This window comes from Xanthomonas sp. AC360, assembly GCF_979258225.1.
Genome location: NZ_OZ409846.1, coordinates 1,376,001 through 1,433,150 on the forward strand (window position 1 = coordinate 1,376,001; position 57,150 = coordinate 1,433,150).

Sequence of the window (57,150 nt, forward strand, 5' to 3'; positions counted from 1 at the left end):
AGGCTGCGCTAAGCGTCGACGCGATCCGGCTGAAACTGCAGCCGGCCTGGACCACGAAGGTGCCCGAAGGACTGGATCCCTGCCTTCCGGACGCGGTGTTGAAGGTCTACGAACTGGCCACGCAAAGCCCCAGGCTGAGTGCCGATACTCACCCGCGCAGCGCTATCGCAGACACCGCAGCGCTACGCCCGGAAGAAGAAGCCGCTGCAGAAGGCAGCAACAATTGGGTGATTGCCCCGCACAAATCGGCCACCGGTCATGCGGTGCTGGCGGACGACCCGCACCGCGCGTACACCGTGCCCAGCCTGCGTTACTTCGTGCATCTCAACAGCCCGGGGCTGGACATCATCGGCGCCGGCGAGCCCACCGCGCCGGGCATCGCGATCGGCCACAACCGCACCAGCGCCTTCGGCCTGACCATCTTCAACATCGATCAGGAAGATCTCTACGTCTACCGTCTGAACCCGGCCGATCACACGTCGTATTGGTACCAGGGTCATTGGGAACCGATGCGCACGCAGCGCGAGTCCATTGCAGTGCGCGACGCTGCATCGGTGCCGGTGGAGCTGCAATTCACCCGGCATGGGCCGGTGATCTATGTCGATGCGGACAAGCACATCGCCTACGCCATTCGCTCGGTCTGGAGCCAACCCGGTGCGGCGCCGTATCTGGGGTCGCTGCGTTATCTGCGCAGCGCATCGTTCGAGCAGTTCAAGGACGCGCTCGCACACTGGGGCGCGCCATCGGTGAATCAGGTCTATGCCGATGTGCACGGCACCATCGGTTGGGCGACGGCCGGCATGACCCCGCGCCGCGAACATTCGGATGGGTTGCTGCCGGTTCCCGGCGATGGCCACTACGAGTGGAGCGGCTTCTGGAACAGCAATATCTTGCCCTCATCGAAGAACCCTGCTTCCGGCTTCATCACCACCTCCAACGAGATGAATCTGCCGGCCGGCGATCCATCCCTGGCGCGCAAGATCGGCTTCGAATGGGCTAACGACGCGCGGCATGCACGCATCACCCAAGTCCTCGCGCAGTTGCCCAAGGTGACCCTGCAGGATTCGCAGCAGTTGCAGAACGACCAGGTGTCGTTGCTGGCACAGCGGCTGGTGGCCTTGCTCCAACCGCTGCACGCGCAGGACCCGGCGACCAACGCGGCATTGGCACTGCTGCGACCGTGGAACGGCGAGGTCAGCGCAACTTCTGCCGCTGCCGCGCTGGAAGAAGTGTGGTTCAGCAGTTATCTCGGCGCGGCTTACAAAGCGCTGGTACTGCGCCCGGCGGAGGCAGCCACCTTCGGCATGCCCGACGCCGCGGTGCTGATGGACGCGCTGGAGCATCCGGGGACCGCATTCGGTCCAACCCCCGCCGCACGCCGCGACCAGTTGCTGCTGGAGTCGCTGCGCAGCGCATACCAGTCATTGGTCGACCAGCAAGGGCCGGATCCGGCGCAATGGCAGTGGGGCAAGCTGCACACCAACAGCGTTACCCATGCGATGAGCGCAGCGCTCGGCAGCGAACGCGCGCGGTTGGATGTCGGCCCATTCCCTAAGGGCGGCAGCCCTTACACGCCCAATCAATCCAGCTACGACCCCAAGGATTCCCGCCAGACCATCGGCCCGTCCGCACGTCTGATCATCGACCTTGGCGACTGGGACAATTCGCGTGCGGTGAACTACCCCGGCCAATCCGGCGACCCGGCCAGCCCGCATTACCGCGATCTGGCCCCACTATGGCTGCAGGGCAAGTATTTCCCGTTGCTGTACACGCGTGCGGCGGTCGACGCGGCGACCGAGCAAGTGTTCGATCTGGTGCCGGCGCGCGCGCCGGCAAGCAGAGCCCGGTAGCACGCCCAGGCAGGCAAGCGCGGCGTTCTCTATACCGGCGCGGCGTCTGTAAACAGAGCACTCAGCGCACAAAACTCAACGACCACAGCCTGTATCAGGGGGTGCTCAGGATTTGCTCAAGCCATGCCTGCACCGCGGCGGTGTCGTCGATGTTGCCGGTGAACGCGATATCCGGCTTCTGTGGCACGTTGTCGTTACGTGGCCGTCCGTCGCGCGTCATGTAAGGCACGGCGATACCGCCATTGCCGCTTGGGAGCATGGCCGTCATCGGCGAGCCGGTTCGCGCATCGACAAAGGTTTCGGTGCCCACCTGCAGCACGCCTGGAAACTGCTTCAGCTCGTCGACAAATCCGATGCAGGCGCTGCCACAGTCGTAGTCGGTGAGCACCAGCACGCGCGCGTGCACGGGGTTGATCGGCCGTCGCTTTGGCTTGGCGATTCGTTCTGCATTGGCAGGCGCATGCAGCAGCTGGTCCCCACGCGCCATTGCCGCCAGGGAGAGCTTGTTGTCTTCATCGTAGGTAATGCCGTCCGGCGGTGCAGCTGCTGGCGCGTCTGCGCCAGGGCTGGCGGGGGAAAACGTCGAGGTGTCGACCGACTGTTTGGTGAGCCGATAGACGGCCGAAATCTTCAGCCGCTCTCTTGCGTAATAGTTGGTGTAGTCGTTGCCATAGAGCGCTCGCAGCACACCCATGAACCACTCATAAGGTCCGCCCTCGTTGCCGCGGACGTCCAGGACAATTACCGACTTGTCGCGTAGCGATGGAGCGGTGCGGTACAGCGCCTGGAATTGATCCGATTGCTGTCTGTTCGCTGGCGAAAAATTGCCAAGCCGGACCCATGCCCCGTTCGCACCGAATGGCGTGACAGCGACGTCCGTGCCGAGGTCGGGCTTGATCACCGACATCAGTTTCGTCAGGTCGCTTTGCGGCAGGGATTTCCAATCGAGGACGACGCTGCGCCCATCGATGGTGCAGTGTTCCGGACGTTTGAGGAATGGGCTTTTCCGATACCGAAACATGATCGGCGCAGTGCGCGCATGCGTTGATTCCAAGCCGGGGATGATGTTTTCCGGGATCATGTGCTCGTAGAGCGCAATGCGCTCGGACCATTGGCGCATCGGCTGTCCGTCGCAGGCGGTGATTTCCAAGCCATTTGCCACGCTTCCGTCCGAGCCGGCGACCAGGAAGCGGCCACCCTGGTACTTGGCAAGAAAGCCCGGCCATTGATACGTCTTTGCCTGCAGCTGCATCCACACATAGGCATGGGCGTCGTTGAAGGTCGAAAAGAAATGCGCGAGTGTTTGACGATAGCCTTCGAAGTTGGTGACGTGTTGGATATCGGCATCGGCCTGTTGACGCGCCTTGGCCATCGTGGCCTCGAATGCTGCAGGATCTGGATACACCGCCAGGATTGATTGGTTCTTGAACCACTGCAATGAAAAGTCTACGTCTTTGTCAGCCATCGCTGCCCAGCCTTGCAGGGGCTTTTGCGGTGTGAGCGACGCTTGATCGGCGGCCAGACAAGACGCAGCGGCCAGCAACGCTGTCGATAAGAGGCTGGCTAGCACTGCGCGTTGAACGCGACGTTGCCGTTGGGGAGTACGCGATGGCCCACCGATGGTGACGGTCATGTTTTGGTACCTGAACTGGAAAAGGTACACAGGCTTAAGCAATCGGCATGCCAAGCGCTTCGGCCGCACACCCTGAGGTTTTTCGATCTGCAGAAGTGTCCGCGGACGTCCGTTTCTCTGTTCGGTCGTCCACCGCGTTGGTCTTTGACGCGACACACGCTTCCAACAGAGGCTTGTACGCAGCAAGCGCGGAATATCCGCGCTTGCTGGCAACTTGGGTTTAAGCGCGCGCAGTGGCCTCGCGCACGAAGTCTTCATAGGTGCGCAACGGGCGCCCCAGGATCGCCTGCAATTTTTCCACCGTGCCGTCTGCTGCCTGCATGCCGAATTTCTGGATGCCGGCCATCATCAGGCGCATGTCGTATGCCAGCCAGGAGGGGCCATACGCAGCCATCTGTGCTTCGAACGCCGCCACGTCGTCGCCGGCGTAGGCGATCTCGCGACCGAGTGCTGAACTCCAGGTCTTCGCGACGGAAGCGCCGGTCACGGCATGCGGGCCGACCAGCTCCAGCGTGACGCGCTCAAGTGCTGCAGGTGCGCGGTCGCGTCGCAGCAACTCGACAACGGCGATGTCTGCAATGTCGCGCGCATCGATCATGGCAACACCGGTCGCGCCGATCGGCATCGGATAGACACCGTAGCCTTCGATGGTCTTCTGGATCATGCTCTCGTTCTGCATGAAGTACGCCGGACGCAGAATCGTCGCAGGAATATTCAGGCTTTCAATCATGCGCTCGACCGTGTGCTTGCCAGTGAAGTGCGGCACGTTGGTGAATTTGTCCGCATGGATCACCGACAAGTAAACGATGCGTTCGATGCCTGCTTCCTGGGCAAGATTCAATGCGATCAGCGCCTGCGTCACCTCGTCCGGGGTCACCGCATTCAACAGGAACAAGGTGCGTGCCGACGACAGTGCTGCGCGCATCGATGCAACGTCGGTGAGGTCTGCCACAACCTCGGTGACGCCGGCTGGAAAGGCGCGCTTGCCGATCTGGCGCACCAGTGCGTGGACCTGCGCGCCGGCATCGGCCAGCCCCTGGACGACGAGGGAACCGATGGTGCCAGTGGCACCGCTAACGAGAATGCTCATGTGACGCTCCTGCTGTGGATGGATGTGGATGGATGAGTTAGTGCGACATGTCCGCCACGACCTTGCCGGCTCGCGAAGCGGTGCGATTGCGTTCGATTGCTGAGGGGATCTCGGCGAAACCGACGATCTCGCCGACCTTGGATGTCAGCGCGCCGCTGGCCACTTGTGCGGCCAGGGTTTCCAGCAGCGCGACGTCCGGGGTGTTCATGAACCACAGGCCACGGCGGCCACGCGGTGTGCGGGCCAGGATGTCCGGCGAGGTGGTGCCGACGATCGCGCCCTGCGGCGCGAGCACTTGCCACGAGCGGTCCAGGACATCGCCGCCGACGTAGTCCAGCACCAGGTCGATGTCGCCAACGAGGTCTTCAAAGCGTTGCGATCGATAGTCGATGACCTGGTCCGCGCCGAGGCTGCGCACGTAGTCGACATGCTCGGTCGATGCGCTTGCGAACACCTGCGCCCCAGCGCGTTTGGCGTACTGCACCGCATAGCCGCCCAGCCCGCCTGCTGCGCCATGGATCAGGATCCGCTGGCCTGCCACGAGCGGGCCTGCGTGGTGCAGGCTCTTCCAGGCGGCCACCGCAGCAACCGGCATGGCAGCGGCATGCACGTCGTCCAGGCCATCGGGAGTGCGTGCGAGTTTGGTCTGGTCTACCGCAATGAACTCGGCAAACGCGCCGAGCGCGCCCATGGCGCCCATGACCCGATCACCGACCTGAAAGCGCGTGGCACCGGGCCCGACGGCCTCCACCACACCGGCCAGTTCGGCGCCCAGCACGGCCGGCAAGGGCAGCGTAAAGACATCCCGCACCAACCCTGCGCGGACTTTCCAGTCGATGCCGTTGATGCCGGCGGCGCGGATGCGCACCAGCACCTGGCCGGCTCCGGCGTGGGGCATTGCAATGGTGGCTACTGCGGCGGCATCGGCGCCGCCGTAGGCCCGGATGACGATTGCGCGTTGGGTGGTGCTCATGACAGTGACTCGTCCAGCGTTGCGATGAGCAAACTGTATGGCGTTGCGTAGGTAATACGAAGACGCCAATATGTAGACGCCTGGTTTCAAATCTGGAACACCATGGATCTGAATGCATTGATCGATTTCGCACTGGTCGCAGCGAACCAGGGCCTGGGAAAGGCCAGCCGTGCGAGTGGTCGGTCGAAGGCGACCCTGTCCCGTCGCATCGCCGAGCTCGAGGAGCAACTGGGGGTGCGCTTGGTCGAGCGCAGCGCCCGTGGCCTCCGGCTCACAGAGGCCGGACAGTTGCTGATGGAGCGCACCGAGGTCCCGCTGAGTGAGGTGGCCGAGGCCATGGCGGCCGCGCGCGAAGGGCTTTCAACGCCGCGCGGCCGCCTGCGTGTGGCGTCTCCGGTGCTGTTCTCGCAATTGGCGATGGGGCGCATCGGCGCAGAGTTCTGTGCGGCTTACCCGGAGATCACGCTGGAGGTGGTGGCAGAGGACCGCACGGTCGACCTGGTGGAAGAACAGTTCGATGTGGCCATCCGCATCAACCCCAGCCCGGACAGCAGCCTGGTCGGTCGCTGTTTTGCCAAAGATCGGCTGGTTGTGGTCGCAGCGCCGAGCATCGCCATGCCAACCAGCAGCGCGGTCGCGCCAATTGCCGCTGTCGTAACGTCGAGCTTCCAACCGACCACGTGGGCTCTGGATGACGGGCGCCTGGTCCTGGAGCCCATTCCACGGCTGAGGTTTTCCTCGTTCCTGATGGTCCGCGATGCGGCGCTTGCAGGCGGCGGCGTGGCGTTGATTCCGCAGTCGATCGCATGGAATCAACTCGCCCGCGGTGAGCTGGTGCAGTGGGGTACGATCTCCGGCGTGGAGCCGGCATTGTGGGTATTGCACACGTCCAGACGGTTGGCGGCGCCGAAGGTGCGTGCCTTCGTGGACTTCATCTGCGACAGATATCCCGATGTATCGCTGGTGCTGAAGGGCTAGGGCAGCCGCATCTGGCTGGGCCGGCCAGTGCGCGCCGGCCAGCCGACGTCGCGGCCAGGCGAGAAGCGGACATCACCCCAAGGTGGCGCCGCCGCACTTCAAACACCACCACCGAAGCGTTCGATCAACAGATCGGTCAGGACACGAATCTTGCGCGCAGGATGCGCGGCAGGCGCCCGCACGACGTAAAGCCCGGCCTCCGGAGACGGGTACCTGGTCATGACGCGAACCAGCGCGCCGGAGGCAAGATGCTCGGCCACGAGAAAATCCGGCAGTGCCGCGATCCCGAGCCCGGCAAGCGCAGCGGCCGCAATCGCAGTGCCGTTGTCGGCCTTGAAGCGCCCGCGTGGATGGATCGTCACCAGCTTGTCGCCGTCCATGAACCGCCAGCTCTCCGTGCCTTGCAGCAGTGCCTCGTGCGCCAGCAGCGCCTGTGGCGTGTCAGGTTCGCCATGTTTGCGCAGGTACGCGGGAGTGGCCATCAGACTGCCGCGCATCGGCGCCACGCGGCGCGCGACCAGATTCGAATCGGTGAGATATCCCAGCCGGATCGCACAGTCGAAACCGTCGGCGACGATGTCGATAAAGCGGTCGCTGTAGCAGGCATGGACCTGCAAGGCTGGATGCCGGCTGGCCAGCTCGGCAAGCACCGGCGCCAAGTGGGTGGGGCCGAACGTCAACGGCGCAGCGATACGCAGGCGGCCACGCAGATCGCCCGCGGGCAAGATGGTCTCGCGCGCCACGTCCATTTCGGCACACATCCGCGCGGCATGCTCGCGAAACGTCGCGCCTGCCTCGGTGACGGCAGCGCCCCGCGTGGTGCGCGCGAGCAGTTGAATACCCAAAGCGTCCTCGAGCCGAATGAGACGGCGGCTGACGATGGACTTGGCAACGCCCAGGCGCCTGGCTGCTGGCGAAACCCCGCCCGCGTCTGCCACCTCGACGAACGTCCGCAGGTCTTCGAATTCCATGGCGTCCCTGTTTCTGCGACACGGCATGTCGCTTTGCGCGGCTAGCTTAGCTGCATTCGGAACGCCACAGTGGGCTCACGGGCGCCAGGCAAGACGCTCTGACCGGGAACGCCATTCGCGCCCGCCCCGGCCCTCAACCAACTCCGCCTCGCCCACATCCTTTCTAGAGAGACACCTCATGCACACCTCGTCCATTCCCAAGCAGCCCAGCGCCGGGCGATTCATTCGCGGCCTTTCCTGGACCCTGCGCGTGTTCGCCGCCGTGGCGTTCTTCGCTGCGGGTGCGGCCAAGCTGGCCGGCGTTCCGATGATGGTCGAGGTGTTCGATCACATCGGCCTCGGTCAATGGTTCCGCATCGTCACCGGTGCGATCGAAATCATCGGGGCAATCGCATTGCTGCTACCGACAACGTTTGCGCTCAGCGGTGCACTGCTTGCGGCCATGATGCTGGTGGCGACCGGTGTGCATCTGTTCGTCATCGGCGGCAGCCCGGTGCCGGCGATCTTCCTGATGGTGGTGACTGCGACAATCGCCTGGTTGCATCGCGCCCGCATTGCCGCGGTGCTGCGCGCAACGCGTTCGGTTTGATCGGGGCCTGCCATGCGCACACTCTCATTGCAGCCTTCGTTCCCCGCCACAGAAGCGCCCGCTGCCGCGCCGCGCGCCATCGTCCACCGCAGACGCGGTAACGATTCTGGCGGCCCAATCACCCGGCTCATGAGCCCGTCCGATCTTGGGCAGGTGCTGAAGCCGTTTGTGTTCCTCGACATCTTCGATGCGCAGGGTTCGGTCATCCACACGATGTCGGGCATGCCGCTGCATCCGCATTCGGGCATCGCCACCGTCACGGTCTTTACCGAAGGCAGCATGCATTACCACGACCAGACAACCGGTCGCGGCACCATTGCCTATGGCGGAGTGGAATGGATGCGTGCCGGAATAGGCGTATGGCATGGCAAGGAAATGGTTCCGCCGGCCGACGCCTCCTGCATCCAGGGATTTCAACTATGGCTGGCACTGCCTGAAGCAGTGGAGCTGGCAGAGCCGCAAAGCCACTACATCGAAGCGCAGCACATGGCCAAGGCCGGCCCCGCGCATGTGGTGATCGGTCGCTACGAGGGCGCGCAGAGTCCGGTCGATGCGCCTGACGGCGTCAATTACCTATTGGTCACATTGAAACCCGGCGAACGCTGGACCTACCACCCGCCCGCCGGTCATTTGGTCGGGTGGTTGGCCGTGGCCAGCGGCACCCTTGATGCCGGTGAACGGCTGCAACGCGGCGACATGGTGGTCTTTGCCGATAACGGCGCGCCCATAGTGCTGCAGGCGTCTGGCAACAGCGATGCAGTCTTCGTGCTCGGCTCGGCCATTCCACATCCGCACCCACTGCACCTTGGCTATTACTCGGTGCACACCACTGCACACGCGCTCGCCATCGGTGAAGAGCGCATCCGCACGCTTGGGAAACAGATGCAGGCAGCAGGCGACCGCACGACTGCTTCCGGCACGACGCCGGTGTTCAAGTAAACGCGATGCTTCAGTGCATGTGGCACGATGCGCCTTTACTGCTGGCAATGAGTAAAGGCGTCACTGTTTGAAGGGACATCGGTACGTTTCCGACGCGGGGCTCCAATCGATGTTGTGTGGTGTTTCTCCCTGCGTCGGGTAACCCGGTGCCCATCAGACACCGTTGCACACTGACGTTGCGGACAGCAACGCTGATGCCTGCTTCTGCAAAGACTCTGCAGACATCGACTCCCGCCTTTTGATACATGCCAGGCGCATCGAACCGTTGATGCCAGTACCCGCTCAAGCGGGGCTGTCGTCGGCGCTTCAACGACAACGTCTGGATCAAACGTTCCTTGGTCGGTTGCTCGCGTCGCACCTCACCACAGGCAGGTCATCGCCACTGGGGTGCCAAGGGTCACGAGCGGCGCTGCGGCCTGACCACCGCTTCGCAAGCGCTTACAGCAATGGGGTGTTGAAGGCACTGCGATAGCCCAAGTGCTTCGACTGCGATACCCGGTAAGCATCGACTAATCGGAGCACTTGGCGTCTATCGCGGCGTTTCCACATCAGCCTTACCGATAGCAGCAAAGCGATAAGCGGCCTCTGCTTCTGAAGTAATCATCCTTACGACCCCCTGCCATCCGACCTATTGACGACAGCTGTAGTCAGGCCTACGTTAGCGACATCTGTAGTCATGGGGCACGAGATGAGCGCTAAGACCATCGGGGACCAGGAGCTGGCCCTGCTGCAACACATCGAGGAACAACGGCACGCCAGTGTGGGCGAGGTCGCTGCCGCGTTCGGCGAGCCGCGTGGGCTGGCGCGCTCGACCGTGCTGACCATGATGGAGCGACTGCGCGCCAAAGGCTTTCTGCGGCGCAAGCAGGTGGACGGCATGTACCGCTACAGCGCCACCAGCGGGCAGGACGCGGTGGTGCGCACGGCGGTGGGGCAGTTCGTGGAAAACACCTTGCAGGGCTCGGTGTCGCCGTTCGTGGCGTGGATGTCGCAGCGCGCCGAGGTCAGCGATACCGAGCTGGCCGAACTCGAAGCATTGGTCGCCAAGCTGCAATCGCAGCGCAAGGAGAGCTGAGTCATGCAGAGCCTGTTCGAACTGGTGGTGCAGCGGCTGGCGATGACCAGCCTGCAATCGGCCGCGTTGGTGGCGGTGGTGTGGCTGCTGTGCAAGGCCATGCCGCGCCTGCCGGCGTCCACGCAATGCTGGCTGTGGTGGATGGTGGGGCTGCAGGCGGTGCTGGGCCTGTTTCTGGCACCGGTCGAGCTGGCGGTGTTGCCGGCCGCCGCACCGGTGGCGCAGGCGGTTGGGGACACGGTCACGGCGCTGCCCAATGCATCGCCGTCGCTGTGGGTCCGCTGGGTGATGGCAGCCTGGTTGGCCGGTGTGCTGGTGATGCTGGCGCGCAGCGCAATGGCCTGGTGGACCAGCCGCCGTCAGGTGCAGTCCACCGAGCCGTGTACCGATCGCGCACTGCTGGCGGCCCTGCAACTGGCCGCCGATGCGCACGGCTTGCGCCACGCACCGCCATTGCGCCTGAGCGCACACATCGATTCGCCGCAACTCATCGGCCTGTGGCGGCCGGTGCTGTTGCTGCCGTCGCGTCGCCTGGCCAGCATCAGCGACGATGAGCTGGACATGGCGCTGACCCACGAGCTGGTGCATCTGCGGCGGAATGACTTGTTGTGGGGGCTGCTGCCGGCATTGGCGCAGCATCTGTTCTTCTTCCATCCGCTGCTGCATCTGGCCGCGCGCGAATACGCCATCGCCCGCGAAGCCGCCTGCGATGCGGCGGTGGTCGCCGGTCACGTGCGCTGCCGTCACGACTATGGCCGCCTGCTGGTCAGCCTTGGGGTTTCTGCAGCGCCGGTGGCTGGGGTATCCAGTGCGTCGCCGAGTTTTCTGAGCCTCAAGCGCCGTTTGATCATGTTGCAAAACACCAACGCCACACCGGGCTGGGGCGCGCGTGCGCTGGTTGCGGTGGCGGTCCTGGGCGTGGCACCGCTGCGTCTGGTCGCCATGCCCGCGCCGCTGCCGTCGCCTGCGCTGCAGCCGGTCGTGGTCACCGCCAGCGCATCGCCGGCGATGTCGCACGGCATGCGTAGTGCCAATGGCGCTGCTCCACTGCAGCTGCAGGCAGCGCCTGCGGCACCGGCCGCACCTGCAGCACCGGCAAACGGCGTGCTGGCGGGTGTGCTGGATGCGCCGGGCGCGCAAGACAATTGGCAGATGGACACCACCGGCTGGGATGCCGACGCACAGCAAAGCGTACGCGACGCCATCGATGAGGCCACACGCAGCGCGAAGGCTGCCGAGGTGGAGGCACGGGCCGCCGCACAGCAGGCCATCGAAGCGAGCGATATGCATGCACAGATGCGCCAGGACGAGCTGCAGGCGGCGCAGGACGCATTGGTAGAAGCACGCGAGCAACTGGAGTCGCTCGGCCCCGAGCTGGAGCAGGCCAAGCAGGACGCGCAGCAGCAGGTGCGTGAAGCGGCGCAGCAGATCCGCGAGGTGGCGTTGCAACAACGCAACGCGCAATACGCCTATGTTGCCGCCGCGCGCCAGGCAGCCGAGTTGAGCCGCCATCAGGCCGAAGCGGACAAGGAAGCCGCACGCCAGGACCGCCTTAACGCCGCGCGTGCCCAACACTCCGCGGCCGGCACGGACCAAGACAACTAGAGACCTGCACCGCAGCACAGCGCGCATTGCCATGGCAGTGCGCGGCAGTAGATCCAACGCGTAGCGCACCACCCAAGCGTGAGGCATGGCCTGCAGTCGCCAGGTGGGCGGCGCCGTGCCTGGAATGCACGGTGCTGGTGATCGTTGATTGCTGATTACTGATTACTGATTGTTCTGCGCCGGCGGCGGCCGGCATGTCAGCACCGCATACCTTGCCGCCGTGCCTGACGGCGGTACCAGCGGTTGGTTTGTCCACCGGCAGTGCAGGCGTTCCATCACCGCTCCATCCGATTGAGCGTTTCATCCAGCGCGACCACTGCAGTGATCGCGCACAGCACCAGACGCCGCACCCCACTCACGCGGGTCAGGCCACGCGCCCGCTCATCGACTCAGCACGTCTCGACGCAACCAGCGTCGGCAACGCCGTGGCCGTGTGTTCGCTGCTGCCCCATCCGCCTGACCGCTACCGGCCGGCGGCACCCACATCCCAAAGGAGATCGCACATGCATCAGATTACGTTCCCACAGCAGCGTCTGCGCCGCGCCTTGCTGCTTGCTCTCGGCGCGCTCGCTGCGCCCATGCTGATGGCAGCACCGGCAGCACCGGCAGCACCGGCAGCACCGGCAGCAACAACAGCAGCACCAGCCAGAGCAACATTACCGGCAGTAGCAGCCAACGCAGCCGCGATGCCGTTGCCGCCCGTACCGCCGGAGCCGGCCCATCGCGCTGCGCCTCGCGCTGCTTCGACCTTCGCATCCGGTACTGCGCCGGTCGCCCTTTCGGCGCCATCGGCCTCTGCCACTTCCGTGGTACCGCAAGCACCGGCCGTGCCTGCCCAGCCAGCTAATCCATCCGACCCTACCGCTGCTCCCACTGCGCCGATCTCTCCTGCAGTGATGCCCACACCAACGCCTGCGCTTTCGACGCCACGCCTAAGGCACGTCGCATCCGGCGCACGATCGACCAAAGCCGCTTGCGGCAGCAGCGCGCAGGACATCCCGGACGATGGCGATGCCTATGTGCTGCTGCAGGGCGAGCGCCATCTTATGCATGGCACCACCGACGATCTGCAGACCGCACATCGGTATATCAACGCCAATGGCTGGGTGCTGTGGTTCCGGGCCAACGGCGTGCAATACGTCGTGCGCGATCCGGGCCTGCTGCATCGGCTGCGCACCGGCTATGCACGCAGCCTGCAACTGCGCGCGGCCCAGGACAGTGTGCAAGCGCGTCAGCAAGCGCTTGCCGCGCAACTCGCCGCCGCCGCTGCCGGCACACCTGGGTCTATGGCAACAGCGACGCAACCGGTGCAGGGCGCTGCCGGCGACACACAGGCGCTGGCGGAGCAGCAGCGGCTGTTGACGCAGCAGCAGGCCGTGCTGGCCAGAAAGCAGGCCGGCGCCACGCGGCTCGCCACCCGCCAGGCGCTGAGCATTCTGCGCGAAGCACTTGCCAGCGGCCGGGCAACGCGGGTGACTGGCTAGCTAGCTGCAGCAACTGCGAACAGGCGTGGACGCAGGCTTGCCGTACAGCTGCGGTCTTCGACGACGTACAGCGTGCTGCTGCGGGTAGTGCATCACGCCTGTAACGCCACGCTTGTTTACGGGCGGCACCGGTAAGGGCAAGCAGTGTTTGTTGGGCCACCAGCAACGGCATGTGCAAGCAACGCCAATCCTGCATTCGCTTCGCCTCTGCAGCTCTGCAATCGGCAGCACCGCAATAGGACGCGACGCGCAGCACCGCATCACACGACAGATTTGCCCAACCTCATCCACATAAGGAGATTCCCATGCTGCACATCACCCCCACATCGGCGCGCGCTTGCTTCATGACCCTCTTGGCGCTTGCGCTCAACAGCGCGCTGACGCCATGTCTGGCCGCGCAATCAGGTGGTCAGCCAGAAATTGCGCCGGCATCCGGTACGCAAACACCTGCCATTGCATCGGCCCCGTTCGCTGCAGTTGCCGCGACCGCGATGCCCACTGCGCCGCACGCACCGACACCGCCGGCGACATCCATGCGCACGCCGGCCAGCGACGTGACCACGTATGGCCATCTCACCCTGTCAGATCACCCCGACCAGGACGCGTACGTGCTGATCCAAGACGGCGAGGCGCTCATGCACGGCTCCACCGACGATCTGGCCCGCGCGCGTCGCCTGGCTGGCAGCACGGGCGCACTGCTGTGGTTTCGTAACGGTGGCAAGAGCTACGTGGTGCGCGATGCGGCCACCCTGCAGCGCATCCGCGTGCTGTACGCACCGGTCAGCCAGCTCGGCGAAGCCCAGGGTGCGCTGGGCGAGCGGCAGGGCCAGCTGGGCGAGCAGCAAGCGGCGTTGGGAATGCAGATGGCCGCCGTGGCAGCACGCGATGCGGCCGCTGCCGTTGCGCAGGCACGTGCCTCGCTCACGCGCGACAACGCTGCGGCGCGGCCGGCCACGTCCACGACGCAGCAGGCCAACGCGGCCAGGCAACGCAGCACGCAGCAGCAGATCGAGGCATTGGCCACGCAACAGCAAGCGCTCGCTGCGCAGCAGGCCGATCTGGCCACGCAACAGGCCGCGGCAAGTGCGCGTGCAGACGGCCAGGCGCGGCACGCCATGCGTGAGGCCATCCGCAACGGCCTGGCAAGCCCTGTGACGCGTTGATCGCGTTGATCGCGATGGCCGCGGTTCGCCGATACTGCAGGGCATTGGCGAAAGGGCGAGCGGGCGATGACGTACCGGGTGGTGGTGTTGGGCGGCTATGGGCACTTCGGTGCGCGCATCGTGCGGGCGCTGGCCGCCTTGCCACACCTGCATGTCATTGCTGCCGGGCGCCATCCCGGCGCGATCGCCGCGACCTGGCCCGACGCCGCGCCTGGCCGTATTTCCGCATGCCGGCTGGATAGTACTGCCGACGATTTCGCCACGCGCCTGGCCGCTACCGCGGCCGATGTGGTGGTGCACACCGCCGGGCCATTCCAGGGCCAGGACTATGCGGTGGCGCGTAGCTGTCTGCAGGCCGGCATGCACTACATCGACCTGGCCGACGGCCGTGCGTTCGTGCGCGATTTTCCGGCCGCGTTGCACGACCTGGCACAGCACGCTGGCCGCGTGGCGATCAGCGGTGCCAGCACCTTGCCCGCACTGTCCAGTGCAGTGATCGACGCACTGCTGCCGCGCTTGTCGACCCTGCACGCCATTGGCATGGTGATCGCGCCCGCGCAGGGCACGCCGCTGGGGCTGGCCACCGTGCGTGCGGCGCTGTCGTACTGCGGCAAGCCGTTTACGTGGTGGAGCGAGGGCCGTTGGCAGACCGTGGTGGGCTGGGCATCGCCGCAGCAGGTGCAGTTTGCACAGCTGGCACCGCGGCTGGCATCGCCCTGCGATGTGCCCGACCACGATCTGCTGCCGCAGCGCTATCCCGGCGTGCGCAGCGTGCAATTCCGCGCCGCGCTGGAGGTGCCGTTTCTGCAGCGCTGCCTGGCCGCGCTGGCCTGGTTACGCCAGCGCGGCGTGCCGGTGCCGATACCGCGTCTGGCGCCAGCGTTCGCACGCGCAGGGCGCTGGTTCGACCGCTTCGGCACCGACCTGGGCGGCATGCGCGTGGAGCTGACCGGCGAGCGCGATGGACAGCCGCTCACCGTGCGTTGGGACCTCACCGCGGCGATGTTGCATGGCCCGGAAATCCCCTGCTTCGCGGCGATCCTGCTGGTGCGCAAACTGGCAGAAGGGCAGGTGTTGCCAAGCGGCGCCCACGCCTGCATGGGGCTGCTGACCCTGGCCGACTTCGAGCAGGAATTTGCTGCCTGGCAGATGCGTACAGAGGTGGTGGAAGCGCATGCGTAAGTGCGGGTGCCGTTGCACGCCACACGGTGAGTCGTAGCGACAGTACGCCGCTGTGCGGCGGCGGTGCAGATCTGCGCATCTCCATGTAAGTCACGATCGCGTCATCGGCACGTGCAATTGCGGACGCGCTCTGGACGCCGCGTCTGCTTTCACCCGCACTTGTTGTGGAAGCAGGCCGAGCGCGGGAATGCGCGGCACAGCCGTGCGATCGCATCTTCCGATCCACTACCATCAGTGCAAACGCGTAATACCGGACGTGCAAGAAATTGGCCGTTGTACTGCGCCCCGTAGAGCTGCTGACAAAAAACCGTTGCGCTCCTCATTAGTTGAGTGCCGCTGGTGCTCGGTGCACCACCTACCTCCCGTATACCTAGTTCTGAGCGCTTTCTTCTAGTACATCGCATGGCTGCCCGCTACGTTTTATCAGCCGCTCTCAGGCACCACCCACGGAAGACTGACGAGATCGCACACCTCACTCCAATCCCGAATCTCAGCCCTCACACCTCCCGCACCGTCCGAAACGCCTCCATATCGGCAAACGTACAAAAGTGGAAGCGCGGGATTGTGATCGGGCCCGCTGCCGCAAGTCGCTTGAGCCAGTCACCCACTGCAGCGCGATAGGCTGACTGCTCTGCGCTATCGAGCGTCTCGCACAGGTAGGCCAGCGAAAGATGAAACTGGAAGTTGATGTAGTCCGGGCGCTGCAAGCGGGTCAGCGTCATCAGTGCCTGGCGCGCGGCTTCCAGGCGCTGTGCGGTCTGCGCATCGGCAGGTTGCAGCGGGATGAGCAGATTGTCGTTGTTGCCGGTCTTTGCCGCGGCCGGATTCACTACAAAGCGGCACGCACCCAACGGCGCCGCAGTGCGTTGCGCCAGCCGCGCTAGAACATCGGCATTGATCTCGCTCAATGCAACATCGCGCGCCAGATCGCTTGGCCAGGGCCCGCGTGCGCGGTCGATTTCGTTGACCCCGCCCAGCAGGGTCACGTGATAACTGCTGGGCGGCAGTAGCGCGAACTTATTCGCGAAGCGGTGCCCGGGCAGTTCGCGGTAGATGTCCAGCACGCGGTCGAAGCTGTCGTAGCCATCGCCCTGTTGTTCGAGGTGGCCAACGAAGGTATTGCCGGCAAATGCCATCGGCTGACGGGAGCGCAGGAACTTGCGCCCCACATCCGGCGGTGGCGCGGCGCTCAGTACGGGCAGGGCGGAGCCCAGCAACGAGGCACCAGCGGCGGCTGCCACCAGGCGACGTCGGCTGATCCGTGTATCCAACAATGAAGACATGCGGCCAATCCTTCAAGTTCAGGGTCAACCCACAACGTGCGCAATAAACCCGGCCACATCGCAGTGCGTTGGTGTGCGTCGATGACAGCTCCTGCGGCGAGCTGACGAACCGACAACTGCGCACAGCGCAGCACGGCGGCGAATTCGCAGGCTGCACATGCGTCAGTGGTTAGGTCTGCAGAACGCTGGAACCCAGCGCTGCGGACGGAACCTCGACTGCACTGTAAGACCGCCGAAAAAAACGAATATGACAGCGCCCCACCTTTCGCATTGAAAAGGCAGCCTTCTTCGCAAAGACGGCCAAGCGTTCGGCTCGCAACTTTTGCGTGGCTTGACCACCGAAACACCGCATCTTGCCCATCGCGCACACGCTGCGGAGAGACAGACCGCCGGCCATCGCACAACGATTCGTCGCACACCTGCGCATGCTGCTCGCTGCGCTCCGTAACAACGCGAAAGCAGCCGCACTGCGATGAGAAGTGACGGGGCAGGGCACTTTTGTCGCCGGTTAGTGATCACCAGCGCACCGCATCACCGATATCCAGATCTGACCCGCCAGCATCGCTGGCGCTCGCGGCAGACCGCTACACCGACTCCATCAACGGAATCACTTCTCTGTCCTGTGCCTCCACCGCCACCAGCCGCTGCATCAGCAGCGACAACGTCACCACGTCCTGGTGGTTGTGCTCGGCTACGCGACGCAGGTTGCGCGCGCTGCCGCCGCGCAGATAGCTCAGCCACGCGGCCGGGGCTTCGGAGCCGGGCAGGTCGTCTTCGCGCACCACGCGCAGCAGCTGCCGCTCGATGGTGGACAGCTTGCAGTTCTCCCAGGTGCCGCGATACCGGCGGCGGGTAGGGAACAAAAGATCCACATGATCCAATGCAGAAATCGGGTCGCCACGCCGCGCCAGCCGGTACCGCGTCTTCAGCAACGGCGCGTCGTAGCAACGGCCGTTGTAGCTGGAGAGCACCGTCTGTGGCGTGAGCCAGGTGCAGAACAACTCCAGCATGGCGCTCTCGGCGGCCATGGTGGACATCATCAGCTGGCGCACCCGTAAGCCGCTGCCTTGCGCGGCATCGGTGCACCACTGCGCAACCCCAATCATGAAGGCGCGCGTGCCGGTACCGCCGGCCAGGCCGGTGGTTTCGGTGTCGAAGAACAGCACGTGCTCCGGCTGCAGCGCATCCTCGCGTTTGGCGAAGGCCAGCGAGAGCGGTTCGCATGGAATCGGCTGCGGCAGGAACGCTTCGATCAGATGCAATCCCGGTGCGATCTTGTCGCCGGGCAGGTGCCGATCGGTGGACGGCGTGCGCAGCGGTGTGTGCGCCGACACCACACGCTCGCGCAGGCCGATCATCTTGCGTAATCCGACGATATCGGTGCGTCGCTGCGGTGCCGGGTTGGATGTAGGCACCGCAGGTGCTGCGCGCACAGCCGGCACGCGCGCTGCCGTATCGGCCGCCGCGCCTGCCGGTTTGTGGCGCACATCGTGGTCCACCCAGGCAAACGCCGAGCTATCGCGCGCAGGTGCCGCCACCGGCTGCTGCAAGGCGCGGCGTGCCATTGCCGGTGTGGTGTGCGGGGGACGCGGTGCACTGACAGCACTTCCGCTGCCGGGCTGCGCGCTTGGTGCAACAGTCTCGCGCGGCAAAGCGCGCGACGCAGAAGCAGCGGGACCCGGCGCAGGCTGGCGCTGCGCACGTGTCGGCATCACCGCATCGTCCTTGCGTGCCGCAGGCGTCAGCCCACCGACCTGACGGCGTAGCAAACGCAGGCGATCTGCGCTGACGCCGGCATCGCTGCCAGCCACCGGCACTGCCGGGGCACGCGTCGGTGGCGCCGCTGCATGCATAACAGGTGCAGCTTCCATGCGCACATCACCCGCAACAGCCGTATCACCGCTTAGCGGTTCAACCGCGCTGGAATGCAGTTCCGCGCCTCCACCGACACCATCGCCCGCCGTAGCAACCGCAGGCAAGGCATCAGCAGGCAAGGCATCGGCGCCACGCGCTGCATCGCCGTGTGCAATCGCCACCGGCTCGCGCACATCCGCGTGCCCCGCCTGCCGACGCAGCAGCCGTAGCCGGTCTGCACTCACCCTCATGCAAGCACGTCCAGCGCCAAGTCGTCGTCCACCTGGGTGGCATGGCGCAACGGCGCATTGGCATCGAACAACAGCGCCAGCACCGTCAGCGCTAACGACTTGGGTGACTCGCCTTTGCCCTCTTCATGCGCGGCCAGCACTGGGCCCACGCAGGCCGGGCAGCCGGCCGTGCAATCGCAACCGCGCACCAACTCGTCCGCGCGCTGCAGCAGCTCGGCCTGACGCAGCCAGAGCGGCTCGCTCAAGCCCACGCCGCCAGGGAAGTTGTCGTACAGATACACCGTGGGCACGAACGCCTGCTGCAGTTCCACTGCGCCTTGCTCGCCTTCTTCCACACCGCGCAGTTGCCCACGCCCGGTCTGGTCGGCCACCGCAAACCACGCGCCGTCGCCATTGCCCACCGCCTTTTGCAGGTCGCGCGCATCGGCCATCACCGCCACCGTGGCCACCACATGCAGCGCATACGCCGCACCCAGAAATCCATCCAGCGCATCCTGCTTGGACGCGAACGCCTTGCCCAAGGTGGCCTGCGGCAACTGCCACCACACCGCGGTGGTATGCAGCTCCTGATCGGGCAGATTCACCGGGCCGTAGCCGATATTTTCATGCGTGTAGTAGCGGATCTTTTTATAGCCGGACACGCGCCGCACCACATGCACTTCGCCATGATGCGAGTCGCCGCGCCCGGCCACGCCGCCGTCAAAACGGTCCAGCACCTTTAACTTGGTGTAGTCGATGCTGTCGGTGTAGTAGTCCACATGCGTGCGCGTCACGTACGCCTTGCGGCCTTCCCAATCCAGCCGTTCCACTTGATACGGGGTGCTCTGCACCATGTGGATGGCGCCTTCGTACAAGGTGAGCGCAGCGGCGGAATAATCTACCTCGGCGATGATCTGCTGCTTGCCGTCGGTCTTGTCCACCACCACAAAATTGCCGTCGGCCACCGAGCGCAGGCTCACCGCATTGGCCGGGTAGCTGTCTGCGATCCATTCCCAGCGGTCGCCTTCCTGGTGGATCACTTCGCTCTCGGCCAGGGCTTCCAGAAACACCAGCGGGTCGATCGGCCCGAACGGCTCGCTGGCAATGAACGGCAATTCGAACGCCGCGCAGCGGATGTGATCGAACAGGATCAGCGGTTGATCCGGCGCGATACGCGCATGTTCGGGCGAGGCATCGGCAAAGAAATCCGGGTGGCGCACCACGTACTGGTCCAACGGTTGCGAGCTGGCCACCAGCACGCCCAGCGCCGGTTGCTGGCGCCGCCCGGCGCGGCCAAAGCGCTGCCAGGTCGCCGCCACGCTGCCGGGGTAACCATTGAGGATCACCACGTCCAGCGCGCCGATATCCACGCCCAGTTCCAGCGCAGAGGTGGACACGATGCCGTCGATCGTGCCCGCGCGCATTGCCCGCTCCACCTCGCGCCGCTCGGTGGGCAGATACCCACCGCGATACGCACGGATGCGCGCCGGCTTGCGTGGGTCGTGGTCGAAGATGTCTTTGAGGTATTTGGTCAGCACTTCCACCATCAAGCGCGTCTGCGCGAACACCAGCGTCTTCAAGCCGCTCTTGATCGCAATGCGCGCAATGCGGTTGCTCTGCGAGCGTGCCGACGCGCGCAGGCCGAGATCGGCATTGACCACCGGCGGGTTCCACAACAGCACGTGCTTGTCGCCGGTGGGCGCGCCGGATTCGGTGATCGCATGCACCTGTTCTTCGATCAGGGCCTGCGCGTGCGCATGCGGGTTGCCGATGGTGGCCGAGCACAAAATGAACTGCGGATTGGCGCCATAGAACGCGCAGATGCGCTTGAGCCGGCGCAGCACATTGGTGACATGGCTGCCGAACACACCGCGATAGGTGTGGATCTCATCGATCACCACATAGCGCAGGTTCTCGAAGAACTGCGCCCACTTGGTGTGATGCGGCAGGATCGCCTGATGCAGCATGTCCGGGTTGCTCACCACGATGTCGCCGTGCAGGCGGATCGCCTGCCGCGCATCGCCGGGCGTATCGCCGTCGAAGGTAAAGGCTTTGACGCCCAGCTCGCCGGCGCGGTTCAACTCCAGCAGCTCGGCCACCTGGTCCTGCGCCAGCGCCTTGGTGGGGAACAGATACAGCGCCTTGGCGCCGGCGGTCATTGCCGCGCTCACCACCGGCAGCGTGTAGCACAGCGATTTGCCCGACGCGGTGGGCGTCACGATCGCCACATGCTCGCCGCGCTGCGTCGCCGCCCAGGCGTCGGCCTGGTGGCTGTAGAGCTGGCTGATGCCGCGCGCGTGCAAGGCATCGGCCAGCGCGCTGGGCACATCGTCGGGAATCGGCGCGTAACGGCCTTCGCGCCCGGGCAGGGTGAAGCTGCCGGTGATGCGGTCGTGGTAACGCCGTTCCAGGCGCTCGGTGAGCAGCGCGCCATCGCGGCTGGGCCGGCCATCGGTGGTGGCCAGGGCGCGTTCGGCGGTTTCGGTGCGGGGAGCGAGGGCAAACGGAGGCATACGGCGGCTCCCAAAGAGGGGCATGAGACAGGGGAGGTGTCTCAGGGTATGAGACCAGCGCGCAACCGCCCAGCCTGCCTCACTGAGCGGATTCAGCAACGGGTGCCGTGAGGGCCAGTGCGCTGTCGCTCTAAGCCCGCAACAAGTTCACATAGGCTTGGTAGCTGAAGCTCTGCCCGCGCGCGCGACCGGTCGTTTCCACCAGCACACCGATGTCCTGCAAGGTCGTGACGGCTGCGCGCGCGGTCGGATAGGAAACCTCCAGCGCTTGCTGGGCGCGGTCGACGGTGAGCTTGGGCATGGTGGGCAGCAACTCGTAGAGGCGTAGCGCTTGCAAGGTACTGCTGCCGGTACTCAGCACGCGCTTGCGATCGGCGGCGATCAAGGCGGCGATCGCCACAATGTTGCGCTGGGCCTGTTCGGCCGAGGCCTCCACAGCCTCCAGAAAGAACGCGACCCATGCTTCCCAATCGCCATGCGTGCGGATGGCTGACAGGTGCCGGTAGTAGTCGTTTTGCTTTGCTTTGAGGTAGCCGGACACATACAGCAACGGCTCTGGCAGCAACTGCCAGTCTTCCAATAGGGCCGCGATCAACAACCGCCCGATCCGGCCGTTGCCGTCCAGAAAAGGATGGATGGTTTCGAACTGCGCGTGCACCAACGCAATCCGTACCAGCGGTGGCAGCGTGGGCTGCGTGTCATGGATGAAACGCTCCAAATCACCGAACACCTCGGCCAGGCGATCGGCCGGCGGTGGCACGAATGTGGCATTCCCAGGCCGGGTCCCGCCGATCCAATTCTGACTGGTGCGCATGCTGCCCGGCAGTTTGTGGGCGCCACGCACGCCGGCCAATAGAATCCTGTGGGCCTCGGTCAGCAAGCGCAGCGAGATTGGCAGTCCTGTTGGCGCATGCAACTGCTCGCGGACGAACTTGAACGCCTGCAGGTAGTTGGTGACCTCTTCCACATCGTCTGCATTGGTCACCGCCAGCCCCGCCTCATCGTCGAAGACATCGGTCAGGGTGGCCTGCGTGCCTTCAAGTTGCGAAGTCAACAGCGCTTCTTGCCGAACAGCGCTGTAGATCAGCCACTCGCTCGACGCCACCAGGCCCGCCATCCCCGTCAGCCGTGCCAGTGCGACCTCTGCAAGGCGATTGCGCTCCAGATACGCAGCCGAATCCAGCACAGGGGCAGCTGGTGGGAGCGGAGCCGGAACGAACGCCCGTACGGTCTCGTCATGCGTCTTGATGACGGCGTATGTGCCGGTGACACGTGTCATGCAAGGATCCTTTACTACCAGTGCGGGCTATTAAAGGATGCCTTAATAAGCGGGCGCGTTGTGGAAAGGTTCTTTAGATAGCCCAGCAGTCAACGCGACAGGGCTACGGGAAGATTCCACGTCCTGATCAAGTCCATCGTCGTGGTCGTCCGGGCAGAGAGTGTGTGTCCGTCAAACCAGCGCGCAACCGCCCAGCCTGCCTCACTGAGCGGATTCAGCAAGCGGGTATCCTGTTGCCCCCACCGCGTCACGCCGACGCTACACGCTGCTGGGCGCCCTCCCCCTCGAAGACCCGCCGTGCCCGTGCCCCCCCGCGCCATTGCTCCGCACTACAAAACCCCTGCTGCCCGCCGTGCCGATGTGATCGTGCATGCCGCCGGCCTGTTCCTGTCCATCGTCGGCGGCATCTGGATGGTGTGGCGCGCCCACGCCAACCAGACCATGTTGCTGGCCACCTGCGTGTATGCGCTGGGCCTGCTGACCATGTTCGCCTGCTCGGCGGCGTACAACTTCGCCCCGCCGCTGCGCCAACCGATGCTGCGCAAGTTCGACCATGCCGGCATCTTCGTGATGATTGCCGGCTCGTACACACCGTTCTTTCTGGTCGCGCTCGATGGCAGCTGGCGCTGGGCGATGATCCTGACGGTCTGGAGCGTGGCCTTGTTCGGCGTGTTCGCCAAGCTCTGCCTGCCCGGCATCGCCAAGGGCTTCTGGGTGGCGATCTACTTGCTGCTGGGCTGGGCAGGGATCGTGGTGGTCGACCAGATGATCGCCGGCCTGGACAGCGCCGTGCTCTGGCTCATCGTTGCCGGCGGCGCGTTCTACACCGTGGGTGTGACGTTCTACGTGCGCAAATCCTTGGTCTACAACCGCGCCATCTGGCACGCCCACGTGCTGGGCGGCGCGTTGTCGCACTGGTATGCGATCTGGCTGTGCCTGCGGCCGTTGGGTGGGGTGTAGCGTGCTGTCGTTGTCGTCGACCAGTCGCGTCTGCCTGCCTGCTCGATAGCATCGACATGTCATGGATCTGTTGATCGCCTTACGACGTCGGCTTCCAATCAGCGTGCGCAGGGACCAGTGCAAGGGTTCGCTGCAGGAAGCCATCAGGCCAACCAGGGCCACGGGCAAGAGGATGCGCAACGAACCGATCAACAACAGCGACGTCCTTGTAAGCGTTGAGGAAACACACCAGGTCTGGATTGGCGCATCGGAGCGCACCCGGGCGCGATCCAACGTCAGGCCTGCATGGCCGAACGCCAGTCCGCGCAAGCGCCAGATCACCGCAGCGCTGCAGCAAGGATGCCGGCGTGGTGCGAGCACCACCACCACGCCGTCACCCCAACCAGCAACACTGCCGCGCGCGGTTGCATCTGCGCAGTCAGCGCAACGGCATAGCCGGCAGGCGCTCCCAACGCCTGCCGCATCCCATCACCTCACCACGCGCGGTGCCAACAGATCGCCCAATCCCACACGGTGCAGCATCTCTGCACGCAGGCGATCGAGTACGCCAAAGCCCACATCGGCGCCATCACCGGCCGGGTCGATATGCATGCGGAAGGGGCGCTTGCCGAATGACGTATCCACCACCCGCACGATGGCCTGAGCCACCTCGGCCACGTCTGCATCCTCCGGCACGATCCGCGCAAACGCCTGCTGCACCTGTTCGCCAAACCCTGCATACGGGCCTGCCTCGTACGCAGCTGCGCGTGCGGCATCCTCCGGGGCACCGGCACGGGCAAAGTGATTGGTGCCCTTGGTGAAGGCACCGGGCACGATGATCGAGGTCTCGATGCCCCAGCGCGCCAGCTCGCGCGCGTACTGCACCGCCAGCGCATCCATCGCCGCCTTCGCCGCGAAGTAGGGCGCCAGATACGGCGGCGTGCCGCCTGCCGAGCTGCTGCTGGACACCCACACCAGCAGGCCTTGCTGCTGTGCTAGCAACTGTGGCAACGCCGCGCGGTTCACCCGCTGCGTCCCCAGCACATTGATGTCGTAGACCTGCGCCAGCTGCTCGGCAGTGAACGCTTCGGCCGGGCCGAACACCATGTGCCCGGCATTGTGCACCACCACGTCCAACCCGCCTGCGTTGGCCACGATGGAAGCCACCGCCGCGTCGGCCGACGCCTGCGATTGCACGTCCAGTTCGACGGCATGCAAGGCCAGCTGCCGCGTACGTGCCAAGTCGGCGATCTCCTGCGCAACACCGGCATTGCGGCCGGCGGTATCGCGCATGGAGGCGTAGACGGTGTGGCCGGCGGCTGCCAGTGCTTCGGCAGTCAGTCGTCCGAATCCACTGGACGCGCCAGTGACCAGAATGCGTTTGCTCATGTCATTGCTCCTTGATGGGAAAGCCAGCAGCGTGCGCAATGCGGCGTGCCACAGCGGCTCAGACCATGCCGCCGTTGGCGCGCAGCACCTGCCCATTGATCCAGCCGCCATCGGGGCCAGCCAAAAACGCCACCGCCGCAGCGATATCTTCCGGACTGCCAAGGCGTTCCAGCGGGTTGGCCTTGGACAAGCGTTCGATCAGCTCCGGCGGTTTGCCGTCCAGGAACAGCGCCGTGGCTGTGGGCCCCGGCGCCACCGCGTTGACGGTGATCGCGCGACCGCGCAATTCCTTGGACAAGATCGCCGTCAGCGTTTCTACCGCCGCCTTGGTGGCTGCATACACGCCATAGGTTTCCAGCTTCAGCCCCACCACGCTGGTGGATAGGTTGATGATGCGGCCGCCATCGCGCAGCCGCCGTGCGGCCTGGCGTAGCGTGTTGAAAGTGCCTTTCAAATTGATCGCGATGTGCTTGTCGAACAACGCGTCATCGCTGTCTGACAGCGTGGCCAGCTGCATGATGCCGGCGTTGTTGACCAGCACATCCACACCGCCAAAAGCGGACTCGGCCGAATCGAATAGGCTCGCCACCGCGGCCGCGTCGCTGACATCGGCCTGCGCGGTGATGGCATGGCCGCCGGCCGCCTCGATGCTGTGCGCCAGTTGTTCGGCATCGGCAGCGTGGCCTGCATAGTTGATTACCACCGTGAAACCATCGCCGGCCAGGCGCTGGGCAATAGCGGCGCCAATACCGCGTGAGGCACCGGTAACCAACGCGACCTTGTGTTGCTGCGTCATGGGAAGTTCTCCGTCAAAGCCGCGGGCTGCGGCGTTGCGAAACTATCCAACGCAATGACACGGCGATAATCACACTAGAATGCACAGCACTGTTTCCAGCGCCCGAACAGTGGGCAGAGGGTGCAATGGATCGGTTCGCTGCCATGCGCTGTTTGTGCGCATCGTGGAGCGCCGCAGCTTCACCGCGGCCGCCAACGACATGGACATTCCGCGCTCCACCGCCACCAAGGTCATCGCCGAGATGGAAGCGCGTCTGGGCGTGCGCCTGTTACAACGCACCACGCGGGTGGTGCGGCCAACGCTCGATGGCGAGCTCTTCCATCAACGCTGCGTGCGCATCCTCGACGACGTCGACGATGCCGAAGGCGGCTTCCGCGGAGTGGCGCCCAAAGGGCTGCTGCGGGTGGAGGTGCAGGGCACGCTGGCGCGTCACTTTTTACTGCCCGGGATGCCGGCGTTCTTTGCGCAATACCCACAGATCCAGCTGGCGATGAGCGAGAGCGACCGCTGGGTGGATTTGGTGGAGGAAGGCATCGACTGCGTGCTGCGCTACGGCCCGCTGCGCGACAGCGAACTGGTCGCGCGTCGCGTTGCCATGCTCGAACGCCTGACCTGTGCCACGCCGGAGTACCTGCTGCGTTTCGGCACGCCCACGCAGCTCGATGCGCTGCACGCGCACCGCATGGTTGGCCTGCGCTCCATCACCACCGGCGTGATCACCCCGCTGGAGTTTCAGACCGCGCAAGGACTGCGCACGTTCGCGCCGCCCAGCCTGCTCACCGTCACCGGCACAGAGAGTTATCTGGCCGGCATCCGCCTGGGCCTGGGGATTGCACAGGTGCCGCGCTTCCATGTGGCCCACGACCTGCAACAGGGCACGCTGGTGGAAATCCTGCGCGATACACCGCCACCGTCCAACCCGGTGTCGCTGCTGTATTCCCGCGCCCGCCAACTGTCGCCACGGGTGCGTGTGTTTCTGGATTGGGCCGCTGGCGAGTTTGCCAAACATGCAGGCGTGGCCCAGCCGATCGGGTAGGCACGCCTGCGGTGCCCGGTATTGCGGATACAGCGCGGCGGCGATCGCATGATCGATCGAATCCTCGGCATCGCGTGCGTTCCGCGCGTGCTGCCGCAACGTGCACATCAGCACATCACTAACCGCCACCCGCAACGCTTGTGCATGGCGCACCAAAACGCTGCAGGCATCGCTGATGCGCTGCATCGTCATCGCATCGGTGCTGCGCCTGCGGTCATGCCTCACCGCACCGGCACCCGCATGCCCATGCCATATGCCGGCAATCGCGCTTCTACCGGTGCGCGCCGTTGCACCCACATATCGCCCATCATCCGGTCCAGCCCGCGGTCCAGGCCGGTGACCATGCCGGCGCCGGGAGTGAAGGTGAGTTCGCCGAAATACACCTGCCCCTGCTGGATATACCAATCCACGCGCACGTAATCGAAGTCGCTCGCCAGCACCTTGCTCAATTCCAGCGCCTGCTCCAGCAGCGCCGGTGCGCACGGCGGTGAGCGGCCGTCGTCGCGGATGCGGTGGAACGGCGTGTGCAGGTTGTCCACAAAGAACGTCATCGACAGCTTGGGCGTGTCGAAGCGGCCGTAGATCACCTGCAGCACGTACTGAAACCGACCATCCGGCTGCCGGAACATATGGAACTTGTAATCCACCGGCACCTGCTGCGCGTCGCCGATGTACTGCTCCACCAGAATGCGCGGCGGGATGTTGTGGTAATGGATCTCGCGCTCCATGTCGGAGAAGTCGGTGCGCAGCCAGTCCTTGCAACGCGCCACGATGCGCTGCCGCTGCGCCGCGTCCGGCTCATCGCGCACCACTTCCACCATGCTCGCGCCGTGATTGGCCTTGATCACCGTCTGCTCCCAGCGCGGCAGGCCCAGCAGATCGTCGGGGTTGGCGCTGTCCAGCAGCATCGGAATCAGATGCGCCTGGCCGATCCGCGCCGCCACATACGGCCGCACCGCCACCTTGTCGGCCAGGCGCTGATACAGCGGGTAATCGCCGTGCACGCATTTGCGGTACAGCACTTTTTCGTTGAAGCAGGTCGGGTGGTACAGATTGGGCAGCCGCCCGAACGTGTTCAAGAAATACAGCCGGTCCTGATGCCGCCAGGGCAGCGTCCGCACCAGGCGGCGCGCGCTTTTACGCAACAGGCGCTTGAGGGTGAGGCTGTCTGGCCGGGGCGCGGGTGGCAGGCGCGCTGGCGGGGCATTGCCAAATGGCGTTGCCACGCTGGGGAAAAACCCGGCCCACGCATGCCCTGCAGCACCTCGCGTCCCCATAGGCTGCGTCTGCAAACCAAGTCCCTGATCGATCATAACGACTCTCCTTTCCGGCTATAAATGTGCGTTCCGTCACACAAGTGTGTGATGTAGAGCACGGTATAACGGAGAAGTGAGACGAGGATGGCAAAACGTCTCAATCGGCCTGATTACGCAAAGGCGCAGGCGCTTTACGCCTAAAAACGCCGCGCCAACCGGGCAACCGGGCGCGACCGTTGTGCAGTGCAGAAACGATTCGGGCGGGCCGTGCTGTGCCTGCGGTCGGCGCTGTTAGCGGGCGTTGGCTGGTCGGGCACTTGCTGCCGCCGCCAGGCCGAGGGCAGTTGCCACGGCCATACCAACGCGTAGGAATGCGGCGCTTGCCGCGACCTGTGCGGCGGCAGCGCAGGCGAGGCAGACAACCGATCCACGCGTCATCGAGGCGAGTCACCGTCCGCAGCGGCCGCGCGTCTCCCCGGCGTACGCTATGCCCTCAGCCGCCGGCCACCGGGAGTCTTTCGACCATGACGATCACCATCACCGCGTTCGAGCGCTCGCCCGACGGCGGCAAGGGGCTTGTCCGCGACACCCGTGTGCGTTGGGCGTTGGAAGAAGTGGGCCAACCCTACGCGGTGCGCCTGCTGCCGTTCCGTGCGATCAAGGAACCGGCGCACCTGGCCATCCACCCGTTCGGCCAGATCCCCACCTTCGAGCAGGACGGCTTGGCCTTGTTCGAAACCGGCGCCATCGTGCTACACATCGCCCAGCACCATGCTGGCTTGCTGTCCCACGACCACAACGCCCGTGCCCGTGCCATCGCCTGGATGTTTGCCGCCCTCAACACCGTCGAGCCGCCGATGCTGGAACTGGGCAACGCCCTATTGCTGGAAGCCGACAAACCCTGGATGGCAGAGCGCTTGCCGCTGCTGCAAAAACGCATCAACCGCCGCCTGCAGCATCTGAGCGCCCATCTGGGCGACAGCACCTGGCTGGAAGGCGACTTCAGCGCCGGCGACCTGCTGATGATCTCCGTGCTGATCCGCATCAAACTCACCGGCCTGCTGGACGCCTTCCCCAACCTGCAGGCCTACGTCGCCCGTGGCGAAAGCCGGCCGGCGTATCAACGCGCGTTTGCCGCGCAATGGGCGATCAATGGCGACGGTGGCGCACCGGCCTGATCGCAGGCAGCGTGGCTGCATCGGTCTTGACCACGCAATCGCTGCACGCCAAGGTGCGCATTCGTCAGCAACGCGCAATGGCGGCGATGATGGGCAACTGCCGTCGTCACTGCATCCACAAGGAGAGTGAGATGAAACCGACCAGCATGTTGTTCGCGGCAATCGTTGCAGTGGCCTTGGCCGGCTGCGCACGCGCACAGCAACACACCCAAGCCGATGCCGCATCAACCGCCAGTGCGCCCGGCCGCAACGCACCCGCGGCCAACCGCACTGCCGCATCAAACAACCCAACACCAGCAGCGGTTGCCCATCCAGCTGCAACCGGCGCCGACACAGCGCAGTACCTGTGCGAGCGCGGCGCACACGCGTGCCCAATCAGCAGCCCGTTGGTGGCCAACTCCCAGGCAGAAGCGCAGTGGCTGCTGACCCACGGCTACCCTCGCACGCCGAACGCGCGCGACTGGAGCGCATGGACCTGGCCCAGCTAAAGGCCGAATCGCAAGCAGGCAACAAAGCCGCAACGGTGCTCTACGGCACCAAGACTGCAGTGAGCGGCCGCTTCTACCCAGGCCTGGCGATCTGAGCAAGGCCGCAGCCACCGGAAACCTGTACGCCTACTACGGCCTGGCCGAGGTCTACGCCAGCGACACCGAGCACAAGAACCTGGTGGATAGCGCGGCGTATCTGCGCCTGGCCTACCTGTTGGGCGATGGCAAGGCGTCGTCGGCGATCGCCGCGAAGGGGCTGAGCAGCATCGAAAACGTCGTCGCAGACGAGCGCGCCGCAGGGCTGTACCAGACTTACGCCAAGAACCGGCAACCTTCTCCGCGGCCGTTTGAATAACCCGCTGCGGTGGCAGACACATCGGCTATTGACCACTTGGCTGCAGGATCGCAGCACGCCGCTCCGCAACGTTCGCTACACGCTCTCAGCAAACACCCGCTCACCCACTGCGCGTGCGGTGGCCAGATGCGATTGCGGGAATGCAGGGTCCGGCACTGTCAGCAACTCCGTGGTGCGCACCGGCGCGCCGCAAAAATCGAAGATGCCGTGATTGATCTGAGTCTTCATCGCGCCGAAGTAGCCGTGCCGCGCGTAGGTGCGCTCGTCCGCACCGCCGATCGCCACCACATGCACGCCAAGACGCCCAAGCTTCTTGACGATCTTGCCGTTGGCGTCTTCATCAAACGCCCAGCCCAGCGTAAACACGCGGTCGATCCAGCCCTTGAGCAGCGCCGGAAACGACCACCAGTAAATCGGGAACACCAGCACCAATGCATCCGCGCGATCCAGCCGCGCCTGCTCGGCCGCCACATCGGGCGGCGCTCCGGCCTGCCCCGAAAACAGCGCCACATCGGCCGGCGTAAAGCGTGGGTCGAAGCCTTCCTGCGCCAGGTCCGCCACTTCAAATGTATGCGCCCCGCCTGAGGCCAGCAGCGCTTCGCCAATCTGCGCGGCCACCGCGTGTGTGTGCGAGCGCTGCTCGGGGTGGGCAACAACGATAAGGGCATGCATCAGCTGGCTGGCTCCAAAAGAGAGAGAGGTTGTAGAAGGTGATCGCCTCTGCCGGTGAGTACGCACGCGACGGCGCATCCATCGCGTTGCGGTAGCGCTCGTCATGGCGAAACGTCGTACCGACTGCTGTGGCAGCAGGGCACTTGGCACGTGCTAACGGCGCAACACGCCGGCATGCCTAGTCAATGAATCTGCAGCGCTGCAATCTTGCCGCCCACCAGCTGAAACACGTGCTCCAGCTGCAGCGGGCTCTGCGGGAAATCGCCGGACACCTGCGCGGTGATGCGCACCTGCTCGCCCTGGGTGTGCACGCCAAGCGGCACCGCGCAATACGGCGTGGTGGCCTGCGTCTGTGCCAGCCACGCCGAAATGGCGACAGCGCCACGGTGCTCGCGTCGCTCATCGTGCACCACCGCATCAATGGCAAGGTGCGGCAACAGCTCGGTGGCATCGCCGGTGTTGCTGGCGGCAAAGAAGCAGGCGATGGCGGGGGGCAGGGCAAGCGACATGGCAGCGATGTCCGGTGTAAAGGGGTATGCCATGATCGGTAGCGGCATCACCTGCCGCAAGAACGCACGCAAAGGTAAGTCACGCACCCATGGGAAAGCCGCACACCCCGGACACCGCCGCATGCGATGTCGAAGCCCTGCTCAAACTGATTGAAGGCCGCTGGAAACTGCTGCTGCTGTTCCACCTGTTCGACGGCAAAGTGCAGCGCTACTCGGATCTGGAACGGCTGATTCCCGCCATCTCGCAGAAGATGCTCGCCCAACAGCTGCGCCAGCTAGAGCGCGACGGCCTGGTGCTCCGCACCGTCTACGCGCAGGTACCGCCGCAGGTGGATTACCGCCTCACGCCATGGGGCCAGGCGCTTTGCCCCGCACTGGATGCAATGCTCACTTGGGGCGAGGCGCGCGAGCATTGATTTACGGCGTTATCGCAGTGAACTTCGCGCACCATCGCTGAGAGTCAAAACTTAAGCGCGCTCCTGCAAAACGACGGTGCGCGTTGCATGGGGAAAAGGTCAATAAAAGAATCTGACCCCGTCTCATTCAAAATTTTTAATCACGTACAAGGACACCTATCCACTAAGAAGATGAGTGGCACTCGAACACTTCGATCATTATTTTGAGTTTTGAGCGACAGTGCAAAGAGAAACTATTTTTGGCGCTGATAAACCAAAATAATCCAGCTGCTGCTGAATTTTGTATATATCCCTAAAAGAGCCGTTTGATGAAATAGACACCGAATAATCCAAAATCGCTTTTCGCAGTTTACTTAATCCCTTGCCATTAATTATTCGTATGTCAGGGTGTGGCGTCGCGGCATATTCGAAACTTGTCTTTGGGTGAACAATTATCGGCGTCATAGTACAAGTATTGTCATACTTATCTTTAAACCACACTACTGAACCGTTTAGCTGGTTTGTGTCAGCTTTGCATATCTTTTCTGCAATCACGGCCCCGCTCTTGCACTCGATGACTAGATACTCTAAATCACCAAGCGCCCACATGTTATCCGGACCGCGGCCGACCTTTTCTTCAGGTCTCTCGGAACCGAATCCTAAGAAACTACCCAAGTCGCACATTGCAGCCTCAAATCTTTTTGATCCCTCTTCACCCCAATTCAAGTCGTCTAGCAGGCCGTTTGTCCAAATTGATAGATCATTGCCCTCGAGAAACCTCTTCATAAAAAGTGCTGCCGCCACTGCTTGACCGTCAGCTGGCGCACTAATTTTATTGTATGTAGCTCCCCGAATAGGTTTGAGGAGTCGATTGTTTCTAGCAAGCGAAGCAAGTTGTAGTTCCTGCGCCATGGCCGGATCCGTGTAGTTAGTCTGCTCTGCAAGCAATTGCATAAAGTAACCTTTCTCTTTCTCTTCTTTTGCCCCATCAACTGCGTCTTGAGTATGCTTGACTGCGAGATCTTGCCGACCTATTTGTACCTTGTCGAACGCAGTTCGCAATGAAACTTGGTTTGAATCCAGGTTCGCACCGGGATTTCCGACAGAGTTCACAATCGCGTTACGTCCAGCTTCAACCCATTGATCATCCTGATGAAAACATAAATTTAATATCGGAAGGAGATCCTCAAGCGGCTTTCCTTGGACTTGAATTGAAACCTGTCGACCAAGCTCGATCTGTGCACGTGTTGCAGTAGAGAACATCTCGTCAGATTCCGGTTGGTGAATCCTCTGAGTTAATCGTCCGCCTAACAGTAGTACTACGCAATGGTCGTCACTAGAACGGACTCCTCTTCCCATGCCCTGCTCTATACGCTGAATTTGGCTGACAAGTTGCCTTTTCGTACCATCTAAAACCAGCATCTCGAGCCTTTCGATAAGGCCGTAGACTTCGGGCAAGCCGTCAATCACCAGCATTTCACACGAATTTCCCGGAAGGTCTATTCCGTCATACTTATTAATCAGTACTGTGAGGCCGACATGTCCTTTTTTTAGTTTTTCAACAGATTGCCTTAGATTATCTTTGTCCACGATTTGTGCAGCTACTGTTTTCCAGAATTCCGATCGTGCCTTTGAAGGGACTATGACAACGACATTTCGGCTCTCTGAAACGACTGATATTAGAGATCTTATATCTTCAATCGTATATTCTGGATTGATCTCCTGCGGTGCTAGCACCATTCGATCACCGATGTCCCCGCCGCCCTTGGGCCGGATCGGCTTGGATACTTCCGCAGCTACTGCTTTAAAGTTGCTTACCAATATGGTGTCATCTGCCAGCGTCGCGGTCATATAAATTCGCCGCGCTGCTGAGTCGAAAGACGGGATTCTGTCTATTGGCACAAAACGAGGTGCTATTTCAACATGAGCACCGCCAAAAACACACATGCATTGGGGTATGCAGTCTTTCAACAAAGGCCAGCTCCAACCTATAGATTGAGAGTTCCTCTCTTTGTGAAGTATTCCAATTACCTCTTCGTTCTTTTTCTGCCAAGCCCAGTATGGAACTTGCATCACTACAGCCGAATCACCGGCTTTCAGATCTAAGTAATCGGAAGGGGTCTGCGATTTTAAATCTTCTTCGAATAGTTCAAGTAATTTTTTGTAGATAACATCTTTTGAGTCTGCATTTATTTTAAATTGCGCGTTTACTACAGAGAGACAGGCGTGAGCATCGTCTATAACAACGGATCCAATCGGGATTTTTTTTTCAGCGACCCCAAACACGGAGCGACCGTTAAATAACTTATGCACATTGATGACGAGAATGGACCGTCCTCTGATGAATTCAGGATCTTTCTCGTCGTTAGTGACTGGGATGCCAAGTAATCCAGCCTCCGTAATCACTTGCTCTGCTAGGAATGGTTCGGAAGCGATGTAGACAGCTGGTTTAATTCCCTCATTAAGGGAGCTTTGAAGGCAGAGCAGCCCAACCACAGTTTTACCACCCCCGGTATTCATCTTAATCGTTAGATCTTTGGAGGTTCGTCGCAAGAACCAAGCGTCGAGAACATCCGCTTGTTCATCTAATGGCCGCTTGAACCGAGAATCGCGCTTTAACGTACTAAAAATTTTCCGTGGCTCGATTTGCTTAACCGCTGCTCCATCATTGAGCTTTCCAAAATCAAGTGCCATATTAATTTCCGTTATTAATTTATTTTTGAAAGAATTAGGGTCTGCTAGCGTTGACGAATTAGGCATGACGGTGAAAGCATGACATAGCATCAGCTGCAAGAGCTCTAGGATCTACTAGCCACTTGTAAGCAGGCCATTCCCGGCGCGCGCGATGTACTTGCACATTGATTTGCCAGCGGCAGGGCGCACATTCTGTGCGTTGGCCGGTTGCACGCCTGCGGCAAAGCGCAACACCGTCGTTGCTAGCACGATGCACCGCGATGGTGGCTTTCCTGTCCATGGTATTCCCCCTGTATGCACTGATGCTAGCCCACGCGTCGCGCACGTGGGTGGATCAGGCCGCTTGGTGATCGATACACGCTCGTTGGATCACACGGCAGGCTGCATGCATAGAAGGAAACGTACTACCCAATACCCAAATCGTTTAGCACATCATCCACCTGCTCGGCCAGATGCTGCAGGCAATGCGCCCATTGCTGCAGCGGAATGGCCGGCATACTCATGGCGTCTTCCTCGCGCGTTCGCGGTGTGGCCAGGGTGGCGAGCAGGCGCAGTTGGTCACGCATGCGTAGCAGTTGGTATTGCGTGCCTTCGGACATCCAGTAGCCGGGTTCGTCGTGCATGGCGCATCTCCTTGGCCTGGGACGACTCCCGCTGCACAACGCAGCGGGATGCCGGGAGGCTAGAAACCGCACAAAGCCGGCGGGCTTATTCCCCTTGCGGGTGTTGTATTCGCCGCCCTCCCGGCGCAGAAACGCCGAGCTGTGCTCAGTCTTTCGACCGGACACAAAAAACCCACCAAGTTGTCGGAGGCGGGTGCCGCTTTGTGAGGAGTTTCTAGGCTCCGTGTCGGAGTGTGCGGGGGCCGGTTGGCAGGGTCAAGCGTGCTGTCTGGCGAGGTCTCTTCACCCGCCATGGTCACTGCTTATCGTGCTTACTCGCGCCTGCTCTAGGGTTGCCAGAGATGCCTATGAGCTCAAACATTCGATAGGCCGTGGTGACCTGAAGCGCTACCGCGTGTGCACGCCTTGGCTCGGCTCACTCATCCCTCGCGCCAGGTCCTGCTGTTGGGCGAGTGCTCGTTCCTGGGCGATGGTCTGATTGGCGGCCAGCAACTTCTGGTCAGACTGTTCGACCGGCGTACGGATCGCCTGATCGATGTCCACATGCACGCGCTTGTGCGCAGGGTCATCCAGCCGCCCCTCCACCGCAAACACGTTGCCCGTCTTGCCCATCACTACATGGTCCACGCGACTCAGCGCATTGTCTGCCAGCGACCGGTCGCCGGTACCCGGATAGGCGTCGCGGTTGTCCTTGCACACGGCCAACAGACTGCGGCTAACGCGCTCGCTCATCTCATCGTAGGGCTTGCCCACGCTTTCATCGATCTTGCGCACGCCAGTGCGGATCTGCTCCAGCATGGTGTGGTCGGGGTGTGCGGGATCGTCTGGGCCACGCGGGCCGGCTGCCGCAGGTGCGCTGGGTACTACGGGCACATAGGTATGGTCCTGCGCCGGACTCACGCTGCCATCTTGAGTGTGATCGAAATGGTGCAAGGTGGGCGGCGCGGTGCTGCTGTCGTGATACGGAAACGGCGTCTTGTTTGCGCCTCGGTCCAGGCCTTCGTTCTCGATAAGGTGTTCCTTCAAGCCCAACGCCGCCATATCGATGGTCACCTTCGGGCGGGCACCTTGATACAGCACGTTCGCCTTGTCTTCGGCCTGCAGGATTTGCTCCACGGCCCAAGTGCCGTAGTAGTTGGGGTAGTCCGCAGTGGGCTGCAGTTGCCCAGCCTGATTGCGGTGCTCGCCAATACCCACCGGGCGTTGACCTGGCTGCGCGTAAAGCGGTGAAGGCCGATCAAAATAATGCTGCCCCATCGCCGCGATGTTGCCTGGCGTCTGTGAAAGGCTGCCGTCTTGGTTGAAGGCGAGGTTCGGCTTCGCTATCGCTCCTGCTGGATTCGCAGGATCCCTTGATATGAAATCCATCTGCCTCGTGGTTCGGGCGGCTATCATCAAGTCCAAGCCGTTTGCAGCGGGATTAAGCTGTTCTTGCGGCTCAGCAAAGCATTCCAACCCGCAATCTCTGCCTTCGCCTCATCCTCCCGCCCCGCCTGAATGTACGCCGCCAGCTCATCGGTATAGTCGTGTACCGGGCCGGCGACCTTGGCTTGACGATCAACATTAGCTAAGAATTGTGCTGTTGCTTGATTTTTAGCCTTGTGATTAGAACTGTGTTGTATTTCATGGCCCAAGACGAATGTGAGATCTTGTGCGTTGAAGCGCCCGCCTGGAGTAGAGGGTGATGCCGATTGCAGCCCAATCGTTGGTAGGTTCATGACCTTTTGGTTTCCGTCATACGTCCCTCCAGCAGCTACGTCAGGCCCAACGAACCCAAAGCCTTCAAGTTGAGCTCTTTGCGGCTTACTCTTATCGGATGTATCGATAGTCGTAGCCGCTTTCTTGATTTCGTCAGCAAGATAAGGCGATTTGTTGATACTCGACTGAAGATTGTCGAGCATATCCTGAGTGACAGGATGATAGTTCCTGGCCGAGTCCTGATAGGTACTGTGTGCGAATGACACCGACATCTGTTGAACCTGCAAGACGCTTTTCAAATCGGCTGTTGCGGTAGTACCAGATGGCTGCAAGCTTGCCGCAGGTAGCGTAATGACCCCACTCTGCTTATCGTAGGTTCCTGCCAAATTCGGCTGCGGGTTATTCGCAGTTTGCACAGAAAAACCCCGAAGCTGCCCGGCCTGCGCTTGCTGTTCAAACTGAGCTAGCAACTTGGAATCGGAAGCTAGCGCATTGCGGAGCTGTGTTACTTGGTCCCCACTGACGCCTTGCCCAGCAGAGAACTGTGAGAGCGCGGCTTCTAGCTGTGGGCTTGGCTTCGCCATGTCTTATTCTCCTGAGTGACCTAGCGCCCGTTCAATGTGCCAATCGATTTGACACAAAGTTGCGTGGGTTCGCGGCCATTCAAATTTTGAGGAATTACTGATATGACGATATTCCCCCCGGCGCCATTCTTAGATAGCTTTGTATAGCGCCAATCTTCTAACTGACCAATCGGACCGTACGTGGGCGACGCATCAAAACCCATTGCTCGGAGTGCTTTGTCGTAATGATTGAAATCCAGCCCGCAAATCGCAGACATGTTTGCCATATAATCTGCACTGTTTTGAAATGTCAGATCGACCCCTTTTAACAAAGAAGGGGATTCAGGCACGTAAGTAAAGGCATATCGCCACCCATCTGCCAGATCGATGCTCCAGTATCCCACCGCCAGTTTTCCTGGGTCTGGCCTCCTAAGCGTGATTCCCATGACTTCCCGAATGCGTTCAGGACTTAGGTCATCACGAGAGTCCAGCCCCTCGATCAGCTTCAAGAACCGATCACCGATCTCCTCAACGCTTAGCGTAATTTTGTCGGCCGTGACGGCCTCAGGCAAGGTCATGTCAGCGTGTTCCTTCGCAAGCGGCTTCAGGGGTTGGGATGCTGTATGCGCGCAAGCGCCTAATGCAGGCACAAGGAGTGCGGTTAGGAAGAGCAGGGCGACTCGGGAGAAGCGCATCAGCGGATCCTAAGAGATGAATTGTTGAGCATAGAAGGCTGGATAAGGATTAGCTACCAAGCCGGCATGAAGTCCTCGCAGTGGCAAACTCATGATCCTGTTGCTGCCGCCGTAAGTACCTTCAGCCGCTACACCAAGCCTTAGGAAGCCAGAGTCCTCAAACTGTGCTCTCCCCTGGCTATACGGGTAAGATTGATCGATCTGAGTCGCGGACTTTTTGAGCTCGTTGGCTAAAAACGGTGAGGCATTGATGGTTGACCGCCGATTGCCTGTCATATCTTTTGCAAGCGCACCACGCAACTGGGCAACTTGATACTGGCTTACACCAGAACCAGCAAACTGGGCTAACGCCGCTTCAAGTTGTGGATTCGGAGTCGCCATCAGCATCCATCCTTGATTAATTCAATGTACCAACTGATTTGACGCAGAGCCTACCAGGCGAACCAGGTATCTCATTCTGTGGAACCATCGAGATAATAATATCGTTCCCACTCCCGTCCTTCGCAAATTTGGAAAGCCGCCAACTTTGCAATTGGCCTACTTCACCGTATACGGGAGAATCGATGAACCCGGCGGTTATCAGCGAATTCTTGTAATTCTCAAAATCAACGCAATTGCTTTCTAGGCTGGAATAGTCATCACCTTCGTTAATGAAGGATAGGCTTATTCCCTGTTTCAGAGAGGGAGACTCGGGGGTGAGCTCTAATGAGTAGCTCCAACCACTGCCAAGCGCCTGGCCATATATATATGACTCAAGATTTTCGGAAGGGAAGGAAACTTTTCTTAGAGACACCCCGGTGACTTCGAGTATCCGCTCAACGGTCAGATCTTTTCTGGATTGCAAACCTTCTAGCAACTTCAAAAACTTTTCAGCGATCTCAAAAGCGCTAAGCGTGGGATTGACCATGGAGATCTCAGGCGTCGTCATTGCGCGTGGCTCTTCTGGAAGTCGCGAGGTTGGATTGGTAGTCGTATGCGCGCATGCACATAGCGAGCATATGCAGAGGACGAAGAATGAGAGTAGCGCAACTTTGGTAGGTCTCATCAGCAATTCGTCCGTACGGGCTAGTGATCATACTTTAGCAACTTGGCAGTGCCATCAGCTATTTCGCGTGTCTAGTTCCTACTCGTGAAACAGCTGCCTTTGGATGACATGATTCATCGACATGAACTATGGAACTTGGAAACTGCCGATAAGCTGTGATTAGCATGAAGTTGATCTCGCGATGCGCTTGAGTTGCCTAACAGAGACCCTGTCGCCCAGGTAACCGCTTCATAACGTCCCGCAGAATGTTTGTGCGCCGCACACATCTGCTCCTCTTAATGACCAAGCATCTTCGTCAAAAAAAGGGTGGGAGATTTGCTCTCTTGGCTGACTCGCTCCGGGGCAGGTACAGCGACGTTAGTGATGCTAACTCTCGCTGTCAACACATACGTTTTCCGAAAGCGCATCGCTCACTCCAACGTCTATGCGCGCCACAGTGAAAGAAATGGGCAATTCACTGCGTGGCTGTCTTCGCCCACACTTCGCGCTCGCGCCGCTGCGCTGACTCTAGCGCTTTAACTACAAACAACGCGGCGAGGTTCACTTATCCACCCTGCTTACCTTGAGGTAGGATCACAGTCAGTTTCTTTCAGCCCGCCACGTCCTGACGAGCTGTTCGATGTGACGTAAGGGGGCACTGGTACCGAGAGTAGTCGTGAAAATTCTTAACTCGCTGTTGGATAGGCTGGACAGCATCAGTTCCTTTGCGATGCTCTGCGTAAACTCTGCACTGTGCGCCCTTGTACTGCTCGCACATGGGGGCGCGCTGCTGTTGGTGAGTACCGGCAAGGTGCCGGAGATGGCGCAGGAGATTGCGTTTGCCTATGTGTCTGTGCCTGCCGTGATCGTTGCGTTGGCATTCTCGGTGCTGGCCTTCATTCGCCGGGAAAAGCTTGGAACCGTGCTCAAAGTCCATGCTGTGATACTCATGGGCTTTGCTGCTTACATGCTTTATTTTGGTCTTGACGTAGTCTTCAATGGCGTGCCACGTGGCGACAGATTCAGCTGGGATCCCACTTTCTTCGCGGTTTTGCTGGGATATCCGTTCTTGCTGATCAAGCGGGCATTCCCGTGGTCAGGGTTTAACCGTACGCCACTGCGCTTCGCTCCGGTGCTAGCGGTGGGGATTTCATTTCTGATCAGCGCCGCCGTTTCCTGGCGGATGTTGGCCTTGTTCAGAGCTGGCGGAGAATAGGTTCACCTATCCACTCTGACACCGCTGCCACCCACCCGCAGCAGCCGACACCTGCTCCCATCCATTGCGCAGCCGCTTCATCGCTTGCCCGCCCACGCAGGCGTAACCCAGCTGTTTGGCCTCTGCCGTGCCAAGGCCCGGTAGCGCAATGATGGAATCCGACGGAGCGGGGCGCCCTTGGTTGCGCGCCTCGTTACGCAGCATCATGTTCTCGATGCTCTGGCAGTAACGCACCATGCCCGGATGCGGGTGTGCGCGGTGCTGCTCGCAATTGAAGGGCGTGGTGTCGCGCGCCATGGAGTTGTACGGTTGCCGCGTTGGCGGGATGTACTTGCTGTTCGTCTTGCCCGTGGCTGAGCGCATGCTCTGTGCCGGCGCGCCTTGTGCGCACGCGAGCATGCACAGCGCTGTCAGCGCAAGCGCGACACGGCGCGCGATGGTGATCCTGTCCATGGTGTTCTCCCCGGTCCGCAGCGATCCTAGCCCACGCGTTGCATGCGCGGGTGGTTCAGTCCGCTTGGTACTCAGGGCCTGTCTCTGGCGCCTTTCGCCGCGACGACACAAGGATGCCGCTACGAAAGATCGGCCACCTCAATCGTGTGCGCGACATCTAGCGCCACTTCTGCCGACTGCGATGCCCTTGCCGTGTGGCGCACTGCACCACACCGCGCGGCGCTCGCTTCTGGCATCACATCACGCCGAAGTTGCTGGCCGCTTGTGCCACAACGGCATCAGCGCCAGCAACCCAAGCAACGGGCCAGGTAGCAATACCCACGCGATGTGCAGCCCTAGCGCGTCCACATACCGCGTGGTCACGCCGATCGCCACCACCGTGATCGCAAAGCCAATCGCGTTCTGCATCGACAACGCGCTGCCCACGATGGCGGGCGGGCACGCACGTGCGGCCAATGCTGAAAACTGCGGCGAGTCCGCCACCACGCTGGCGCCCCACACCAGCATCAACGCCAGTGCTGCATAGCCCGACTGTGCACCCACCCATGGAAACGCCAGGCAACACAGTGCCGACATCAGCAACGCCACCGCTGCCACGCGCGCGCTGCCGATGCGCGCACTCAACTGCCCGCCCAACACGCAGCCCACCGCCCCTGCGGCAATCACCGCAAACGCCAACATGGCTGTGCTCAGCCCAAGCGCCTGCGCCAACCCGGCGCGCGTGATCAGCAGCGGCGTCAGCGTCCACATCGCATACAACTCCCACATGTGGCCGAAGTAGCCAAACGTGGCCGCGCGAAAGTCCTTCAGCGAAAACGCCTGCAACACCGCACCGAATGCCAGCTTGCCGCCCGCCCGTCGTGGGGCAGACGCAGCTTGCCCCAGGCGCAGGATCATCACTGCCGCAATCACCGCCAGTACCGACGCCACCAGGATCGGTGTCTGCCACGGCAACGCGCCGCCTATCGCCTTGATGCCCTGCGGCAACGCGGTGCCCAGCGTCAGCATGCCGACCAGCCATGCCAGTGCCTTGCCCGCATGTTGCGGTGCCCACTGCACCACCAGCTTCATCCCGATCGGGTAGATGCCAGACAGGCACAACCCCACCGCAAAGCGCCACACCATCCCCGTGGTGACATCGCTGGCAAACACCGCAAAACCCAGATTGCACGCCGCCCCGCCTACCGCGCAGCTGGCAAAGATGCGGCTGGCCGCAAACCGGTCGGCCAACCCGCTCAGCGCAAAGCTCAACGTACCCAGGATAAAACCGACCTGCGTGGCCATGGTCAGCAACCCGATGGCCGCCGCACCCACGCCCCACTGCCGCATCACGTCGTCGGCCGCGCTATTGGCCGAAAACCACAACGAGGTGCCCAGCAACTGCGCCACGATGATCATCACCAGCGCAGTGCTGGGTCGCATGGGTGCTGGTACGGCGTGTGTCATCGGATGCGCCTTATGGGTGCGCATCGCAATGTTGGTCGCGGACGCCGAGCTGAAGGTGAGTAATGCCTGGTGTCTATGGCTGCTGGCATGGCACGGGACCCAATCAGACGCGGTCGTGTAGTGGCGATGAGCTTACTGCAGGTGCCTACCCGCTGCTCTCGCTCGCGAGTCGATTAGGTATGCCTGGACAGATGACGCGGCAGCACCCCAAAAGATGCCAGCGAAGCTCCTTTGATCGTCAGAAGCGGGGACCAAGACTGTCCCAGCCTTGCCGCAGGGCGGCGCTTGCTGCCGGACGGTCTGTATGGCCGCAGGCAACGCGGTGCAGACGTATGTCGAATTTCGTACAGTCCCCCCGTCGTTGTCGCAAGGCTGGTATGCCGCCCACCACCGTCTCGCTCATGCCGGGGCGCACGAGGAAACTGCAATGCGTGAGCTGAAATTGATGATGTCGGTGTCGTTGGACAGCTTTGTCAGTGGGCCCGATGGCGAGGTGGACTGGATATTCAGCGGTGACCAGGAGGCGATCGCCTGGAAGGTCGCCACTGCGTGGGAGGCCAGCCTGCACATCATGGGCAGCCGCGTCTTTCAGGGCATGGCGACTTTCTGGCCAACGGCCACCTCCCCGTTTGCGCCGCCGATGAATCAGATCCCCAAGGCGGTGTTCTCTGCGCAGGGCGTAGCAGTATTGGACGCGGCTGTTACCGCGCTCCAGGCTGCGCAGGCACAGGCCGACGCGGCACGCGCACCATTGCAGGCTGGCGCGCAGAGTTGGTCGCAGGCCTATGTGGCCAGTGGCGATCTCGCTGAAGAAGTGGCCAAGCTCAAGGCGCACGGTGACAAGCCGATCATCGCGCATGGCGGTGCGGCGTTTGCGCGCAGTCTGATTGCGCACAACCTGGTCGATGAGTACGTGCTGGGCGTGTACCCGATCGTGCTGGGCAAGGGCTTGCCGATCTTCGATGGCCTGCCCGCACCACGGCCGCTCACGCTGATCGGCACCAAGATCTTCCCAAGCGGGTTTATGGCGCAGACGTATCGGCCGGTGTGAGTAAGGGCGTCGGCGTCATCTTCCAGTGCATAGTTGCTGGCATCGGGCGAACCATAACAACAGTGCCGCGCATCAATGGTTGCAGCGCTAGCAACCATTGATGCGCACCACGTGACACAGGAAAAAGGCGCTGTGACAGCGCTTGCTGAAGTACGCGGGCACACTAGCCCCTCTCCCAACGGGAGAGGGGTTGGGGTGAGGGTACGGCCATGCTTGGTGGTTCAGTTGCACCAGGCTTCGCCCGTACCCTCATCCGGCCCTTCGGGCCACCTTCTCCCGAGGGGAGAAGGGAATGGCCGCACGTGCTTTGTTTGGTTTGCATACGAACGCTAGACCAGCGCCATGGCCATGGTGCGATGCGAGCGCTGAATGGCGTGATTGCCTCAGGGCGCAGACGGATGCGTTGGATGTACACGCTGACTAGCCCCTCTCCCTGCGGGAGAGGGGTTGGGGTGAGGGTACGGGCCACACTGGATGTCTCAGTTACATCAGGCTTCGCCCGTACCCTCATCCGGCCCTTCGGGCCACCTTCTCCCGAGGGGAGAAGGGAGGCTGTACGTGCTTTGTTTGGCTTGCCGAGCGTGCGTTAGCTGGGTTTCGCGTGACCAAGTAACTTGGGCTTTGACTGGATACGATAAAAAAACGACGCCCCGATTTAGTCGGGGCGTCGTTGTTTCTTTGGCGCTTGGTGGTGAGGGTGTCCAGCGTTCTAACGCTGTGCAACGCGAGTTAATGGGTAGTGCGAGTCGACACGAGCAGATAAGCCGTCGTGGCAAGCAGATGATCCAGACACATCATCCATCCACACAGCTCATCCGGCCAGCCGAGTTTCGGCTAACCAAGTTGCTAGTCGATTCGGCCAACTCAGCTCTTGCCTGGAACAGTCTTAGCTCTTGCTTGGCACAGCCACACTGCTACTTGACCCAAGGCGTCGAAAAGCTGCTGTTCGGCTAACGCTTGCAACTCGTCGCACCATCAACTTATCGCGCCAACTCTCGCACTGTTCCAACCTCGCAAACCCTCACGCAACGCTTACTTCGAAGCGTCACGCACCTTGTCAGCCACTTCACCGGCCTTGGCCTGGACTTTGCCGATATTCTTTTCGGCGGCGCCTTCCAGCTCGGTGCTCTTGTCGCCGGTGACACGGCCGATGGCTTCCTTGACCGAGCCCTTGATCTGCTTGGCGGTACCTTCGATACGGTTCTTATCCATGGGACGTTTCTCGTAGTTTGGGGAACCCGGCCAGTGTCTCCGGGCCGGTGTGAGCATGATGTGCGCTCGCGCTTGGCCGGCCCAGTTGCGAATGCACTAAATGCATTAGTGCATTCGCGCCACGTGTGCAGTTACTTCTTGCGCGCTGCCGGTTTGGCGCTGCGACCGACGAAGCCACGCTCGCGTGCCCAGACAATCGCTTCACCGCGGCTATGCACGTCGATCTTTGAATACAACGCCGCCACGTGATTGCGCACCGTATTGGGCGAGACGCCCAGTTCCTGCGCGATCTGCTTGTCGGCCAGGCCTTCGGCGATGTGCCCGAGCACGTCGCGCTCGCGGTCGGTGAGCTCGGCGATGCCGCAGCCGCTGGTTTGGCTGGGCCGATTGGCGCGGCGCACGTTGGCCAGTTTCTCCAGCAGGCTCTGACTGAACCACGAAGCGTCCTGCATCACCGCTTCGATGGCGGTGACCAGTTCCATCTCGGTGCGTTTGCGGTCGGTGATGTCCATCAGCGACAGCAGATAGCACTGCACGCCGTGGATGCTCACGGTTTCTGCGGAGACCAGACAGTCCAGTTGCTCGCCGTCCTTGCGCGCGATGGCGTATTCGACATTGAGCATGCTGCCGGTCTCGGCCAGCGCGCGATGAAACTGTTGGTAGGCTTGGCGGTTGGGAAACAGGCCGATGTCTTCGATGGGTTTGCCGACGATGTCTTCGGTGGCGTACTGGGTGATCTGCGAGACGGCGTCGTTGATTTCCACGATCTGCAAGGTTTCTGCATTGCACATCAGGGTGGGCACCGGGGTGATGCGAAACGCCTTGGCAAAGCGCTCCTCGCTTTGACGCAACGCCACCTCGGCGCGGCGCCGCGGTTCCAGGTCCATGAAGGTAAACAGCATGCAGGCTTCTTCGCCGATTTCGATCGGCTGGCCGGCCACCACCACCAGTTTGGTGGTGCCATCGGGCAGGCTGAGTTCGGCCTGCATCTGCGGGATGGTGGCGCCCTCGTTGAGCCGCTCCAGCCCCAGCTCGCGGCGGTCGGCCATTTCCATCACGTCCACTTCGAACACGCTCTTGCCCACCACCGCTTCGCGCGTGTAGCCGGTCATTTCCAGAAAGCCCTGGTTGGCCTTGATGTAGCGCTTGTCGTCGAGCCGGCAGATGCAGGCCGGCGCAGGATTGGCGTTGAAGGTGCGCTCGAAGCGTTGTTCAGCACTGGCCCAATCGCTGGCGTCGGCCACGATCAGCACCAGGCAATCCGGTTCGCCTTGCGCGTCGGTGAGCACCAGGCTGCGTACGCGGTGCACCCATTGCGCATCGGTGCCTTCGCGCACCACTTCCACCACCACGTCGTTGAAGACTTCGCCGGCAATCACGCGGTCGATGGGGTAGTTGCCGGCATTCAAGCGATGGTTGTTGCGATAGCGCAACTGAAAGCGCGCGCGGTAATCACTGACGGTTGCGCCGAGCTCGGCAAGTTCGCTGGCGCCATGCATGGCCAGCGCGGCCTCGTTGGCCCAGGTGATGGTCTGATCTGGTTCGATCAGGATCACTCCTTCGCTCAGGCCGGTGATGATCTGCTGCAACTGGCGGCGATTGGTGGAACTGGGCGGGCTGCTGGGGGATGCGGCTTCACTGTCTGACGACATGGGTGACCCTTGGGCAAACAACGGCGGTGGAAACCAACAGTGGGCGCTCACGGTAGCGGCTGCCTGACGCGAATGCACTAGCTGCACTGGTGCATTCGGCTCAGGCGTTCAGCCGGTGCCACTTCCACACTAGCCGCACTTTTCCACTGTAACGAGGCCACTCCATGGCACAGGTTGTCCGTCATTCCTACGCTCCCAAGATGTCGTGGGGCGCCGTGCTCGCCGGCTGCACCGTCGCGCTGGTGACCTATCTGACCCTGAGCGTGCTGGGCACCGCGATCGGCGCGTCCACCATCGACCCGCTGCGCGAGGTCAACCCGGTCAGCGGGCTGGGCACCGGCGCCGGCATCTGGCTGGGCGTGAGCACCCTGATTTCGATGGCGGTGGGCGCATTTGTCGCCGGCCGGCTTGCGACCTCCCGTGGCGGCACGCACGGCCTGCTGAGCTGGGCGGTGACCTCGCTGGTGACCCTCTGGCTGGTGGCCGCGCTGGCCAGCAGCGCGGTGGGCGCGGTGTCCGGCGTGGTCGGCAAAGGCTTGTCGCTGACCGGTCAGGGCATTGCCGCCGCCGCACCGACGCTGGGTAACGGCGTGCAGGATGAACTCAAGAAGCAGGGCATCGACCTGGAGTGGGGCGACCTGCGCGGTCAGCTGGAAACGGTGCTACGCCAGACCGGCAAGGCCGAGCTTAACCCCGAGCGCTTGAAGGACCAGGCCGAAGGTGCCACCACCGATGGCAAGGCCACCGCCAGCGACGCGGCGCAGACCCCGCAGGCAGCACCGGATGCCTTTGCCGCCTGGTTCGACCGGGTGCGTGCCCAGGCCAAGCCGGCCATTGATGCCGCCGACCGCGATGCCCTGGTCAACCTGATCATGGCCCGCACCGGCAAGCCGCGCGCGCAGGCCGAGCAGATTGCCGACAACTACGCGCAGACCTATCAGCAGGCCATGGCGCAGTACGCATCGCTCAAGCGCACCGCCGAGCAGAAGGCCCGCGAGGCCGGTGACGTGGCTGCCCGTGGCGTGTCGCGCGCGGCCTGGACCACCTTGGTGCTATTGATCCTGGGCGCCGGCATCGCGTTTGGCGCTGGCCGTATCGGCCGCCGCACCGACCCGATCATCGAGGTATAAGCGCTTGTGTTGAAGGCCCACGGTGGGGACCGTGGCCTGCAGCAGGGCGCCGTGCGCAAGCCGGCGCTGTCGACAAGGAGCAGGACGTGAGCAAGGTGCAGGGGTAACCCTTCCCGGCAATGGATGCCGCGACTCGCTCGACACCGGGCCATCTAGGGATGGCCCGGTGTTTTTTTGGGTGTCGCGTCGGGGCGGTGTGGGTGCCGACAGGCCTGGTCAGCTGCCGCCATGTCGCAGCGGGAACCGCAGGCAACCACGGCGCCCACGCCACCGCAGATACCGGCCGTCTCGCCCGGCCGACGCCGCGCAGGCACTGCACATCCCGCGCAGGAGCGCATGCCACAATGCGGCCACTTCCAACCAGGCACGGCCGCCACCACGTGAGCACAGCGCACCCCGCCATCGAGCCGAGCGGTCTGGAATTCCTCTCCGGCGGTGGCGTCATGGGCGCGGTGATCCGTGCGCACGACTGGGCTGCCACACCGCTGGGCGACCCGCAGACCTGGCCGCAATCGCTGCGCACGGCGTTGTCGATGATGCTCAACGCCAAGTTGTTGGGTGCGGTGCTGTGGGGGCCGCAACTGCGCCTGTTCTACAACGATGTCTACCTGCAATCGTTGGGCGACCGCCATCCGCACGCGCTGGGGCAACCGGTGGCCGAGGTCTGGGGCGAAACCTATGCGCCCATCGCCGAGGACTTTGCGCAGGTGATGCGGACCGGCGACGGCTACGGCCAGGGCGTTGTTTCGTTGCCGATGGTGCGCAACGGCGTGCGCGAAACCACGTACTGGAATTCCACCGCCTCGCCGATCCGCGGCGAAGACGGCAGCATCGTGGGGCTGTTGAACATCGCCATCGAAACCACCGCGCAAGTGGCGGCCGAGCGCCATCGCGAGATTCAAAACGCGATGCTGAGCAATGCGAACACGCATCTGGTCCATGAAGTGGTGAGCCGTACCAGCGAGCGCGATCGCGCGCTGGAAGCGGAGATCGTCGCACGCCGCAATGCCGAGCGCGTGCAGTTGGCGCTGGCGGCCGGCGCCATCATCGGCACCTGGATCTGGGACCTGCCCACCGATGCGTTTTCGGTGGACGAGGCCTTTGCCGACACCTTCGGTTTCGATCCGTCCATCAGTCGCACCGGCCTGCCGTTGGAGCAGGTCATCGCCACGGTGCATCCGGACGATCGCGACGGCCTGCGCGCAGCGATCAGCGAAGCGACTGCACGTGGCGGCGCCTATGCGCACCAGTACCGGGTCAAGCGTCGCGATGGCAATTACTACTGGCTGGAGGCCAATGGCCGCGTCGAACATGCGCCCGACGGCACGCCGCTGCGGTTTCCGGGCGTGTTGCTGGACATCGATGCGCGGCACGCCTTGTCCGAAGAGCGCGACCGCGCGTTGGCCGCGTTGCGCGAGCTGAGCGAGACGCTGGAACAGCGCGTCACCGCGCGCACGCGCGAGCTGATGGTCGCCGAAGAAGCGCTGCGCCAATCGCAGAAGATGGAAGCGGTGGGTCAGCTCACCGGCGGGCTGGCGCACGACTTCAACAATCTGCTGGCCGGCATTTCCGGCGCACTGGAGTTGATGACGCTGCGGATGGAGCAGCAGCGTTTTCCCGAGCTGCCCCGCTATCTGGGCATCGCGCAGAGCGCCACCACCCGCGCATCGGCCTTGACGCACCGCTTGCTGGCGTTTGCACGGCGGCAGACGTTATTGCCCAAGCCGACCAATGTCAGCCAGTTGATCGTCGATATCCTGGAGCTGGTGCAGCGCACGGTGGGCCCGGGCATCCATGTGGAGTACACGCCCAACGCCGCACTGTGGCCTGCGCTGGTGGACGCATCGCAGCTGGAAAATGCGTTGCTCAATCTGTGCATCAACGCGCGCGATGCCATGCCCAATGGCGGCTGTCTGCAGATCGAGACCGGCAACCACTGGATCGACCATGATCTGGCGCGGCAACTGGGCATGCGTCAGGGCCCATACCTGTGGCTCTGCGTCGGCGACACCGGTACCGGCATGCCGCCGGACGTGGTGGCGCGCGCGTTCGATCCGTTCTTCACCACCAAGCCGCTAGGCGAAGGCACCGGGCTGGGGCTATCGATGATCTACGGCTTTGCCAAGCAGTCCGGCGGGCAGGTGCGGATCCAGTCGGAAGTGGGCAAGGGCTCCAGTGTGTGTCTCTATCTGCCGCGTCACCTGGGCGATGCAGCGCAGCCCGATGCCAATGCCCACCCGCTGCAACTCACCCCCACCGATGCCGGCGAGACGGTGCTGATCGTCGACGACGAACCGTCCATCCGTCTGCTGTTGGGCGAGGTGCTGCAGGAGTTGGGCTACACCGTCATCGAAGCCGGCGACAGCGTGGCAGGCCTGGGCCTGCTGCAATCGGACGCGCGCATCGATCTGTTGATCAGCGACGTGGGCCTGCCCGGCGGCATGAACGGCCGCCAGATGGCCGATGCCGGCCGCGCCCACCGCCCAGGTCTCAAGGTGCTCTTCATTACCGGGTTTGCCGAAAACGCATTGCTGGACGACCGCCACCTGGAAGCGGGCATGGCGGTACTGACCAAACCTTTCAGCGTGAGCGTGCTGACCGCGCGGGTGAAGGAACTGATTTCCACGCAGGGGTGAGTGTGCGCGCAGGAACTCGCTCGCGCTGCGAGTGCCTGCGCCGCGACCCTGCTGCAGCCATGCGTCCATGACAAAGGCGGTGTTCACTGGTGGCTGCAGTGGTCTGCATCATTTGTCGCGACGTTGATCGCGCAAGTACGCTTCGATGTCCTGCAGCGTGACGCGACCGCTGCCGCTGCGATCGATCTGCTCGAAGTGCGTGGCGACAAACCCCAGCCCGCGCGCTTGCGCCTGTTGCTTGGTGAGCGCATCGCGATGCGCCAGTGCACCACGCTCGTCGAGCGTGCTGGTGATGCGCTGTTGCGCCTGGTCTTCCAGCGTGTCGCCGGTGCTGTCCGTGCGCTCCGCTTCGAGGCCGAGCTGCGCGATGGGCATGAAGGGGCCATCGATCCCTCCGTGGCGGGCGTTGGGTGTGATGGACGCGACGCGTTGCGGCGGCAACGCTTGCGCACTGACGGTGGTCGCCACCACGGCAAGCATGGCGGTGGCGTAACGGAGGCAGCGGAGCAGGCGCATCAGGAGTTCCTCGCGATGGATGAGCGGAGCGCGATCATGGCGTTGCGGTTGCAGCAGTCGCGGCATTGACGTTGCGGTTGTCCGGCCATGGCGAATCCAGCAAGGCCAACGGCACGGCATCGGCGATCGGCGCGTTGGCGTAGTAGGCGGTGAGGTCGGCCTGCAACTTGGGGCGCGAGTTGTCGTCGAGATAGATCATGTGGCCGCCCGCGTAGGTGGCCACCTGCACATCGGCATCGAGATTGCGAATGGTGCGTAGCCGCGCCAGTTGTTTTTCGTTGCTGTAGAACGGCGTTGCAAGATCGTGATAACCGCTGACCGCAAAGACCTTGAGCGCCGGATTCAGGCGCAGCGCGCCGAGCAGGTCTGGCAGGGTATCTGGCAGCAGCCGGCCTGCATGGCGGAAGTCCCAGACGTTGATGATGTCCATGTTGAGCGAGGTGTAGGTCGCGTTGGGCGCGCTATACCCCAGATAGGTGCGGAACTGCTGCGCCAGCGCGTTGGCCAGGGGGCGCTCGATCAGGATGTTGGACGGGTCGTTATCGTTCTTCAGTCGCCCGTCGCTGTTGGGTAGGCTGACGCGCCCGTCGTAGCGGCCGATGCTAGTGCCGGGCAGCAGGCCTTGATTGAACGAGGCCAACGAGAAGTAGCCTTGCAAGGCCTGCGTGGTCAACCCGGACAGTGGCCGCCACCGCGTCAGCACCGCTGCACCGGGTTGTACCGGCTTGCCCAGGATGGTTGGAAACCCATACTGACTGAGCACCCAGGTGGGGCCATAGCGCTGAAACTCCGCGTGCACCACGCTGACGAACGCGCGCATCTGCAGCGCATAGAACTCGTCGCTTGCGCTGACCTCGGTCTGCTTGTGATACGCGGCAACTGCGGCATAACTGGGAAAATAGCCGCCGATGGTGTCGCCGCTGTATTTCATGCCTTTTGCGTAATCCGGGTAATACAGCCCACCGCTCGCAATCGTGTCGGCGTAGTAGTTCAGGATCGACGACTGCAGCACGATGCCGCGCAAACGTACCCCAGCCGATTCCAGCGCCAGCGCCAGCATGGCGGAGCGGGTGGTGCCATAGGATTCGCCGAACAGATACAGCGGTGCATTGGCACGGCGATTGACCTGCACATAGCGCTGGATGAAGTCGCGCATCACCCGCACATCGGCATCGCTGCCCCAGAAGCTGGCATTGGTGTTGGGCAAGATCGCCTGCGACAGGCCGGTACCCGGTGGATCGATAAACACCATGTCGGTGCTGGCGATCAGGCTCTCGGCATTGTCCACCATCGGGTAATTGGGCCAGCTGCCGAAGCTGGGCGCTGCGGTGGCCATGCGCTTGGGTGCGAACGAGGCCAGATGCAACAGCGATGCCGATGCGCCGGGACCGCCGTTGTAGAAAAACGTCAGCGGCCGCGGTTTGCCGTTGCGTGCCGGCGCGGTGTAGGCCACATACGACAAGGTCGCTTGCGGTTGCCCGGCAGCGTCGCGCGCAATCAGGTGGCCGGTGCGTACGCTGTAGGCCACGGTGTCCTGCTTGCCGCGCCACAGGTAATGCATCAACGCAGAGCGCTCGTTGGCGACACTGGCATCCAGCCCGGCATCGGCCTTGACCGAATAGGCGATGCGATCGATATACGGGGTGTTGGCACTGGCCGCCTGCACCGGCTGCTGCGCGCCAACGCATAGCGGCACAGCCAGCAAGAGACCAAACAGCAGGACAAGCGGGTGTCGCACGGTACCGGCATTGCGCTGGGACATGGTGCACCTGTGGCAGAGGAGGCGCTGCGAGGGTGTGGCGATCACACGCACCCCGCTGCGCACGGTCATTGCGCACGTGCGTTGCAGCCGGCATGTCATCCCAAGGTCGTGATGCAGCGAGCGGATCAGACCGGTGCTTAGCTTGTGGAGCCTGCCGGCCGCCTCGGAGACTGCAATGCGAAGCCACGGCATGGCGAGCGAAGCGGAAACTGCGCTGGCCAGCGCCGGTGCAACGCGTTGTGACCGACTCGACATCGCTCCCGCGCGTCGCGTTCGGCGGCAGACCGCCCGGTCGATCAGTTGGTCGGGTTGTTCGTGTGGCTGCGCGCCGATGCCATGCGTGTTGAGCGGGGAGCGGGTCCGGCAGATGCGTCCAGCCTGGCGGCGTGATCAGCCGGTCGGCGCATCGGTGCAGGCCAGCAGCGCCAGGCTTGCGCGGAGAACGGCCAATGCACGCGATGCGCGAGCCAACGGCAGGCAGCTGCCGATCTACTCCACGCTGGCAGCGACCAGCCGCTGCCACAACGCCGCGTTGGCTTCTTCATCCGGTTCCAGCGTGGCGAGCACGCTGAGGGCGTGGTCTTCCTGCTCGGCGCCGCAGCGGGCCAGCATGGCCAGCGCGGCGGCCAGGCGGCCGTAGCGCAGGGCGCGCCCCAGGCTGGTGGCCAGCAAGGTGGTGTCGTGCTCGGGGCGCTGTTCGTCCAGTGCGGTCCCTAGCACCGCCGGCAGCTCCCAGGTGGTGGCGATGGTTTTGGCCACCGCAGCGGTGTGGCGCTCGACCAGGGCGGCAGCTACCTCCAGGCTGTAGGGCAGGCCGGGGCGTTCGGCATAGGCGTCGCGCAGCACGCGCAGGATCACCACCGCGCCCAGGCCCTGCAGCAGGCCGGCCAGCTGCGCCGACAAGGTATCGCCGCCGCGTTCGCGCATATAGGCGGCCGCTGCGGTGGCAGTGCGCAGCGCGTAGTCCCACACCGCCGCGGGCAGGCGCGAGTGCAGGCCGCCATCCAGGCTCAGCACCGGTTGCATCACCGCCGCGGCGACGATCTGGCGCACGCCCTCGGTGCCGATGTGCACCACCGCGCGCTCCAGGCTTTCCAGCGGAGCGCCTTGCGGGCGGTATAGCGCACTGTTGGCGATGCGCAGCAGGTTGGCCGACAGCGCGGGGTCTTGCGCGATGATGGCGGCGATACCGCGCCCGGACGCGTCCGGGTCGTTGACCGCGCGCATCAGCTGCGGCAGCAGATGCGGGCGACGCGGCAACAGCTGCGGGCGCAGGTCGACATGGTCGAGCGCTGCGGTCGCCACTTCCAGCACGGCGACCTGTGCGGGGTCGCTGGGCAGGCTGCCGTCGGCCAGCGACGGGTTGGCCATCACGGCGGCATACATGCGGCGCAACAGCGGACGCATCGGCGGCGGCTCGGCCTGCAAGGGTTGCGCAGCGGCAGGCGCTGGCTGCGGCTGCGCTTGCTCGTCCATCGCGATCGGTGCCGGTGCGACCGAGGTTCGCGCGGCCGGCGCATCGGGCGCAGCGGAACCACCGGCTGCCGGGGCAGAGGCCTCGGGCGCGTGCTGGCGCATGCGCATCCACCACACGATGGCACCGACAATCATCGCCACAGCGATAAGTCCGGCAATAAGCAGCAACACAATCGCGAGCATCATAGGTCGTTGTCTGATGAATGCCGCGACTATCGGCGATGGCGGGCGCGGCGGCAATGTCGCGTGCAGTGATGGGCGCAGCGCATGACCGCAGGCGCCCAGGAAGAAGCGCGGCGTGGCAGGCTGCAACGACCCGCCATACCGATGTATTCGCGGCGATGGCGAGCCAGCTGCGATGCCGTCCGCCGCGCCCACCAACGCTGCAGCTGCACTCCAGCGTCATCGACCGGTAGCATGATGGACGTCCTCTGCCAGCCAAGCGGGTGTCCTATGTCCACCGTTACGCTCCACCGCGTCTTACGTGCCAGCCCCGAGCGCATCTACCGCGCCTTCCTCGATGCCGATGCGCTGGTCAAGTGGCTGCCGCCTGCCGGCTTCACCGGCACCGTCGAGCATCTGGATGCGCAGGTGGGTGGTACCTTCCGGATGGCGTTTACCAACTTCGCCAATGGCCAGCGCCATGCGTTTGGCGGGACGTACCTGGAGCTGCAGCCCAGCGCCTTGCTGCGCTACAACGACGTGTTCGACGACCCGGCGTTGCCGGGCACCATGTTGACCACCGTGCAGCTGCACGCGCTGCCCTGCGGCACCGATGTGCACATCGTGCAAGACGGCATCCCCGAGCAGATTCCGTTTTATGCCTGCTACCTGGGATGGCAGGACTCGCTGACGCTGCTGGCGCATCTGGTAGAGGCGCAGACAGAGCACTGAGCGCGCCGTATCCGAGTGCGCGTGGCAACGTCGGCGCACCTGGCGTTGCGCGCCGACAGTGATCACGCGTGCATCGTGTTGTTGGGGTGCGCAACAGCAGGCGGGCGTGCACACAGTGCGCAGTGTCAGCTGCTGCAAGGGCCTAGGATGGGGTCTGCAGTGATGACTGCAGTGCAGCAATGATGGGCGTGTCTTCAAGCTGACCCCTACGCTGCACGTTGCGCTAACGCACCGATCCCCACCATGCGTCACCAGCTGTGCAGTTCTAGAGCATCTAGGCAGCTTAAAGGGTGCAGGCATCCGCAGTTGGACCACCTTCGACAGACACCGTGCATTGCACGGTGTCTTCCGCTTGCGCGGTATGTGCACGCGCGCGGTGCACCAAGCGCACGCTCAGTGCAGCACACCGCGCGCTACAGCGTGCCCTGCTTCCACAGCCGCACGATTTCGGCCGGTGCGTGTTCTTCGGGAATGCGCAACGGTTCGCTGGCACCGTCCCAGGCGATGCTGAAATAGCGCCGGTCGCCGCCACCAGCCTGCGGGCGCGGCAACGCATGCACTAGGCATTGGTCCAGCAACGCGCGCAGGTGCAGCCGCTGCGCATCGTCCAACGCATCCATTGGCAGTTGCCGCTCGCGGCGCATGGCCGGGAACGCCGCCACACCGCCCTCGCGTGCAAGACGTAGCGTCACGCCCAACTCCACCGGCGGCCGCTGTGGACTCATGCGAGGACGCCTACGTCGCGCCAGGCCTGTTGCACGGCGCGTGTCTCTGCGCTGTCAGCGCCGTAATCGGTGCTGGCGACAGTGACGGTGCGTGCGGCAAAGGTGGCGAAATCCGCAGTTGCGGCGAGTTCGCCACCGGTGACCGTGCGGTACCAGATGCGGCCGGTTGTCTCCCACGCAGCGCCACCGATCGCGACCGCAGCGCGATAGAACACGTGATTGGGGATGCCGGAGTTGTAGTGCACGCCGCCATCGTCCTCCTGTGTGTTGACGTAGTCGGCCATCGTGGCCGGTTGCGGGTCTTTTCCCAGTGCAGGGTCATCGTACGCGCTGCCGGGCGCCCGCATCGAGCGCAGGCCCACTCCGTTGATGCCAGGCATCAGCAGGCCTGCGCCGATGATCCAGTCGGCCTCGCTTGCGGTTTGGTGCAACGTGTACTGCTTGATCAGCACCCCGAACACATCCGACACCGATTCGTTCAATGCGCCCGATTGCCCCTGGTAGATCAGGTTGGCGGTGCGTTCGGTGACGCCGTGAGCGAGCTCATGGCCCACCACATCGATGGCGATGGTGAAGCGGTTGAAGACCTCGCCATCGCCATCGCCGAACACCATCTGCTCGCCATCCCAGAACGCGTTGTCGTAGCTACGCTCGTAATGCACGCTGCCGATCAACGGCATGCCTGCGCCATCGATGGAATTGCGCCCGTAGACGGTCTGGAAGAACTCGTGCGTGGCACCGAGAGAATCGTAGGCCTCGGTCACTGCCACATCATCGGTGGCCGCAGCGCCCTCGTCGCGGACCAGGATGCCGGGCAATGCGGTGCCCTGTTGCGCATCGTAGATGCGCCGCCGCACCGCTTGCATGGCCGGTGCGGCATCCGCTGCTAGGGCCTGTGCGCGTGCCAGCGGCCCACGCGCGCGCTGCTGGCGCAGGTGGGCGGTGATCTGGCGGGACACTTGCGCGCAATGGCGTGCATGTTCGGGCGCCGCCTGTGCCATATGGTCCAGCAGATACGGCGGCAGGATGCCGGCACGGCGCGAGGCTAGGGGCGCAGACATCAGCGAACTCAACAGTGGGGTGCGCCCGCGACTATGCCGAGGCCGGGTTTAGGAAAACGTTAGGCCTGGTCGTGTTGCGCCCGTGCAGCGGGTTGCGACAGGCCTGGCGTTCAGTCCAGCTGCGCCAAGGCGTCCTGGATCGGGGTCTGCCCGTCGATAAAGCCGACGCTCTTGCCGATGGTGGCCGGCGTTGCCAGTGCCGCGGCGATCACCTGGGCCACGTTGGCACGCGAGACGCCACCGTCGGCATCGCTGCCCGGGTCGCGGGTGATGTGGCCCGACGCTGGATCAAGCGTCAGCCGGCCGGGGCCGAGCACGGTCCAGTCCAGGTGGGTACTGCGCAGATGCGCGTCGGCCGCGGCCTTGGCCTGCGCGTAGGCAAAGAACCCGTCATCCGGGCCGATGCCGTGTTCCAGGCCGGCGCCGAGATACGACACCATGACGTAGCGGCGCACGCGGACCTGTTCGGCCGCATGCATCGAACGGATGGCTGCATCGCGGTCCACCGCATAGGTGCGCGCGGCATCGCCGCCACCGGCACCGGCCGACCACACCACCGCATCGTGTCCGGCCAGCTGCGCGGCGATGGCGTCGGTGTCGGCGTGTTCGATGTCGAACACCACCGGCGTGGCGCCATCGGCAATCACATCGCCTTCGTGCTCGGGATTGCGGAACAGCGCGGTGACGTGGTGCCCGCTGGTCAACAGCAGTGGGGTGAGTAAACGTGCCACCTTGCCGTGGCCACCGATGACCAGAATACGCGACATATCCAACTCCAGCAGTGCGCGCCACGAAGGCGCAATGGCATCATCCTCGCCAATACGGTGCGAATGCCGCGTTATCGCTGTGGTTTTGCCATATCGCCGGTGACAACGCTGCGCGTTGGCAGCAGGTGTTGCACGCCCCCCAGAGACGCGGT

General features: G+C 63.1%; 45 protein-coding genes and 3 pseudogenes (1 of these 48 cut by a window edge). 19 read left to right on the top strand and 29 right to left on the bottom strand.

What is annotated here, in order from left to right:
* Positions 1-1,850: the 3' portion of a penicillin acylase family protein gene (locus tag ACZZ0O_RS05840; RefSeq protein ID WP_463590230.1), read on the top strand. 565 nt of this gene lie to the left of the window's left edge; 1,850 of the gene's 2,415 nt are visible here — the last part of the coding sequence; its start codon lies beyond the left edge, outside the window; the stop codon is at positions 1,848-1,850.
* A 94-nt stretch (positions 1,851-1,944) separates the two neighbouring features.
* On the opposite strand, the gene ACZZ0O_RS05845 is transcribed toward ACZZ0O_RS05840, so the two are convergent.
* The 3 genes from ACZZ0O_RS05845 to ACZZ0O_RS05855 all read right to left on the bottom strand — a co-directional run bounded on the left by ACZZ0O_RS05845 (position 1,945) and on the right by ACZZ0O_RS05855 (position 5,546).
* Positions 1,945-3,483, bottom strand: a complete 1,539-nt coding sequence (locus tag ACZZ0O_RS05845; protein ID WP_463590231.1) for a S41 family peptidase — start codon at positions 3,481-3,483, stop codon at positions 1,945-1,947.
* 220 nt (positions 3,484-3,703) lie between these two features.
* A complete protein-coding gene (locus ACZZ0O_RS05850; protein WP_463590232.1) occupies positions 3,704-4,573 on the bottom strand; it encodes an NmrA/HSCARG family protein in 870 nt (289 codons plus the stop codon).
* Positions 4,574-4,610: 37 nt separating this feature from the next.
* Positions 4,611-5,546, bottom strand: a complete 936-nt coding sequence (locus tag ACZZ0O_RS05855; protein ID WP_463590233.1) for an NADP-dependent oxidoreductase — start codon at positions 5,544-5,546, stop codon at positions 4,611-4,613.
* A 102-nt stretch (positions 5,547-5,648) separates the two neighbouring features.
* Here ACZZ0O_RS05855 and ACZZ0O_RS05860 point away from each other — a divergent pair, with 102 nt between their 5' ends.
* Positions 5,649-6,524 carry a LysR family transcriptional regulator gene (locus ACZZ0O_RS05860; RefSeq protein ID WP_104617137.1) on the top strand — a complete coding sequence of 292 codons (876 nt, stop codon included), beginning with the start codon at positions 5,649-5,651 and terminating at the stop codon, positions 6,522-6,524.
* 98 nt (positions 6,525-6,622) lie between these two features.
* Here ACZZ0O_RS05860 and ACZZ0O_RS05865 read toward each other — a convergent pair whose 3' ends face one another.
* Positions 6,623-7,495, bottom strand: a complete 873-nt coding sequence (locus ACZZ0O_RS05865; RefSeq protein ID WP_463602871.1) for a LysR family transcriptional regulator — start codon at positions 7,493-7,495, stop codon at positions 6,623-6,625.
* A gap of 178 nt (positions 7,496-7,673) precedes the next feature.
* Between ACZZ0O_RS05865 and ACZZ0O_RS05870 the strand changes: the two genes are divergently transcribed.
* The 7 genes from ACZZ0O_RS05870 (at position 7,674) to ACZZ0O_RS05900 (ending at position 15,532) form a co-directional block, all read left to right on the top strand.
* Complete coding sequence (locus ACZZ0O_RS05870) at positions 7,674-8,084, top strand: DoxX family protein (protein ID WP_463590235.1); 411 nt, start codon at positions 7,674-7,676, stop codon at positions 8,082-8,084.
* Positions 8,085-8,213: 129 nt separating this feature from the next.
* Complete coding sequence (locus ACZZ0O_RS05875; RefSeq protein ID WP_463590236.1) at positions 8,214-9,023, top strand: pirin family protein; 810 nt, start codon at positions 8,214-8,216, stop codon at positions 9,021-9,023.
* Positions 9,024-9,711: 688 nt separating this feature from the next.
* Entirely contained in the window at positions 9,712-10,098 is a 387-nt protein-coding gene (locus tag ACZZ0O_RS05880; RefSeq protein WP_055852713.1) for a BlaI/MecI/CopY family transcriptional regulator, read from the top strand.
* A 3-nt stretch (positions 10,099-10,101) separates the two neighbouring features.
* Positions 10,102-11,703, top strand: a complete 1,602-nt coding sequence (locus ACZZ0O_RS05885) for a M56 family metallopeptidase (protein ID WP_463590237.1) — start codon at positions 10,102-10,104, stop codon at positions 11,701-11,703.
* Positions 11,704-12,599: 896 nt separating this feature from the next.
* Positions 12,600-13,187 carry a hypothetical protein gene (locus tag ACZZ0O_RS05890; RefSeq protein WP_463592403.1) on the top strand — a complete coding sequence of 196 codons (588 nt, stop codon included), beginning with the start codon at positions 12,600-12,602 and terminating at the stop codon, positions 13,185-13,187.
* Between the two features lie 305 nt (positions 13,188-13,492).
* Positions 13,493-14,350: a hypothetical protein gene (locus ACZZ0O_RS05895; RefSeq protein WP_463590238.1), complete on the top strand. Its 858-nt coding sequence runs from the start codon at positions 13,493-13,495 to the stop codon at positions 14,348-14,350.
* A 66-nt stretch (positions 14,351-14,416) separates the two neighbouring features.
* Positions 14,417-15,532, top strand: a complete 1,116-nt coding sequence (locus ACZZ0O_RS05900; protein ID WP_463590239.1) for a saccharopine dehydrogenase family protein — start codon at positions 14,417-14,419, stop codon at positions 15,530-15,532.
* 497 nt (positions 15,533-16,029) lie between these two features.
* Here ACZZ0O_RS05900 and ACZZ0O_RS05905 read toward each other — a convergent pair whose 3' ends face one another.
* The 4 genes from ACZZ0O_RS05905 to ACZZ0O_RS05920 form a co-directional block, all read right to left on the bottom strand.
* A complete protein-coding gene (locus ACZZ0O_RS05905; RefSeq protein ID WP_463590240.1) occupies positions 16,030-16,815 on the bottom strand; it encodes a DUF1868 domain-containing protein in 786 nt (261 codons plus the stop codon).
* A 584-nt stretch (positions 16,816-17,399) separates the two neighbouring features.
* Positions 17,400-18,920, bottom strand: coding sequence for a ribonuclease H-like domain-containing protein (locus ACZZ0O_RS05910; RefSeq protein ID WP_463590241.1), 1,521 nt, complete (start codon positions 18,918-18,920; stop codon positions 17,400-17,402).
* Positions 18,917-21,412: a DEAD/DEAH box helicase gene (locus ACZZ0O_RS05915; protein WP_463590242.1), complete on the bottom strand. Its 2,496-nt coding sequence runs from the start codon at positions 21,410-21,412 to the stop codon at positions 18,917-18,919. The genes ACZZ0O_RS05910 and ACZZ0O_RS05915 overlap by 4 nt, the downstream gene beginning before the upstream one ends.
* A gap of 130 nt (positions 21,413-21,542) precedes the next feature.
* Positions 21,543-22,691: a Fic family protein gene (locus tag ACZZ0O_RS05920; protein ID WP_463590243.1), complete on the bottom strand. Its 1,149-nt coding sequence runs from the start codon at positions 22,689-22,691 to the stop codon at positions 21,543-21,545.
* Between the two features lie 297 nt (positions 22,692-22,988).
* Between ACZZ0O_RS05920 and trhA the strand changes: the two genes are divergently transcribed.
* Positions 22,989-23,651, top strand: a complete 663-nt coding sequence (gene trhA / locus ACZZ0O_RS05925; RefSeq protein WP_055852741.1) for a PAQR family membrane homeostasis protein TrhA — start codon at positions 22,989-22,991, stop codon at positions 23,649-23,651.
* A 468-nt stretch (positions 23,652-24,119) separates the two neighbouring features.
* Here the strand turns inward: trhA and ACZZ0O_RS05930 are convergent, their stop codons facing one another.
* On the bottom strand, positions 24,120-25,019 hold the full coding sequence (locus ACZZ0O_RS05930) for an SDR family NAD(P)-dependent oxidoreductase (protein ID WP_463590244.1): 900 nt from the start codon (positions 25,017-25,019) through the stop codon (positions 24,120-24,122).
* A 58-nt stretch (positions 25,020-25,077) separates the two neighbouring features.
* A complete protein-coding gene (locus ACZZ0O_RS05935) occupies positions 25,078-25,815 on the bottom strand; it encodes an SDR family oxidoreductase (protein WP_323520860.1) in 738 nt (245 codons plus the stop codon).
* A 125-nt stretch (positions 25,816-25,940) separates the two neighbouring features.
* Here ACZZ0O_RS05935 and ACZZ0O_RS05940 point away from each other — a divergent pair.
* Positions 25,941-26,851 (top strand): annotated as a pseudogene (locus ACZZ0O_RS05940) (LysR family transcriptional regulator).
* 221 nt (positions 26,852-27,072) lie between these two features.
* On the opposite strand, the gene ACZZ0O_RS05945 reads toward ACZZ0O_RS05940, so the two are convergent.
* Positions 27,073-28,164, bottom strand: coding sequence for an ATP-grasp fold amidoligase family protein (locus tag ACZZ0O_RS05945; RefSeq protein WP_463590245.1), 1,092 nt, complete (start codon positions 28,162-28,164; stop codon positions 27,073-27,075).
* Between the two features lie 467 nt (positions 28,165-28,631).
* On the opposite strand from ACZZ0O_RS05945, the gene ACZZ0O_RS05950 reads away from it, so the two are divergent.
* Both ACZZ0O_RS05950 and ACZZ0O_RS05955 read left to right on the top strand, forming a co-directional pair.
* Positions 28,632-29,285 (top strand): glutathione S-transferase family protein, encoded by a 654-nt coding sequence (locus tag ACZZ0O_RS05950; RefSeq protein ID WP_463590246.1) that lies wholly within the window; start codon positions 28,632-28,634, stop codon positions 29,283-29,285.
* Between the two features lie 131 nt (positions 29,286-29,416).
* Positions 29,417-30,128 (top strand): annotated as a pseudogene (locus tag ACZZ0O_RS05955) (hypothetical protein).
* A gap of 75 nt (positions 30,129-30,203) precedes the next feature.
* Here the strand turns inward: ACZZ0O_RS05955 and ACZZ0O_RS05960 are convergent.
* Positions 30,204-30,800, bottom strand: a complete 597-nt coding sequence (locus ACZZ0O_RS05960) for an NAD(P)H-dependent oxidoreductase (RefSeq protein ID WP_463590247.1) — start codon at positions 30,798-30,800, stop codon at positions 30,204-30,206.
* A 182-nt stretch (positions 30,801-30,982) separates the two neighbouring features.
* Complete coding sequence (locus tag ACZZ0O_RS05965) at positions 30,983-31,309, bottom strand: nuclear transport factor 2 family protein (protein WP_463590248.1); 327 nt, start codon at positions 31,307-31,309, stop codon at positions 30,983-30,985.
* 89 nt (positions 31,310-31,398) lie between these two features.
* Here ACZZ0O_RS05965 and ACZZ0O_RS05970 point away from each other — a divergent pair, with 89 nt between their 5' ends.
* A complete protein-coding gene (locus ACZZ0O_RS05970) occupies positions 31,399-31,725 on the top strand; it encodes a winged helix-turn-helix transcriptional regulator (RefSeq protein WP_463590249.1) in 327 nt (108 codons plus the stop codon).
* A gap of 198 nt (positions 31,726-31,923) precedes the next feature.
* On the opposite strand, the gene ACZZ0O_RS05975 is transcribed toward ACZZ0O_RS05970, so the two are convergent.
* From ACZZ0O_RS05975 to ACZZ0O_RS06000, 6 genes and pseudogenes are all read right to left on the bottom strand, one after another.
* Positions 31,924-34,398, bottom strand: a complete 2,475-nt coding sequence (locus ACZZ0O_RS05975; protein WP_463590250.1) for a helicase C-terminal domain-containing protein — start codon at positions 34,396-34,398, stop codon at positions 31,924-31,926.
* 404 nt (positions 34,399-34,802) lie between these two features.
* Complete coding sequence (locus ACZZ0O_RS05980) at positions 34,803-35,021, bottom strand: XAC0095 family protein (protein WP_463590251.1); 219 nt, start codon at positions 35,019-35,021, stop codon at positions 34,803-34,805.
* Positions 35,022-35,408: 387 nt separating this feature from the next.
* Positions 35,409-37,303: pseudogene (locus ACZZ0O_RS05985) on the bottom strand (XVIPCD domain-containing protein).
* Positions 37,304-37,323: 20 nt separating this feature from the next.
* Positions 37,324-37,977, bottom strand: coding sequence for a hypothetical protein (locus ACZZ0O_RS05990; protein ID WP_463590252.1), 654 nt, complete (start codon positions 37,975-37,977; stop codon positions 37,324-37,326).
* Positions 37,978-37,986: 9 nt separating this feature from the next.
* Positions 37,987-38,358, bottom strand: coding sequence for a hypothetical protein (locus ACZZ0O_RS05995; RefSeq protein ID WP_463590253.1), 372 nt, complete (start codon positions 38,356-38,358; stop codon positions 37,987-37,989).
* Positions 38,359-38,374: 16 nt separating this feature from the next.
* Positions 38,375-38,905: a hypothetical protein gene (locus ACZZ0O_RS06000; RefSeq protein WP_463590254.1), complete on the bottom strand. Its 531-nt coding sequence runs from the start codon at positions 38,903-38,905 to the stop codon at positions 38,375-38,377.
* A 772-nt stretch (positions 38,906-39,677) separates the two neighbouring features.
* Here ACZZ0O_RS06000 and ACZZ0O_RS06005 point away from each other — a divergent pair.
* Complete coding sequence (locus tag ACZZ0O_RS06005) at positions 39,678-40,217, top strand: hypothetical protein (RefSeq protein ID WP_463590255.1); 540 nt, start codon at positions 39,678-39,680, stop codon at positions 40,215-40,217.
* 6 nt (positions 40,218-40,223) lie between these two features.
* Here the strand turns inward: ACZZ0O_RS06005 and ACZZ0O_RS06010 are convergent, their stop codons facing one another.
* Both ACZZ0O_RS06010 and ACZZ0O_RS06015 read right to left on the bottom strand, forming a co-directional pair.
* Positions 40,224-40,670, bottom strand: coding sequence for a hypothetical protein (locus ACZZ0O_RS06010; RefSeq protein ID WP_463590256.1), 447 nt, complete (start codon positions 40,668-40,670; stop codon positions 40,224-40,226).
* 240 nt (positions 40,671-40,910) lie between these two features.
* Positions 40,911-42,092, bottom strand: a complete 1,182-nt coding sequence (locus ACZZ0O_RS06015; RefSeq protein ID WP_463590257.1) for an MFS transporter — start codon at positions 42,090-42,092, stop codon at positions 40,911-40,913.
* A gap of 451 nt (positions 42,093-42,543) precedes the next feature.
* Here ACZZ0O_RS06015 and ACZZ0O_RS06020 point away from each other — a divergent pair, with 451 nt between their 5' ends.
* On the top strand, positions 42,544-43,167 hold the full coding sequence (locus tag ACZZ0O_RS06020; RefSeq protein WP_463590258.1) for a dihydrofolate reductase family protein: 624 nt from the start codon (positions 42,544-42,546) through the stop codon (positions 43,165-43,167).
* A 1,032-nt stretch (positions 43,168-44,199) separates the two neighbouring features.
* On the opposite strand, the gene ACZZ0O_RS06025 is transcribed toward ACZZ0O_RS06020, so the two are convergent.
* Positions 44,200-44,379 (bottom strand): CsbD family protein, encoded by a 180-nt coding sequence (locus ACZZ0O_RS06025; RefSeq protein ID WP_115514837.1) that lies wholly within the window; start codon positions 44,377-44,379, stop codon positions 44,200-44,202.
* A gap of 131 nt (positions 44,380-44,510) precedes the next feature.
* Positions 44,511-46,031 carry a PAS domain S-box protein gene (locus ACZZ0O_RS06030; RefSeq protein WP_463590259.1) on the bottom strand — a complete coding sequence of 507 codons (1,521 nt, stop codon included), beginning with the start codon at positions 46,029-46,031 and terminating at the stop codon, positions 44,511-44,513.
* Positions 46,032-46,195: 164 nt separating this feature from the next.
* On the opposite strand from ACZZ0O_RS06030, the gene ACZZ0O_RS06035 reads away from it, so the two are divergent.
* Together ACZZ0O_RS06035 and ACZZ0O_RS06040 are read left to right on the top strand one after the other, a co-directional pair.
* A complete protein-coding gene (locus ACZZ0O_RS06035; RefSeq protein WP_463590260.1) occupies positions 46,196-47,161 on the top strand; it encodes a hypothetical protein in 966 nt (321 codons plus the stop codon).
* A 344-nt stretch (positions 47,162-47,505) separates the two neighbouring features.
* Positions 47,506-49,797 (top strand): ATP-binding protein, encoded by a 2,292-nt coding sequence (locus tag ACZZ0O_RS06040; protein ID WP_463590261.1) that lies wholly within the window; start codon positions 47,506-47,508, stop codon positions 49,795-49,797.
* Between the two features lie 108 nt (positions 49,798-49,905).
* Here the strand turns inward: ACZZ0O_RS06040 and ACZZ0O_RS06045 are convergent, their stop codons facing one another.
* The 3 genes from ACZZ0O_RS06045 to ACZZ0O_RS06055 form a co-directional block, all read right to left on the bottom strand.
* Positions 49,906-50,313, bottom strand: a complete 408-nt coding sequence (locus tag ACZZ0O_RS06045; RefSeq protein ID WP_463590262.1) for a hypothetical protein — start codon at positions 50,311-50,313, stop codon at positions 49,906-49,908.
* A 34-nt stretch (positions 50,314-50,347) separates the two neighbouring features.
* Positions 50,348-52,075: a S10 family serine carboxypeptidase-like protein gene (locus ACZZ0O_RS06050; RefSeq protein WP_463590263.1), complete on the bottom strand. Its 1,728-nt coding sequence runs from the start codon at positions 52,073-52,075 to the stop codon at positions 50,348-50,350.
* Positions 52,076-52,564: 489 nt separating this feature from the next.
* Positions 52,565-53,737, bottom strand: coding sequence for an HDOD domain-containing protein (locus tag ACZZ0O_RS06055; RefSeq protein WP_463590264.1), 1,173 nt, complete (start codon positions 53,735-53,737; stop codon positions 52,565-52,567).
* 231 nt (positions 53,738-53,968) lie between these two features.
* Between ACZZ0O_RS06055 and ACZZ0O_RS06060 the strand changes: the two genes are divergently transcribed.
* Entirely contained in the window at positions 53,969-54,445 is a 477-nt protein-coding gene (locus ACZZ0O_RS06060) for an SRPBCC family protein (RefSeq protein ID WP_463590265.1), read from the top strand.
* 413 nt (positions 54,446-54,858) lie between these two features.
* Here the strand turns inward: ACZZ0O_RS06060 and ACZZ0O_RS06065 are convergent, their stop codons facing one another.
* From ACZZ0O_RS06065 to ACZZ0O_RS06075, 3 genes are all read right to left on the bottom strand, one after another.
* Positions 54,859-55,170, bottom strand: coding sequence for a protealysin inhibitor emfourin (locus ACZZ0O_RS06065; RefSeq protein WP_055852801.1), 312 nt, complete (start codon positions 55,168-55,170; stop codon positions 54,859-54,861).
* The gene (locus tag ACZZ0O_RS06070; protein WP_463590266.1) at positions 55,167-56,231 is read right to left on the bottom strand and encodes a M4 family metallopeptidase; all 1,065 of its coding nucleotides are present in this window, start codon (positions 56,229-56,231) and stop codon (positions 55,167-55,169) included. Before ACZZ0O_RS06070 ends, ACZZ0O_RS06065 begins: the two co-directional genes overlap by 4 nt.
* 110 nt (positions 56,232-56,341) lie before the next feature.
* Positions 56,342-56,998 carry an SDR family oxidoreductase gene (locus ACZZ0O_RS06075; protein ID WP_463590267.1) on the bottom strand — a complete coding sequence of 219 codons (657 nt, stop codon included), beginning with the start codon at positions 56,996-56,998 and terminating at the stop codon, positions 56,342-56,344.
* Between the last annotated feature and the right edge of the window lie 152 nt (positions 56,999-57,150).

What these genes read in the sequence shown, in the direction of transcription:
- ACZZ0O_RS05845 (WP_463590231.1), bottom strand. Translation starts at nt 3,483, where the DNA reads ATGACCGTCACCATCGGTGGGCCATCGCGTACTCCCCAACGGCAACGT.
- ACZZ0O_RS05850 (WP_463590232.1), bottom strand. Translation starts at nt 4,573, where the DNA reads ATGAGCATTCTCGTTAGCGGTGCCACTGGCACCATCGGTTCCCTCGTC.
- ACZZ0O_RS05855 (WP_463590233.1), bottom strand. Translation starts at nt 5,546, where the DNA reads ATGAGCACCACCCAACGCGCAATCGTCATCCGGGCCTACGGCGGCGCC.
- ACZZ0O_RS05860 (WP_104617137.1), top strand. Translation starts at nt 5,649, where the DNA reads ATGGATCTGAATGCATTGATCGATTTCGCACTGGTCGCAGCGAACCAG.
- ACZZ0O_RS05865 (WP_463602871.1), bottom strand. Translation starts at nt 7,495, where the DNA reads ATGGAATTCGAAGACCTGCGGACGTTCGTCGAGGTGGCAGACGCGGGC.
- ACZZ0O_RS05870 (WP_463590235.1), top strand. Translation starts at nt 7,674, where the DNA reads ATGCACACCTCGTCCATTCCCAAGCAGCCCAGCGCCGGGCGATTCATT.
- ACZZ0O_RS05875 (WP_463590236.1), top strand. Translation starts at nt 8,214, where the DNA reads ATGAGCCCGTCCGATCTTGGGCAGGTGCTGAAGCCGTTTGTGTTCCTC.
- ACZZ0O_RS05880 (WP_055852713.1), top strand. Translation starts at nt 9,712, where the DNA reads ATGAGCGCTAAGACCATCGGGGACCAGGAGCTGGCCCTGCTGCAACAC.
- ACZZ0O_RS05885 (WP_463590237.1), top strand. Translation starts at nt 10,102, where the DNA reads ATGCAGAGCCTGTTCGAACTGGTGGTGCAGCGGCTGGCGATGACCAGC.
- ACZZ0O_RS05890 (WP_463592403.1), top strand. Translation starts at nt 12,600, where the DNA reads ATGCCCACACCAACGCCTGCGCTTTCGACGCCACGCCTAAGGCACGTC.
- ACZZ0O_RS05895 (WP_463590238.1), top strand. Translation starts at nt 13,493, where the DNA reads ATGCTGCACATCACCCCCACATCGGCGCGCGCTTGCTTCATGACCCTC.
- ACZZ0O_RS05900 (WP_463590239.1), top strand. Translation starts at nt 14,417, where the DNA reads ATGACGTACCGGGTGGTGGTGTTGGGCGGCTATGGGCACTTCGGTGCG.
- ACZZ0O_RS05905 (WP_463590240.1), bottom strand. Translation starts at nt 16,815, where the DNA reads ATGTCTTCATTGTTGGATACACGGATCAGCCGACGTCGCCTGGTGGCA.
- ACZZ0O_RS05910 (WP_463590241.1), bottom strand. Translation starts at nt 18,920, where the DNA reads ATGAGGGTGAGTGCAGACCGGCTACGGCTGCTGCGTCGGCAGGCGGGG.
- ACZZ0O_RS05915 (WP_463590242.1), bottom strand. Translation starts at nt 21,412, where the DNA reads ATGCCTCCGTTTGCCCTCGCTCCCCGCACCGAAACCGCCGAACGCGCC.
- ACZZ0O_RS05920 (WP_463590243.1), bottom strand. Translation starts at nt 22,691, where the DNA reads ATGACACGTGTCACCGGCACATACGCCGTCATCAAGACGCATGACGAG.
- ACZZ0O_RS05930 (WP_463590244.1), bottom strand. Translation starts at nt 25,019, where the DNA reads ATGAGCAAACGCATTCTGGTCACTGGCGCGTCCAGTGGATTCGGACGA.
- ACZZ0O_RS05935 (WP_323520860.1), bottom strand. Translation starts at nt 25,815, where the DNA reads ATGACGCAGCAACACAAGGTCGCGTTGGTTACCGGTGCCTCACGCGGT.
- ACZZ0O_RS05945 (WP_463590245.1), bottom strand. Translation starts at nt 28,164, where the DNA reads ATGATCGATCAGGGACTTGGTTTGCAGACGCAGCCTATGGGGACGCGA.
- ACZZ0O_RS05950 (WP_463590246.1), top strand. Translation starts at nt 28,632, where the DNA reads ATGACGATCACCATCACCGCGTTCGAGCGCTCGCCCGACGGCGGCAAG.
- ACZZ0O_RS05960 (WP_463590247.1), bottom strand. Translation starts at nt 30,800, where the DNA reads ATGCATGCCCTTATCGTTGTTGCCCACCCCGAGCAGCGCTCGCACACA.
- ACZZ0O_RS05965 (WP_463590248.1), bottom strand. Translation starts at nt 31,309, where the DNA reads ATGTCGCTTGCCCTGCCCCCCGCCATCGCCTGCTTCTTTGCCGCCAGC.
- ACZZ0O_RS05970 (WP_463590249.1), top strand. Translation starts at nt 31,399, where the DNA reads ATGGGAAAGCCGCACACCCCGGACACCGCCGCATGCGATGTCGAAGCC.
- ACZZ0O_RS05975 (WP_463590250.1), bottom strand. Translation starts at nt 34,398, where the DNA reads ATGGCACTTGATTTTGGAAAGCTCAATGATGGAGCAGCGGTTAAGCAA.
- ACZZ0O_RS05980 (WP_463590251.1), bottom strand. Translation starts at nt 35,021, where the DNA reads ATGCACGACGAACCCGGCTACTGGATGTCCGAAGGCACGCAATACCAA.
- ACZZ0O_RS05990 (WP_463590252.1), bottom strand. Translation starts at nt 37,977, where the DNA reads ATGCGCTTCTCCCGAGTCGCCCTGCTCTTCCTAACCGCACTCCTTGTG.
- ACZZ0O_RS05995 (WP_463590253.1), bottom strand. Translation starts at nt 38,358, where the DNA reads ATGGCGACTCCGAATCCACAACTTGAAGCGGCGTTAGCCCAGTTTGCT.
- ACZZ0O_RS06000 (WP_463590254.1), bottom strand. Translation starts at nt 38,905, where the DNA reads ATGACGACGCCTGAGATCTCCATGGTCAATCCCACGCTTAGCGCTTTT.
- ACZZ0O_RS06010 (WP_463590256.1), bottom strand. Translation starts at nt 40,670, where the DNA reads ATGGACAGGATCACCATCGCGCGCCGTGTCGCGCTTGCGCTGACAGCG.
- ACZZ0O_RS06015 (WP_463590257.1), bottom strand. Translation starts at nt 42,092, where the DNA reads ATGCGACCCAGCACTGCGCTGGTGATGATCATCGTGGCGCAGTTGCTG.
- ACZZ0O_RS06020 (WP_463590258.1), top strand. Translation starts at nt 42,544, where the DNA reads ATGCGTGAGCTGAAATTGATGATGTCGGTGTCGTTGGACAGCTTTGTC.
- ACZZ0O_RS06025 (WP_115514837.1), bottom strand. Translation starts at nt 44,379, where the DNA reads ATGGATAAGAACCGTATCGAAGGTACCGCCAAGCAGATCAAGGGCTCG.
- ACZZ0O_RS06030 (WP_463590259.1), bottom strand. Translation starts at nt 46,031, where the DNA reads ATGTCGTCAGACAGTGAAGCCGCATCCCCCAGCAGCCCGCCCAGTTCC.
- ACZZ0O_RS06035 (WP_463590260.1), top strand. Translation starts at nt 46,196, where the DNA reads ATGGCACAGGTTGTCCGTCATTCCTACGCTCCCAAGATGTCGTGGGGC.
- ACZZ0O_RS06040 (WP_463590261.1), top strand. Translation starts at nt 47,506, where the DNA reads ATGCGGCCACTTCCAACCAGGCACGGCCGCCACCACGTGAGCACAGCG.
- ACZZ0O_RS06045 (WP_463590262.1), bottom strand. Translation starts at nt 50,313, where the DNA reads ATGCGCCTGCTCCGCTGCCTCCGTTACGCCACCGCCATGCTTGCCGTG.
- ACZZ0O_RS06050 (WP_463590263.1), bottom strand. Translation starts at nt 52,075, where the DNA reads ATGTCCCAGCGCAATGCCGGTACCGTGCGACACCCGCTTGTCCTGCTG.
- ACZZ0O_RS06055 (WP_463590264.1), bottom strand. Translation starts at nt 53,737, where the DNA reads ATGATGCTCGCGATTGTGTTGCTGCTTATTGCCGGACTTATCGCTGTG.
- ACZZ0O_RS06060 (WP_463590265.1), top strand. Translation starts at nt 53,969, where the DNA reads ATGATGGACGTCCTCTGCCAGCCAAGCGGGTGTCCTATGTCCACCGTT.
- ACZZ0O_RS06065 (WP_055852801.1), bottom strand. Translation starts at nt 55,170, where the DNA reads ATGAGTCCACAGCGGCCGCCGGTGGAGTTGGGCGTGACGCTACGTCTT.
- ACZZ0O_RS06070 (WP_463590266.1), bottom strand. Translation starts at nt 56,231, where the DNA reads ATGTCTGCGCCCCTAGCCTCGCGCCGTGCCGGCATCCTGCCGCCGTAT.
- ACZZ0O_RS06075 (WP_463590267.1), bottom strand. Translation starts at nt 56,998, where the DNA reads ATGTCGCGTATTCTGGTCATCGGTGGCCACGGCAAGGTGGCACGTTTA.